Origin of the sequence: Pantoea sp. Cy-639 (assembly GCF_011752525.1) — a bacterium.
Taxonomy (GTDB): domain Bacteria; phylum Pseudomonadota; class Gammaproteobacteria; order Pseudomonadales; family Pseudomonadaceae; genus Aquipseudomonas.
Window position 1 is genome coordinate 1 of record NZ_VWXI01000023.1, and the last position, 48,786, is coordinate 48,786.

Sequence of the window (48,786 nt, forward strand, 5' to 3'; positions counted from 1 at the left end):
GACCAGGAAGGCGTGGCCGATGCCGCCGAAGTCGACGGCGTTGATGATGTCGACCAGGGTGCTGAGGCTGAGGTCGCCGCCGACCACGCCGAGCAGCTCGCCGCTGCCCTTGGCCTTGACCGGCATGACGATGCTCATCATCAGGCCGCCGACCGTTCCCTGGTAGGGGGCGGTGAACACCGTGTGACCGGCGCTGACAGCTTCGCCGTACCAGGGGCGCTGGCGTGGGTCGAAGCCTTTGGGCAGTTCCACGAACGGGCGTTGGGTGAACACCCCGTCGGCCTGGCCGAGGTAGGTGAACAGGAAGTTCTGGGTATAGGACGGTTGGTCGACCAGCGCTGGCACGTTGCTGCCGGCGCCTTGCTGGGCGATGTCCTGGGCCAGGTTCTCGAGGAGCAGGATGCGTCCGCTCATCCAGTTCTGCACGCTGCTGGCGGTCAGGGTGCCGGCCTGCTGGACGGAGGATTCGATGTTCTGGCGGATGGTGTTGCGTTGCAGGTAGTCGTTGTAGAGGGCAAACAAGGCAAACGCCAATACCACGATCCCGCAGGCGCTGAGCAGCACCTTGTGGCGGAATTTCAAGCTCATATTCGGAGACCTTCGGTGATTGTTCTTTTTTTGAATATCGCACGCACATGACGCAATGGCGGGACTCTCGCCTCCATTATCGGCCGCGGCTGTAGGAATCTTGAACCGTTACTTTCGTCCAACGGTACAGGTTGTTCATTGACAGGGTTTGTGCTTGCCACCTTCTGCAGGTCCTACAACTTGGTTCCTTGTATTGATGTAGTCCATTTCTCAAAGGGGCTTTTTCCCCAGTCTGGCCCGTTGTGGCCCGGGAGCATGACGTTCTAGTCTCGCCCTGTTCGTCGTGCCCCGGCCGCCTTGGTTGATCGGGTGATGGGCAGAGCGCCGCGCAAGGATCGCGCGGTCTTGCCCGGTGGCCTGGGTACGGGGCGCGGCGGACACTTTCTCTATTCGGGCGGTGGCAGGTGGGGGGCTTGCTGCTGTTCTTGCACAACAGGGGGTGAAGGGTGAGCAGGGATGAAGAGTCGAAAGACAAGGTCGGGTTGAAGGTCGTCAGCCTGGCGGCGCGAGCGGGACGCTATTCGATCCGCAACTGGGTACGAGCAGTGCCGGGGTTGCCGACGCGGGACGTGTTGCAGGAAACGTCGGTGATCCTCGGGGTCATCACCGGGCTCACGCAACAGGCCTTGCTCAAGCCGCGCGAAGCGCAGACGCTGATGCGTGCCACGTACTACCTCAGCGGGCTGGCCAAGGCGATGATCGATGGACAATTGCCGGTCAAGGCGCAGGAGGAGGGGAAGGACGGCTAGTACCAGGCAGGAGGGCCAGCTTTCCAGTCGACCAAACAGCAGAAGGCCGCTCCCAGGAGCGGCTTTCTGCTGTCTGGCAAACGCTTCAGGGCGCCAGGTTGAACAGTTGGTAATCGCCTCCCTGCAGACGTAGAGCAGACTCACGGACGACGCAGGGCACTGGCGAGCGCAACCGTCAACGCGACCGCCAAGGCCATCGCGAGTGTCATGGTGATGGCCAGACCCAGATACTCGAGCAGTCCCGCCAGGGTCAGGTAGAACGCAATCACTCCCACGGCGCCAATCGCGTTGCCACGCACCATCACTGCCATCCCGGCGCGGCCGCCCTGCACATGGGCGAACACCACCAATGGCCAGGCGATCACGGGTATCGGCGCGAGCATGCCGCTGGCCGCGGGCCCCAGCCAACTGGCGAAACCGGTGGTGGCCATCAGCAGGCTGGTGGCGGAAACCATGCGCAGAGGGATCTCCCAGAAACGTTGGCGAGGGCGGGCGAGGGTGTCTGGCGTCGGTTCGCGGCCGCTGGCGCGGATCAGCAGGCCGATCAGCAACAGGGCCACCGCAATCGAAAGGTACAGTCCACCCCAGTGGGTAAAGGCATAGGCCGCCACACCATAGAACAGCAGCGCCAGCGGCACCGCCACGGCGAGGCCGGCATGGCGCGTGACCAGCAGGTAGAACGCATAGGTGGCCTGTACCGCGGCCAGGCCACCGAGGGCGCCAGGGACCGCGCCGAGGGCGAAGGCACTGCCCTGCTCCAGGCACAGGAAAGTCATCACCAGCGCCGAGGTGACCGGCAGCCCGGACAGCAATCCGCCGAGCAGGCCGCCCCAGCGGCGTGAAGCGAGGGAAATGGCCCACATCAGCAGCGGGGTAACCAGAAGCTTCAGGTAGAACAGGGTCATTGCAGGATATCCAGGCTTGCACAAAGGGCGCCCACCGTCGGCATCAGGCAGGGCGCGGATGAATCAGCCACGGCTGGCCTGCAGCGCCTGGGCCAGGTCGGCGATGATGTCGTCGCTGTGCTCGATGCCGATCGACAGACGCACCATGTCCCGCGGTACACCGGCCTTCTCCAGTTCTTCGTCGTTGAGCTGGCGGTGAGTGGTGGAGGCGGGGTGGCAGGCCAGCGACTTGGCGTCACCGATATTGACCAGGCGTACCACCAGTTGCAACGCGTCGATGAAGCGTGCGCCGGCCGCCTGGCCGCCCTTGATGCCGAACGACAGGATCGACGCCGGCTTGCCACCGGTGTAGCGCTGGGCCAGTTCATGCTCGGGATGGTCGGGCAGCCCGGCGTACTTCACCCAGGCCACCTGTTCGTGAGCCTGCAGGTAGTGGGCGACCTTCAGCGCGTTCTCGGTGTGGCGCTCCATGCGCAGGGCCAGGGTCTCCAGCCCCTGCAGGATCAGGAAGGCGTTGAACGGCGACAGCGCGGCGCCGGTATTGCGCAGTGGCACCACGCGGCAGCGGCCGATGAACGCGGCGGGGCCGAAGGCCTCGGTGTAGGTGACGCCATGGTAGGACGGATCGGGGGTATTGAGCAGGGCAAAGCGTTCCTTGTTGTCGCCCCAGGGGAACTTGCCCGAATCGATGACGATGCCGCCGATGCTGGTGCCGTGGCCGCCGATGTACTTGGTCAGCGAGTGTACGACGATGTCGGCGCCATGCTCGAACGGCCGGCAGAGGATCGGCGTGGCCACGGTGTTGTCGACGATCAGCGGCACGCCGTGACGGTGGGCGGCAGCGGCCAGGGCGGCGATGTCGACGATATTGCCGGCCGGATTGCCGATGGACTCGCAGAACACCGCCTTGGTGCGTGCGTCGATCAGCCCCTCGAGGGCGGCGATGTCGTCGTGGGCGGCGAAGCGGGTGTGGATGCCCATGCGCGGCAGGGTGTGCGCCAGCAGGTTGTAGGTGCCGCCGTACAGCTTGGCCACCGAGACGATGTTGTCGCCGGCCTCGGCGACGGTCTGGATGGCGTAGGTGATGGCGGCCATGCCCGAGGCCACCGCCAACGCGCCGACCCCGCCTTCGAGGGCGGCCATGCGCTGTTCGAGCACGTCGTTGGTGGGGTTCATGATGCGCGAGTAGATGTTGCCGGCGACCTTGAGGTCGAACAGGTCGGCGCCGTGCTGGGTGTCGTCGAAGGCGAACGAGGTGGTCTGGTAGATCGGCACGGCCACGGCGCGGGTGGTCGGGTCGGGGCTGAAGCCCGCGTGGATGGCGAGTGTTTCCAGCTTCATGCGGTCGTTCCTTGAGCGTGGGATGGAAGCGCTCGAGCATGGAACGGGGAGCATGTGGGGGTCAATAGCTCAGGAGGCGTGCAGGCCAGGGGCCTGGCCTGCACGCGCCATGGATCATGCGCTGAGGGTATTGCTGGGCATGGCAAAGGGCAGTTTCGGCAGCAGTGGCATGATGTCTTCGAACTGCTGGCGTTGGCTCCAGTCATCGTAGTCGCCGATGACGTAGAGCCGCTGCTTGGCACGGGTGACGGCGACGTTGAGCAGGTTAGGTGTGCTGACGGCCCAGTCACGTGCACCTTCGTTGTCGGTGCTGCCTCCAAGTATCAGGATGATGATCTGCGCCTCCTTGCCTTGCATGGTGTGAATGGTGCCGTAGACGATCTGCTTGGGCAGGAAGCTCGAGAGTTTGCTGCGCACATCCTGGAACGGTGTGATGACCGTGATCTCGTGATGCGCCACGCCGTCGACCGTGAGCCGCTCCAGCAGGCGCCTGAGCATGATGCCTTCCTGGCGCACCCAGTTGTTGCCCGACGAGGGGCCGATGACGTGCAGCCAGCCGGTTGGCAGGCTGGCCTTGCTGGCCTCTTCGGGGGCAGGGGCATGGGTCCCGTATACCATGGCACCGGCATAGGCGATGCGGTTGGCCATCTCGAACATGGGGCGATCGCAGCGACGATGGACCACCAGTGGCAAGCCGACCCAGGTCTGCGCCTGGCTGGGGCCGAGCATCTTGCCCCAGCGCGTGGCCAGGTCGGCCAGAGACTGGGCCGATTGGCGATTGCATATCCAGTGCGGATCGACCTGGTAGTGCTTGCGCATGTGTTCGAGCACGGCGTCGCATGCTGGCACGATCGGCGGCAGTTGCAGCGGATCGCCCACCAGCACGGCACGCTGCGCACGCCAGAGGGCGCCCACGGCCGCCTGGGGAGTGGCCTGGCCTGCTTCATCCACCAGCAGCCAGCCGATCTCGCCGCAACCGAAGCTGCCGAAGGAACGGGCGAACGAGGCGAACGTGCTGCTCAGGACCGGGACTACCATGAATAGCGATGCCCAGATGGACCGGCCCAGGTCAGGGGAAATGCCGTGGTACGGGGCGCCGGTCAGTTGTCGGGTGATGCAGTAGAGGTTGGCGCTCAGGCGCTTCGCCTCGATCTGGAACAGGGTCTTGTGCAGGTGGAGGGCCTCGATGAACACGCGTGCCCGTGCCTGCCGCCAGCCTTCCAGCTGCCACGGTTCGAGTTTCTCGATTGCCTCGTCAGGATTGAGTGTGCCGTGCTCGAGCCATGCCAGCACGTGTTCGGCGCCCCCGGCGGTGGCCAGGATGCGAGCGGCCTCGATATCACTGCACAGCGTTGCCTCCAGCGCCTGGCACTGTTGCCAGGCCGTCTCGATCTGCTGCTGGCGATCCTGTACCTGTTCGCCCAGGCGCTTGTCCTGCTTTACGGCAGTCTCGTAAGCGTCGTCGCACAGCCGGTGCTGTTGGCGCAGGCGGGTCAGGCGTGCACGCCAGCGGCGGGTTGCTCCCCACAGTGTGATCAGGTTGAGCCATAGGCCAGGTTGCTGGCTGGCGTGGCCATCGAGGGTCTGCAGCGCGTTTTGCAAGTGCTCCCGGGCAGGTATCAGCTGGGTGGTCTCGTGATCGACCAGGTCGAGCTGAAGTCGTTCCAGGGCCAGCTTGTGGTTGGCGTGCTCGACACGTTGCCGGGCCAGTGCCGAGCGGCGTTGGTGGACGCCATCGATGTGCTGGTTGATGACGTTGACCTGTTCGCACAGTGCCTGGGCGGCAGCTTTGCAGGCGTTGTAGCGGTTTGTCGCCGCTTTCCAGCAGCTCTGGCGCTCTTGCTCGGGGACGTTGTTGGCAGGATTGGTCAACCAGCCAATGAATCCTTTGGGGCCGGTGGGCTTGTCGGACAGGTCGATATCGGCAGTGTAACTGTCCTCCTGCTCGGCCAGCACATCGGCGCTCTGCAGGTCGTTGGCGGCGATATCCGCACGTGCAGGCTTCTTCTTGGGCGGTGGTTCGCCGTAGAAGAAGCGGCTGACGAATTGCTTGCGTTTGGTCTTGCTGCCCAGGGCCGCGGAGATCAGACCCCAGGCTTGCTGGTCGATCAACAGAGTGGCGAGGTCGGCGAAATAGTCGATTTCACCCAGCCAGGAGGCGTCGACGGTCTTGAGCTGGGGCAACTCTAGAGTGATGTTTTCCACCGCGACGTTGTTGCTGGACGCCACGACGATCTCGAAACCGAACAGGGCCGGATTCAGACGATAGCCTGTCTGTTTGCGGCCAGTATCGTTGATGTCTTCGCTGCCATTGCTGACGAAGGCTTGCGAAGCCCTGTCGAACGAGGCAAGTACGTCGGCACGGCGAGTTACCACGGCAGCGATCAGGTCGCGCAACAGCGTGGTCTTGCCTGTTCCGGGCGGGCCGTTGACTCCCAGGACGCCTGCGCTGTCGCCAAGCTCGTCGAGCAGGCTGTTGACGGCCAGTTGCTGCGAATGCACGAGGCCAAGGTGATGGCGGCTCGGCCAGCAGCCTGGGGCGAGTTTGTGCGGATAGAGCCGCTCGACGATCGGCAGCGAAGCGTCCGGATGATCCAGGTACAGCCGCTGTTGGGGGTCATGCTCACGCAGGTATTGAGCCAGGGCGCTGCTGGATTCGCCACGCTCCAGTGCCGCTGCGACCTTGACCAGGTCATCGAGCAGGAAGCTGTTGAGCGGATCGTCCGCGGGGGCGGGCTTTTCGGGGTCGATCGGTGTTGAGCGCAGCCGATGCCGGCAGGGGGCATCACCGAAGAATTCCTCCAGACCCAGTTGTTCCCGGACCGCGCACGTCAATTCATGCAGCGCCTTGTGGGTCACGGTGCCGCTGAGCAGGCTGCTGGCCATGTGACGGGCGCCTTCCTGGGCGCTGTCGAAACCATGGGTCCAGGTTCGCCCGGCGAGCACGCAGCCGAGGAACCAGGCCTCGCTGGACAGGATCAGGCTATCCGCTACCAGGGCGCCCTCCTCGGTGAACTTCAGGGCGAACAGGGCGGTTTCCCGGGACTGCGGTTCGGTGTAGCCCTGGTTGGCGCCAAAATGCGCGCCCAGGGCCTGGGTAACGGCCAGGCTATCGTATAGATGGGCGAACACGCTGTGGCTCCAGACGCGTTTCTCGGGCAGCTTCTGCTTCTGCACCGGGCTGCCGGCCTGCCACGGCAATGGTTCACCCTGGGTGAGGAGGTCGTGGAAGAACGGCGAATAGATGTCGTCTTCATCACGGGTGTTGAGCTTGGGAACGGATTGCGGCTGCAACAGTTCGATGGCGTGCCAGTAGTACACGATGCTTGACGGGTTCATCGACATCCTTGATTACGGGGGACTCGGCCTTGCGAGCAGTCGGTCGAGACAAGAGTCAGCGTGGGAGCGGTGACGCGATCATGAGCCACGGCTCTTCCTCATCTTGTGGGCGCTGGCACCTGTTCTGAACGAGCCCTTGTCTGCATCGGTGGCCTCGACATGAACACGGGCGTTGCCAGGCATACCCTGCAGGTGGTTGACCAGTATCCGGCGGGAGCTGTCCAGCTGGGGGGCATCGGGCATGAGACAACTCCTTGTGGTCTCTGGAGGACTGCACGAATGCAGGGGCAGGCCGCGAGCTTAACGCGACAGATGGCCCGATGATATCGTCAGTCGCTGCAATGCTGCACGGGTCAGGCTCGACAGGGGCTGGCCGTCCACGCCAGGGAGCCATCATGGATTCGCTCTACCTCATCGCCCTCGGTGCCATCGTCGCCGGTTTCGTCCAGGGGCTGTCCGGCTTTGCCTTCGGCATGGTGGCCATGTCGTTCTGGGCCTGGAGCCTGGAACCGCAGGTGGCGGCGGTGCTCACGGTGTTCGGCAGCCTTGCCGGGCAACTGATTGCGTTGTTCAGCGTGCGCCGTGGCTTCAGTTGGTCGCTGTTGTGGCCATTCGTCCTCGGTGGGCTGGCGGGCATTCCCTTGGGCGTGTGGGGGCTGCCGTACCTGGACATGCTCTGGTTCAAGGCGATGTTCGGCACGTTGCTGGTGCTGTGGTGCCCGCTGATGTTGCTGGCACCACGCCTGCCGCGCCTGCGTGGCGGGCGCCTGGCCGATGGCGCGGTGGGGATGGTGGGCGGGGTGCTGGGAGGGATCGGCGGGTTCACCGGCACGGTGCCGACCTTGTGGTGCACCTTGCGCGGTTTCGAGCGCGACCAGCAGCGGGCGGTGATCCAGAACTTCAACCTGTCGATGCTGGCGGTGACCATGGCTACCTACCTGGGCACCGGCCTGGTGACAGTGGCATTGCTGCCGGCGTTCGGCGTGGTGGTACTGGCGATGGCGCTGCCGACCTTGCTCGGCACGCGTCTGTACCTGGGGATCAGCGAGGTGGCGTTTCGGCGGATCGTACTGGGGCTGCTGACCTTGTCGGGAGTGGCGATGCTGGTAGTGGCGGTGCCGGGGTTGCTGGCACGGGACGTGCTGTGAGGGCGGCTATGCCTTGAGGGGCAGTGTGGGAACAGGCCTTGCCCCGCGATGGATGGCACCGGCTTTGCCGGTATCGCGGGGCAGGCTTGTTTCCACGTCCAGGTGCCGGCAGCACCAATCAGCGATCAGGCTTTGCAGGTAGTAGCAGGGAGTGAACGGAGCGGCTAGCCCAGCGTACGCTCGATACCGCCCAGTACCAGGCTTTCCATCAGTGCCAGGCCGTCGGCCTCGCTGAGCGTGCGTTCGCGCAGCAGGCCGGGCAGTTGGTTGAGCTGGGCCGCCAACACCTGCCCGGTGGCCGTCAGGGCTTCGCCGGTCAGTTTCGCCTGCGGCGCGATCAGACGCAGCAGACCGCTCTCGTAACGCTCGCGCAAGGCCAGCAGGCGTGCCTGCTGGGCCTCGCTCAGGCAACAGAAGTCGCGTTCGGCCAGGCGAAACTGCAACGGCCGTTCGCCATGCAACTGCCAGTGCGCGGCAATCAGGCAGGCCAGTACCGGCTTGCCTCGGGCCAGGGCCCGGCGGCCCTGGTCCAGGGTCGCCAGCAACTCCTCGTAGAGCTCCTCGATCAGGTCGTACAGCAGGTCCTGCTTGCTCGGGAAATGGTGGTACAGCGAGCCTGCGGTCAGGCCGACGTGCGCCGCCAGCTCACGCATGCTGACCTGGCCGAAGCCTTTCTCGGCGAACAGGGCCATGGCCCTGTCGCGGCGTTCCTCGAAGTTGGCGCAGCGCAGCGCCGCGTTGACCGGGGGCATGGCGCGGCCTCAGTAGCTGAAGAAGCCGCGGCCGCTCTTGCGGCCCAGGTAGCCGGCCGCGACCATCTCCTTGAGCAGCGGGGCGGGGCGGTATTTGCTGTCGTTGAAGCCCTCGTGGAAGGCCTCCATGATCGCCAGCAGGGTGTCCAGGCCGACCAGGTCGGCCAGGGCCAGGGGGCCGATCGGCTGGTTGCAGCCCAGGCGCATGCCGGTGTCGATGTCCTCGGCGCTGGCCAGGCCTTCCTGGCGCACGAAGATCGCCTCGTTGATCATCGGCACCAGGATGCGGTTGACCACGAAGCCCGGACGGTTGCCGGCGGTGATCGGTGTCTTGCCGAGCTTCTCGGTCACCAGCAGGGCCTGGGCGTAGGTTGCGTCGCTGGTCTGCAGGCCACGGATGATTTCGACCAGCGCCATCATCGGCACCGGATTGAAGAAGTGCACGCCGATGAAGCGCTCGGGGTGCTCGATGCTGGCGGCCAACTGGGTCACCGACAGCGACGAGGTGTTGGTGGCGATCAGGCAGTCGGCGCTCACGCTGGCGGCTACCTGCTGCAGGATGCGCTGCTTGAGCGCCAGGTTCTCGGTAGCCGCCTCGATCACCAGTTGCGCAGCGGCCAGCTGGGCGTAGTCGGTGCTGGTGCGGATGCGCCCCTTGGCCGCCTCGGCGCGTTCGGCGTCGAGGGTGCCCTTGTTGACCTGGCGTTCGAGGTTCTTGGTCAGGGTGGTTACGCCGCGCTCCAGGGCAGCGTCGGAAACGTCCACCAGCAATACCTGGTAGCCGGCGGTCGCGCACACCTGGGCGATACCGTTGCCCATGGTGCCGGCGCCGATCACGGCGATCTGTTCGATAGTCATGCGGGGTGCTCCTTAAACGCGTTCGAAGACGACAGCGATCCCTTGGCCGCCGCCGATGCACATGGTGGCCAGGGCGTAGCGGCCCTGGACACGTTGCAGTTCATGGATGGCCTTGGTGGCGATGATCGCGCCGGTGGCGCCTACCGGGTGGCCGAGGGAAATTCCCGAGCCGTTGGGGTTGACCTTCTCCGGGTCGAAGCCCAGGGCACGGGCCACGGCACAGGCCTGGGAGGCGAAGGCTTCGTTGGACTCGATCACATCCAGGTCGGCGACCTTCAGGCCGGCTTTTTCCAGCACTTTCTGGGTGGCCGGGATCGGACCCAGCCCCATCAGCGCCGGCTCGACCCCGGCGTGGGCGTAGGCCACCAGCCGCGCCAGCGGCTTCAGGCCCAGGCGGCGCACGGCGTCGCCGGTGGCCAGGACCAGGCCGGCGGCACCATCGTTGATGCTGCTGGCGTTGCCGGCGGTGACGCTGCCGTCTTTCTTGAACACCGGCTTCATCGCCGCCAGTTGTTCGGCGCTGGCGTCGGCACGCACGTTCTCGTCGATGGCGAACTGCACGACGCCTTTGCGGGTCTTGATCTCGATCGGCACGATCTGGCCGTCGAAGCGGCCCTCGGCCAAGGCGCGGGCGGCGCGGCGCTGGCTGGTCAGGGCCACTTCGTCCTGCATCTGGCGGCTGATGCCGTGGGCCTCGGCGACATTCTCGGCGGTGATGCCCATGTGGAAGTGCTCGAACGGGTCCTGGAGGATGCCGACCATGTAATCGATGCCTTGCAGGTCGCCCATGCGCGCGCCCCAACGGGCCTGGGGCAGCAGGTAGGGACCGCGGCTCATGGCTTCGGCGCCGGCGGCCAGGGCGATGTCGCTGTCACCCAGCAGCAGGCCCTGGGCGGCCGAGACGATGGCCTGCAGGCCCGAGCCGCACAGGCGGTTGACGCTGAAGGCCGGGGTTTCCTTGGGGATGCCGGCGTTCATCGCCGCGACCCGGCCGAGGTAGGCGTCCCGCGGTTCGGTGGGGATCACGTTGCCCATGACCACATGGCCGATCTGCGCGGCCTCGACGCCCGAACGGGCGATGGCGGCGCGGGCCACCTGGGTGGCGAGATCGGCCAGCGGCAGGTCCTTGAGCGAACCGCCAAAGCTGCCGATGGCCGAACGTACCGCGCTGACGACATAGATTTCTGTGCTGCTCATGGGAGGCTCCGTGTGCGAAGGCGTGGCGGGGCGGCGACAGCTCTGCGAGAATGGCCGCCGCACTTTTCTGCAACCCCTGGGGTTGATCGAGTCTAGGCAAAGGCCTGGAAGCGGCCTATGCCGGATCTGCTCAGGCAACCTGGCATTTTTTGCCACTCAGCATAGACAGCGGACTTCTGCCATGCGCGATAGCGACACGGTCGCGGTGTACTTTCTCAACGCCATGCTGCATGCCCTGCGTGATCGGCCGCAGGCACGCGACGCCCAGCTGCGCGCGGTGGGCATCGACCCGCAGGTGCTGGTTCAGCCCCAGGCGCGGGTGCCGGCCAAGGCCTTCGCCCAGTTGTGGCTGGCGCTGATCGGCGAACTTGGCGATGAGTTCTTCCAGCTCGACAGCCATGGCATGCCGCTGGGCAGCTTCGCACTGATCTGCCGCGGGCTGATCCAGGAGCCGAACCTGGAGAAGGCGCTGCGCCAGTGCCTGGGCAGTTTCGGCCTGTTCCTGCGTGATCTGCAGGGAAGTTTCAGCCAGCGTGGTGGCCGCGCGGTGATCAGCGTGCGTTCGCAGATCGCCGACCCGCTGACCCGGGTCTACGCCGAGGAAACCTACCTGGTGCTGGTGATCGGCCTGCTGTGCTGGCTGGCCGGGCGGCGCATCGCCATCGACCGCACCGAGCTGGCCCTGGCTCGGCCGGCCCAGGAGGACGATGCGCTGTTGTGGGGGCCGGACGTGCGCCTGGGCAGTGGGCGTACCGAAGTAGAGTTCGACAGCGCCTGGCTGCGACTGCCGGTGGTGCAGGACCTGGCAGCGTTGAAGACCTTCCTGCGCACGGCACCCCAGGGGCTGGTGATTCGCTTTCGTCACCAGAACGGCCTGGTGGCGCAGGTGTATCGGCACCTGAGGGCGCGGCAGTACGGGCAATGGCCGACGTTGACGGCGATGGCCGAGCGTCAGCAGCTCAGTGCCAGCAGTTTTCGCCGTCAATTGGAGCGCGAAGGACGCTCGTACCAGCAGGTCAAGGACGAAGTACGCCGGGCCATTGCCTTCGAGCTGTTGCGCGAAGGACGCCTGAGCGTCGCCGAGATCGCCGGGCAGACGGGGTTCCAGGAGCCCAGCGCATTTCACCGGGCGTTCAAGAAGTGGACCGGGCAGAGCCCGGGGAGCTACCGGGCCAGGCGAGCGCCAACGGCCCTGTAGGAGCCGGCGTTGCCGGCGATGGGCCGGGAGTCGCTCAGGCCACCATCGCCGGCCCTACGCTGGCACCATCGCAAACCCTACGCCAAAGCGGTTCCAGGCGTTGATGGTGGCGATGGCCAGGGTCAGGTTGGCCACTTCCTGCGCGCTGAAATGCTCCAGCAGCGCTTCGTATTCAGATTGCGGGGCGCCACGCTCGGGCAGGCGGGTGAGGCTGTCGACCCAGGCCAGGGCGGCGCGTTCGCGCGGGGTGAAATAGCGGGTCTCGCGCCATACGCTCAGGGTCTGCAGACGCGCTTCGCTCTCGCCGGCCTTGCGGGCGTCGTTGGCGTGCAGGTTGACGCAGTAGGCGCAGCCGTTGATCTGCGAGGCGCGCAAACGCACCAGTTCGAGCAGCGAATGCTCCAGCCCCGAGTTGATCAGCGCCTGCTCGAGGCCAACCATGGCCTTGTAGGCTTCAGGTGCCTGGCGGGCCCATTCGATACGGTCATGCATGGTGAATCTCCAGTGAGCAAAGGGAACGTGGCGCTACCTTAGCGCCGGGCCGCACCAGATCGAATAGCCAATCGCGCACTTTGCCGGGAGGCCAATGCCCCATTCAGCCATCCACTGATGTGCATCCAATCTCTTCATTTCTGCCCAGGCGATGGAGTCGGGATAATGACCCGGTCTTCACAGGAGAACCGATTCATGTCGGAACAACGCTTCATGCGCGAGGCCATCGACCTGGCCCGTGCCAACATCCAGGCCGGTGGCCGGCCTTTCGGCGCGGTGCTGGTGTACCAGGGCCAGGTGATCGCCCGCGCCGTCAACGAGATCCACAGCACCCAGGACCCGACAGCCCACGCCGAACTGCAGGCCATTCGCCAGGCCGCCCAGGCCTTGGGCCGCGCGCGGCTGGACGGCGCCGAGATCTACGCCAGCGGCCATCCGTGCCCGATGTGCCTGGCGGCCATGCACCTGTGCGGCATCGAGCGCGCCTGGTTCGCCTATGACAACGACGAAGGCGAGCCCTATGGCCTGTCCACCGCCGCGGTCTATACGCAGATGGCACGCCCGCCGCAGCAGCAGAGCCTGCCCCTGCGTCCGCTGAAGCCTACTGGCGAGTCGGGCTTGTACGCCGAGTGGAAACAGGCCGGCCAGGCATGAGAGGCGCACTGAACCTGCTGCTGGTGGTGCTGCTGGCGCTGAACCTGCGGCCGATGCTCACCAGCATTGGCCCCCTGCTGGAACCGATGCGCCAGAGCACCGGGCTGGGCTACCAGCAGGCGGCCCTGCTGACCGCCTTGCCGGTGCTGTGCATGGGACTGATCCCGTTGCTGCAGCCCTGGCTGCGACGCTGGTTGAGCGAGCATGGCGGCATGCTCGGCGGGCTGGCGGCCATTGCCGCGGCCTGCCTGTGGCGCCTGCAACTGGACAGCGCCTGGGCGTTGATCGCCAGCGCCGTGGTCGCAGGCCTGGGTGTGGCGGTGGTGCAGGGCATGATGCCGGGGTTGGTCAACCGCTGGTTCCCGACCCGTCTGGCGGCGACCATGGGCCTGTACTCGGCGGCGCTGATGAGTGGTGGCGGCCTGGCGGCGGTGCTGGGGCCATCGATCACCGCCTATACCGGTCGCTGGCAGATGGGCCTGGGCGTCTGGGCCTTGCCGGCCCTGCTGGCGGTGCTGGCCTGGGTCGTCCTGCGGCCACGCCAGGACACGCCCAAGCTCGGCGGGGCTGCGGGCGGCCATTGGTTCGGCAACCGCCGTGCCTGGCTGCTGGCGCTGTACTTCGGTCTGATCAACGGCGGCTACACCAGCATGGTGGCCTGGCTGCCGGCCTATCACCTGGAGCATGGCGGCACGGCCCAGGGCGGCGGTGAGCTGGTTGGCCTGATGACTATCTTCCAGGTCACTGGCGCCCTGGGGTTGCCCCTGTTGCTGCGCCGCCTGGCCGACCGTCGGCCGGGGTTGTGGCTGGCGTTGCTGATCCAGTTGGGCGGCTTCCTCGGCCTGCTGCTGGCGCCGGCCACGGCCATGGGCCTGTGGGTGGCGATGATCGGCCTGGGCCTGGGGGCCTGCTTCAGCCTCAGCCTGACGCTGACCCTGGAGCACCTGCGCACACCGGCCGAGGCCGGCAGCCTGGCGTCCTTCGTCCAGGGCGTGGGCTTCATCATCACAGGCATCGTGCCGTACATCACCGGCTGGTTGCGCGATGTCAGCGGCGATTTCCAGGCATCCTGGACGCTGCTCACCTGCACGGTGGTGGCGATGTTGCTGGTGACGGTGTGCTTCGCGCCGCGCGGCTATGCCAAGGCCATCGCCCGGCCGGCCTCGAGCGGCGCCGCCGCGTCGCTCAGCTGAGGCGCTGCAGGGTATCGCGGACCCGGTCCAGCGCCGGGTCGATATCCAGCAGCTCGATGGCGCCGAAGCCCAGCAGCAGCCCCGGTCGTACCGGGGCCTGGCTGAAGAACGGTGCCAGCGAATACAACCCCACTTCGACCTTGCGTGCCAGGTTGACCAGCAGTTCCACATCCACTGCGGGTTCGGCCAGGGCGCTCAGGTGGAAGCCGGCGCTGGCGGGCACCGCGCGCAGCCAGGGTGCCAGGTCGCTGTCCAGGCGCGCCAGGATCCGCTCCCGGCGGGCGCTGTAGACCTCGTGGCAGCGGCGTATGTGCTTGTTCAGGTGGCCTTCGCCGATGAACCGCGCCAGCGCCCACTGCTGCAGGCTCGGGCTGTGCCAGTCGGTCAGGTGCTTGGCCACGCAGGCAGCTTGCAGCACGGCCGCTGGCAGTATGGCGTAGCCCAGGCGCAACTCCGGCAGCAGGGTCTTGGAGAACGTCCCCACATAGGCCACCAGGCCGTGCCGGTCCAGGCGTTGCAGCGCTTCGGCGGCCGGCCCCTGGTAGCGGAACTCGCAGTCGTAGTCGTCCTCGATGATCAGCGCTCCCAGTTCGGCGGCCCGCGTCAGTAGCGCCTGGCGCCGCTGCTCGCCCATGGGCATGCCCAGCGGGAACTGGTGCGAGGGGGTGACGTAGATCAGCCGGGTGCCAGGCTCGATCTGTTCGACGCACAGGCCCTGGTCGTCCACCGGCACCGCCTGCAGTTGCGCGCCCAGGGCCAGGAACAACTGGCGCGCCGGAGGGTAGCCGGGATCTTCCATGGCCACCTTGCAGCCGGGTTCGACCAGCACCCGGGCAATCAGGTCCAGGGCTTGCTGGGCGCCGTTGCACACCAGCACATCGGCGGCGGCGCAGTGCACTCCGCGGGCGAAGGCGATGTGGTGGGCGATGGCCTCGCGCAGCTCAGGCAGGCCCTGGGACGAGAACTGCCGCTCGGTGTGGCGCTGGCTGCGGCGCAGGGCGTATTGCAGGCAGGTGCGCCACTGGTCGTAGGGGAACTGCGCCTTGCTCGAGGCTCCGCCGACGAAGTCGTAGCGCGAGGGTGCGTCCAGTGTGCGTCGGCCAAGCACGGTGGCGCGCTGGCGCCAGCGTTCCAGGGTGTCGGCGGCAGCCAGGGGGAGGGGCTCGGCGCTCTCGGGCTGGAGCGGCCTGCGCGGGGTGATGAAGGTGCCACGGCCGACCACGCCGCTGAGCAGGTTGTCGTAGGTCAGGCGCGAATAGGCTTCGGCCACGGTCTTGCGTGAGATGCCGAGTTGTTCGGCGAGCAGACGCGTGGGCGGCAGTTGCGTGCCGGCGGCGAGGTGGCCGCTGTCGATACCGGCGCGCAGTTGCTGGTAGAGCTGGTCGGCGAGGCCTTTGCGGCCCTCGAGGCGGATATGCAGTTCCATCGGGCAGTGTCCGAAACACGGAGAGGGGTAAAGCTTCGGGGTTTGGCGGGGAAGCTGCAAGCGGGGAGCCTCGCTCCATCGCTGGCTGCGCCAGCTCCCACGACCATTCTGGCGGGCCTTGCGGCGTCATCGGGCATGGCTTGTGCTGACTTGTGCTGATAGTGATATAGCCCTTTCCCGGGGAGCACCGCCTACGGCGTCATCGGGCTGTCACCGTGGGAGCTGGCGCAGCCAGCGATGGGGCGGGAAAGGGCACCCAGGAGCAATCAGAGCCTGGCTGTGCTGATGGTGATGTAGCCCTTTTCCGGCAGGGCGATACGAATCACTGTCTCGTCGGCGCAGGCCTTGCGCTTCTGCTTGATGCAGACGCCGTCCACCGCAGCATCGCGCATGCGCGCGGGGATGGCCCGGCCGCTGTCGTCGAAGAATGCCTCGCTGGCGAGCAGCTCGACTTTCTCGATCAACTGGCGGGTACGCTCGTCGGTGGCGCAGAAGAACCGTACGCCGGACAGGTGCGGATTGTCGTCCGGGTTGCTGACCTCATGAGCCAGCAGTTGGCGCAGGAGGTCGCGCAGTTGATGGGTGGTGCGGGGGTGTCTGGGCATGGCGTGGCCTCGTCTGGAAGATGGCTGGTCGCGGTTGGCGGCCTCAACGGCTCCAGGGCGCAATGATGTTTTTACCGGTGCGGGGGCGGCAATCGCGAAGCCTCCGTGCTTGTGGTAGGAGGGTTCCGAAATTACAAGCAGCGCCCTCATCATCGTCTTGATCCGCGTCAGCCCTGGCAGTGATGTGCCGGTGTTGGTGGGCGTGTGGGGGCTGAGGCAGAATTGCGCCATGCCCATCATGTCTTGCCGAGGTTCCTGCCCATGAACAGCCATTTCCAGCCGGTCGAACTGACCAAGGCCTATCGCCTGCTCAACCATGGACCGACCGTGCTGGTCTCGGCCAGCCACGCCGGGGTCGACAATGTGATGGCCGCCGCGTGGGCCTGCGGGCTGGACTTCGATCCGCCCAAGGTCACCGTGGTCCTCGACAAGGCCGCCCGCACCCGGCAACTGGTCGAGGGCAGTGGCTGGTTCGTGTTGCAGGTGCCCAATGCGGCCCAGGCCCGACTGACCTACCAGGTCGGCAACCAGAGTCTGTTCGACCAGCCGGACAAACTGGCCGGTATCGGCGTGCAACTGGCGCGGGTCGGGGATTTCCCGGCACCGCTGGTGGACGGTTGCTCGGCCTGGCTGATGTGCCGGCTGATCGACGAGCCGCACAACCAGCAGACCTACGACCTGTTCATCGGCGAGGTGGTCGCGGCCTGGGCCGATGACCGGGTGTTCCGTGACGGGCACTGGGCCTACGAGCATGCCGATCCGCAATGGCGCAGTCTGCACTACGTGGCCGGGGGGCATTTCTATGCCATCGGCGCGCCGCTGCGGATCGATTCGGACAAGTAGCGCCCAGCCGAAGCAGCACTGGCCTAAAGCACCGCGGCGCCGGCCTTGGCCACCTGGGCATCCTGCTCGGGCCGGACTCCGGAGACACCGATCGCGCCGACTACCTGGCCCTCCACCCGCAAGGGCACCCCACCCTCAAGGCTGGTCAGCAGGGGGGCGGTCACGAACGCGGTGCGCCCGCCGTTGACCATCTGTTCGTAGTCGCGGGTCTCGCTCCGGCCCAGCGCCGCGCTGCGGGCTTTCTCCAGCGCGATGTAGGCACTGGCCGGGGCGCAGCCATCCAGGCGCTCCAGCAGCAGTGGGTGGCCGCCATCATCGACCACGGCGATGGTCACCGCCCAGTGCTGGTCGAGGGCTTCCTGGCGCGCGGCGGCCAGCAGGCGGGCGACGTCTGCCTGGCCGAGTACGGCTTTGCTATGCATGAGGCACCTCCGTTGCAAGGGCGGCTTCGACAATTTCGATCCAGTGTCGCACCGGGGTGCGCCCGGCCCCGTCGAGGTGAAGCTGGCAACCGATATTGGCGGTGGCGATGAGTTGTGGTTGGCCGCTTTCCAGAGCGTTGAGGCGGTTGTCGCGCAACTGGCGTGCCAGTGCCGGTTGGGTCAGCGAATAGGTGCCCGCCGAGCCGCAGCACAGATGGCCATCGGGCACCGGCGTCAGGTGAAAGCCCAGCCGGGCCAGCACGCCTTCCACCGCGCCGCCGAGCTTGAGTGCATGCTGCAAGGTGCACGGGCAGTGGAACGCCAGACGTTGTTCGGCGCACAGCCCCAGGCGTTCCAGCGGTTCGTCCTGCAGCACCTGCACCAGGTCGCGGGACAGCGCGCTGACCCGCGCCGCCTTGGCGGCATAGCGTGGGTCGTCGGCCAGCAGGTGCCCGTAGTCGCGGATGAAGGCACCGCAGCCACTGGCCGTCTGCACGATGGCCTCGACGCCGGCTTCGAGCGCTGGCCACCAGGCGTCGATGGTGCGCCGGGCGCGGTCCAGCCCTTGGGCCTGGGCATCCAGGTGGTAGTCCACGGCGCCGCAGCAACCGGCCTCGCGCACCGCTTCGACACTGATCCCCAGTCGATCGAGCAGGCGCGCGGTGGCGGCATTGGTATTGGGCGACAAGGCCTGTTGTACGCAGCCCTCGAGCAGCAGGATCCGTCGCGCATGGCGCGGCGCCGGGCGTGCTCCAGGCGCGGCCACCGTCGCTGGCAGCTTGGCCTTGAGCCCTGCCGGCAACAGGGGACGCAGGACCTGGCCGGCCCGGACCAGTGCCTGCAACGCCGCAGGTTGGGGCACCACGGCCCGCAGGCCGCCACGCAGCAGGCGTTGGCCCAGGGGACGAGGCACCTGGCGGTCGACCTCGGCGCGGCCAATGTCGAGCAGGTCGTGGTACCTCACTCCCGAAGGGCAGGTGGTCTCGCAGTTGCGACAGCTCAGGCAGCGGTCCAGATGCTGCTGGGTGCTGGCGCTGACCGGCTGGCCCTCGAGCACCTGCTTGATCAGGTAGATGCGTCCGCGTGGGCCGTCCAGTTCGTCGCCGAGCAACTGGTAGGTGGGACAGGTGGCGGTGCAGAAACCACAATGCACGCAACTGCGCAGGATGCGTTCGGCCTCGTCGGCGCGGGGCAGTTGGCGGGCGGCGTCGCTGAGATGGGTTTGCATGGCGATGGGCTCACAGGTCCGGGTACAGGCGGCCAGGGTTGAAGATGCCCTGGGGGTCGAGTTGCTGTTTCAGGGCACGGTGATAGCGCATCAGTGCGGCGGGCAGCGCAGGGCTGCTGTCATCGCCGGGAGCGTAGGCCGTGGCATGGCCACCGGCCTTGGCCGCCTGTTCGCGGATCTGCGAAGCGGGTGCGTAGGATTTCAGCCAGCGCTGTGCGCCGCCCCAGTCGAGCAATTGTCGGCCCGGCAGGGCGAGCGGACCACAGGCCAGCGGCACTGACAGGCGCCACAGCGGGGCGGGGTCGTCGAAAAAGCTCAGGCGCTGCTCGCGCAGGTCGCTCCAGAACGTGCTGTCCAGCGTGTCGCCGCCGAGCCGTTCGCAGGCCGAGCGCACCGAGCCTTCGCCACCTTCCAGGCGCAGGTGCAGCGCCGTGCCGTCGTGACAGGCGGCGCTGATCGGCAGGGGCTGCTGGCCCCACTCGGCCAGTTCGGCGAGTGCCTGGCGGGCGTCCAGTTCCAGGCGCAGGCTGTGGCACTGGCGTGGTCGTGGCAGCACTTTCAGCGACACCTCGGTGAGCAGGCCCAGGCAGCCGAAACTGCCAGCCATCAGGCGAGAGACGTCGTAGCCGGCCACGTTCTTCATCACCTCGCCGCCAAAGCGCAGCAACGTGCCGTGGCCGCTGATCAGGCGACAGCCCAGCACCCCGTCGCGCACCGCGCCGGCCCAGGGGCGGCGCGGCCCGGACAGACCGGCGGCGACCATGCCGCCGAGGGTGGCCTCGGGCCCCAGGTGTGGCGGCTCGCAGGGCAGCATCTGCCCGGCCGCGTGCAGCACGGCTTCGACTTCGCGCAGCGGCGTGCCGGCGCGGGCGCTGAGCACCAGTTCGGTCGGGTCGTAGCTGACGATGCCGCGGTGGCCGCGGGTGTCGATGATCTCGCCGGCCACCGGGCGGCCGAGCATGGCCTTGCTGCCGCCGCCCTGGATGCGCAGTGGCGTGCCCAGGCTCAGGGCCTGGTTGACCTGCTCCAGCAGGTCCTGGCCGAGGTCGCGGTCCGGGTTCATCAGAAGCGCTCCAGGTCGGGGAAGGGCAGTTGCCCGTGGTGCACGTGCAGGGCGCCGAACTCGGCGCAGCGCTGCAGGGTGGGGATGTTCTTGCCGGGGTTGAGCAGGCCGCTGGGGTCGAAGGCGGCCTTGACCGCGTGGAACAGGGTGATTTCGTCGCGGTTGAACTGCGCGCACATCTGGTTGATCTTCTCGCGGCCCACGCCGTGCTCGCCGGTGATGCTGCCGCCCACTGCCACGCACAGTTCGAGGATCTTGCCGCCGAGGGCTTCGGCCCGTTCCAGCTCGCCAGGCAGGTTGGCGTCGAACAGGATCAGTGGGTGCATGTTGCCATCGCCGGCATGGAACACGTTGGCCACCCGCAGGCCGTACTGCGCGGACAACTCGGCGATGCCCTTGAGCACCCGTGGCAATTCGCGGCGGGGGATGGTGCCGTCCATGCAGTAGTAGTCCGGTGACAGGCGCCCCACGGCGGGGAAGGCATTCTTGCGCCCGGCCCAGAAGCGCACGCGCTCGGCCTCGTCGCACGCCAGGCGCACCTGGTTTGCGCCGGCCTGGCGCAACAGGGCCTCGACCTGTGCGCAGTCCTCCTGCACATCCGCCTCGACGCCGTCGAGCTCGCACAGCAGGATCGCCGCCGCATCCACTGGGTAACCCGCGTGGATGAAGTCCTCGGCGGCGCGGATCGCCAGGTTGTCCATCATCTCCAGGCCGGCGGGGATGATGCCGGCGCCGATGATCTCGGCTACCGCGCGGCCGGCCTCCTCGACACTGGCGAAGCTGGCCAGCAGCACCCGCGCCACCTGTGGCCTGGGCAGCAGCTTGACGGTCACCTCGGTGACGATGCCGAGCATGCCTTCGGAGCCGGTGAACAATGCCAGCAAGTCGAAACCGGGGCTGTCGAGGGCATCGCCGCCGAGCACCAGCCGTTCGCCTTCGGCGCTGAGTACCTCGACCTTGAGCAGGTTGTGCACGGTCAGGCCGTACTTGAGGCAGTGCACGCCACCGGCGTTCTCGGCGACATTGCCGCCGATCGAACAGGCGATCTGCGACGACGGGTCCGGTGCGTAGTACAGGCCATGGGGCGCTGCGGCCTGGGAGATGGCCAGGTTGCGCACGCCGGGCTGGACCCGGGCGTAACGGCCCTGGGCGTTGACCTCCAGGATACGGTTGAAGCGCGCCATCACCAGCAACACGCCCTGGCGCAGCGGCAGGGCGCCGCCGGACAGGCCGGTGCCGGCACCCCGGGCCACCACCGGCACGCCACGCGCATGGCAGAGCCTGAGCAGGGTCTGGACCTGTTCCAGGCGTTCGGGCAGCGCCACCAGCAGCGGCACTGTGCGGTAGGCCGAGAGGCCGTCGCATTCATAGGGCTTGAGGTCTTCCTGATGGTGCAACAGCGCCAGGTCGGGCAAGGCTTCGCGCAGGGCCGTCAGCAGCGCGGCCTGGTCCACGGTGGGCAGCGGTCCATCGACACGCTCGTCGTAGAGGATGTTCATGTGGCTCTCTCGCGGCATCTTGTTGTTGTCGACGGGGCGCCGGGCGACCCGTTTCCGGCAGGGCGATCACTTGGGCAGACTGCGCGGGGCGAACAGTTCGCGTCGAGCGGTTTACTGACTGGTCCTACCAGTTCTCATGACAATGGCTACGCTTGGCTGTGGCGTTGCGGGGTTGCCGCGACATTGTCCGCTGGCTGTGCTGGCAGTGGTCCTACCAGTTGGAGCAACATGCATGCAGGAGCAGGGCAGGGTGAAGATCGCCGAGCAGGTGGCCGAGCGGGTCGAGAAACTGATCGTCGATGGGGTGCTCAAGGTCGGCCAGGCGCTGCCTTCGGAGCGGCGCCTGGTGGACAAGCTGGGTTGTTCGCGTTCAGCCCTGCGCGAAGGCCTGCGTATCCTGAGGGGACGTGGGATCATCGATACCGAGCACGGGCGCGGCTCGTTCGTCGCCGACCTCAACGGTGGTGGCGCCGTCAGCCCGCTGCTGCACCTGTTCGGCTCGCAGCCGCGCACCTTGTACGACCTGCTCGAGGTACGGGCGTTGCTGGAGGCCGAGTCGGCGCGGCTGGCGGCGCTGCGCGCCACCGAGGTCGACCGCCTGCTGATCCGGCGCCGCTACGAGGACATGCTCGCCGGCCATGCCGGCGGCGATGTCATCGATCCGCGCGAGCATGCCCGACGCGACCATGCCTTCCACCGCGCCATCAGCGAGGCTTCGCACAATCCGGTGCTGGTGCACACCTTGCAGTCGCTCAGCGACCTGACCTTGAGCACGGTGTTCGCCTCGGTCAACAACCTGTACGGCCGACCGGCACAGAAGCGCCAGATCGACCGCCAGCATGCGCGTCTGTACCAGGCGGTGATGGAGCAGTTGCCCGAGCAGGCCCAGCGTGCCGCCCGCGAGCATATCCAGGGCATCCGCGACAGCCTGCGCGAACTGGAGCAGGAGCAGCAGCGCCTGGTGCGGGCGACCATGCGCATGGATGGCTGGGGCTGAGCAGGCAGCTCTACTGCCTGGCCTCGTCGACCTTGCTCCGGGTACGCAGCAACGACAGCAGCACCCCGGCGAGCAGCAGGCCGAACGTCACCCCCAGCGACAGCGCCGCCGGCACCGCGCCCACCAGGCCGTGCCAGAAGATCTTGCAGCCGATGAAGATCAATACCAGCGCCAGCGCGTACTTCAGGTAGACGAACCGGTGCATCAGCGCCGACAAGGCGAAGTACAACGAGCGCAGGCCGAGGATGGCGAAGATGTTCGAGGTGTAGACGATGAACGGATCCTGGGTGATGGCGAAGATCGCCGGCACGCTGTCGACGGCGAACACCAGGTCGGCCAGTTCGATCAGCACCAGGGCGAGGAACAACGGTGTGGCATGCAGCAAGGCCTGGCGGGTGCCGGGCGGCGCGAGGCGGACGAAGAAGTGCCGGTCATGCAACTGGTCGGTGACCCGCATGTGCCGGCGCACGAAGCGCAGTACCGGGTTGTTGGCAAGGTCCGGATGGGCGTCCTCCCTGGCCAGCGCCATCTTCACCCCGGTGATCAGCAGGAAGGCGCCGAACAGGTACAGCACCCAGGCGAAATGCTGCACCAGCGCCGCGCCCACGCCGATCATGAGCGCCCGCAGCAGCACCACGCCGAGGATGCCCCAGAACAGCACGCGGTGCTGATAGCGACGGGGGATGGCGAAGAAGCCGAAGATCATCGCCATGACGAACACGTTGTCCATCGACAGCGACTGCTCGACCAGGAACCCGGTGTAGAACTCCAGCGCCGCCTGGGCGCCCAACTGGTGCCAGACCCACACGCCGAACAGCACGCCGACGCTGAAGTAGCCGGCGTACAGCAGCAGGCTCTCGCGCATGCCGATCTCGCGGTCCTGGCGGTGTAACACGCCCAGGTCGAGGACCAGCAAGGCAATGACGATGACGATGAACACCAGCCACAACCAGGCGCTGGTACCGAGGAACGGGGTGAGCAGGAATGTCTGCAGAGCGGTCATGGGCCCCTCCTGGATTGTCGAGAACACAGTGATTCCGACATGGCGGCGCAAACCGTCAGAGGGGCCCGGCATCACACTGGCTTGAGCCTAGTTGCCAATATCGGGGCGAGCCTGGCGAGGCTGTTACATTTCGTTGCCAGCCCCCATGCAGTCCTGGCGCAGATCGTCGGCCCAGCCGTCGAGCACGGCCTTGACCTCGTGCGCGGTCAGTACCTGGCGATCGTTCTCCAGCGGCGTGCCGGTGCCGGTACGTTGCAGCTCGGCCACCACCCGGCCGCTGGTGCCAGCCTCGAACGACACTTCGGTGGCGATCTCGCTGTCCTGGTCACGGATGCCGACGGCGCTGCTCACGCCAGCGGCCACCAGGGTCACCGGCAACCATTCATAGAACCGCAGGCCCTGGGTATGGGTGGCGACACGGGTGATCGCCGGTTTCACCACCAGGGTGTCCGGGCCTGGGCTGTCGACCACGGTCATCACCTTGCCCAGCTCACGACGCAGGGCCGCGTCGTAGTAGCCTCCGATGTTGATCAGGGTGCTGAGCGGGATGCGCTCGCTCGGTGCCAGGGCCGGATTGAACCAGGTCGGTTCCAGGTAGACCTTGTGGTAGCTGCCCGGCTTCAGGTCGGCGGCGACCCAGCCTCGCACGGTCTGCCCCGAGGCCGCACGGCGCTCGCCGAGGGCGTCGTAATCATGCAGGAAACCGGCATTGACGGGGGCGTTCGGCTTGCCGGCGCAGGCCGACAGGCCCAGGCAACCGGCCAGCAGGAGCCAGCGGCGGCGGCTCATTGGGCGTTGCCCGCTGCCGGGCAGTCGACCTGCAGCTGTCCCTGGGCCATCATCCAGTGGATCAGGTCGCGGGTCTCGACGCTGTGCACATACTCGACCCATTCGCCGCCCTCCGGGCTGTAGTGCTCGAAGTAGCGGCGCAGGACGATGCGTTGCTGGTCGTCGCTCAGTGCCAGGCTGGCTTGCTGGACGATCAGCGGCCCTTGCTCGCGAGCGCTGGCGCGGTGGGCGAGGAGCAGTGCGGTCGGGCTGAGCTCGGCGCTGCAGTTGGCGCGGTTGGAAGGGTTCATGGCGGCACCTGGCAATGGAAAGCCAGCAGGGTGCACGCGGTTCTTTGCCCGGCGATGTCCGCTTGATGTCCGGGTTGATGGAATGTTGCTCGATTGAAATATATGACCTGGGCCGGCCATTGGCCTTAGAGTCGCCGTTTTTCCAACCGGACACTGGCAACGTGAGCAGACTGCTGATCGTCGACGACGATGTGGAAATCCTGGCGCTGCTGAAGAAGTTCTTCATGCAGCACGGCTACGAGGTGGACCTGGCCAGCGATGGCCAGGCGATGTGGGCGGCCATCGCCCGCCAGCGGCCGGACACCATCATCCTCGACCTGATGCTGCCCGGCGAGGACGGCCTGACCCTGTGCCAGAAGGTCCGTGCCCAGGCCGGCATCCCGATCATCATGCTCACCGCCATGGCCGAACTCAGCGACCGCATCGTCGGCCTGGAACTGGGCGCCGACGACTACCTGACCAAACCGTTCGCCCCGCGCGAGTTGCTCGCCCGGTTGCGTGCCGTGCAGCGCCGCGCCGGCGAACAGCCCGTGGCAGCGGCGCCGGCGCGGCCGGTGATCGGCTTTGCCGGCTGGCACCTGGATATCACCTGCCGCGAGTTGCGTTCGCCGCAGAACGTGATGATCCCGTTGTCGGGGGGCGAGTTCGACTTGCTGGTGGTGTTTCTCGAGCACCCCCAGCGCATCCTCACCCGCGAGCAACTGATCGACCTTACCCACGGCCAGGGCCATGACGCCTTCGACCGCAGCATCGATGTGCAGGTCAGCCGCCTGCGGCGCAAGATCGAACCGGACAGCAAGCGCCCGGACCTGATCCGCACGGTGCGCAATGGCGGTTACCTGTTCACCGCCAAGGTCAGCCGCGGGTGATTCGCCGACTGCTGCGCCGCGACAGCCTGCAGCGGCGAATCGCCCTGACCATCCTGGCGGCGATGGTGGCTTCGCTGGCGCTCAATGCGCTGTTCTTCCAGGTGGCCGGGATCTGGGCGCGACCGCCTATCGAGCGGACTGGGTTGCTGGAGCAGATCGCGGTGACCACGCGCCTGGTACAGGCTGCTCCGGCGCCGTTGCGCGGGGAGTTGGCGCAGGCGGCGAGCAGCAGCGCGTTGCAGGTGCGCTGGGGAGCGCGGCGCGATGGCTTCGGGCTGCCGGGCGTCGGGGCGCGGGTTGATCCGGGCAAGGTGCCGGTGCTGGGCCAGGCGCTGGCGCAGGCGGGCGAAATCGAAGTGTTCAGCCCGGGTGACTGGCCGCCGGGCAGCCCCCAGGCGCACTACATGGCGCTGGTGCCGCTGGCCGACGGCAGCTGGCTCGCGTTCGTCGCCCCTGAGCGCAGCTGGGGCCTGAGCGTGCAGGCGCGGATTGCCGTGGTGTTCGGCCTGGGCCTGCTGGCCACCTTGCTGGTGGCCTGGCTGGCCACCCGCCAGCTGGCCAGCCCGTTGCAACGTTTCGCCAGTGCCGCGCGGCGCTTCGGCGGTGACCTGCAGGCTCCACCCATCGACATCGAGGGCCCCGACGAGATCCGCCAGGCCATCGTCGCCTTCAACACCATGCAGGCGCAGATCCAGCATTTCATCCGCGAGCGCACGCAGATGCTCGCGGCGATCTCCCACGACCTGCGCGCGCCACTGACCCGCATGCGCCTGCGCAGCGAATTCATGGAAGACCTCGACCACCAGCGCAAGCTGGTGCGCGATGTCGAGGAAATGCAGACCATGATCAACGCCGCCCTGGCGTTCTTCCGCGAGGGCACCCAGGTCGAGCCGGCCACGGCCTATGACCTGTCGGAGCTGTTGCAGACCATCGTCGACGACTACCGCGACCAGGGCATCGGCATCGGTTTCGAGGGGCCGGCGCACCTGGTGCACGAAGGGCGTCCGCTGGCGATCAAGCGTGTGGTGGTCAACCTGCTGGACAACGCCGTGAAATACGCCTGTAACCCGTGTATCGAACTGAGTCGTGGCGAACAGGCACTGATCATCGAGATCGGCGACGATGGCCCGGGCATTCCCGAAGCGGCCTTGCAGCAGGTGTTCGAGCCGTTCTACCGCCTGGAAGGCTCACGCAATCGCGACACTGGCGGGGTCGGGCTGGGGTTGTCGGCCGCCCGGGCGAGTGTGCGCGAACAGGGCGGGGAGCTGACATTGCGCAATCGCGCCGACGGCGGGCTGGTGGCGCGGGTGGTGCTGCCCGACTGGCGCTGAGCCGGGTTCAATAGACCCAGACTTCGACCCGGCGGTTGCGCAGGCGCCCTTGTTCCAGGTCGTTGCCGGCCACCGGCAGTTCGTCGCCCATGCCGGTCACTTCCTTGACCTCCACTCCGACCCGGGCTAGTTCCCGGCGCACGGCCATGGCCCGCAGGCGCGAGAGCAGGGCCGCGCGTCCCGGGGTGGCCTTGGGGTCGCCGAAGCCCACCAGCACCGCCTGGTCGTGCAGCTTGGCGGCCTGGCGCAGGTAGTCGCCGACCCGTTGCACATCGCGCAGGGCCTTGTTGTCGAGGCTGGCGCTGCCTTCCTGGAAACGGAAGTTCACGGTCAGCCGGCTGGCCTCCTGGGCCAGGGCGCGGTAGCGCGGCGGCATGTCGGCCTGAACCGGCACTGGCAGGGCCTTGATCTGCTGGGCGACGAAACCTTGCTCGGCGACGATCGCCTGGCCGGCCGGGCTCTGCGCGAATTCGGCCAGCGCCCGGGCCTGGGGGCGGGCGTGGCGGGGCAGGTAGAAGAACAGGCGGCGCGACAGCGGGTAGTCCTCGCTGGCCACCAGGGCACGGCTGGGGGGCAGGGCGAGGGCGTCGCCTTCGGCCACGGCCAGCACCTTGGCCCCGTGGACCGTGGCCAGGCCGCTGAAACCAATGGCCTGGCGGTCGCGCTTGACCTGCTCGGCCAGTGCCTCGGCCGACTCGAAGCGTCGTGCCTGGGGCGACAGCGCGGCGTGCCGCGGGTCGAGCACCAGCGCCCTGAAGGTCTCGAAGGTGCCGGAGCGATCGTCGCGCGCGTACAGGTGGATCGCGCCGCCCGGTACGCCGAGTTGTTCCCAGCGCTGCACCTGGCCAGAAAAGATCTGCGCCAATTGCTCGGTGGTCAGTTGCGGCAACGGGTTGTCGGGATGGACGATCACGGCCACGCCGTCCAGGCCGATCACCTGCTCGGCCTCGGCCCCGCGCAGGTCGCCCAGGGCCTGCAACTGCTGCGCCTCGGGGTCGCTGATGGGGCGCGAGGCGGCGGCCAGGTCGGCGTCGCCGCGGGCCAGGGCGGCAAAGCCGGTGCTCGAGCCATGGGCGGCGATCTCGATGCGCAGTGCCTGACCGTCGCGCCCGCGCGCCCGAATCTGGGTTTCGTTGGCGACGTTGCCGGGGCGGGTTTCGATGGCCGTTGCCCCTTGGGCCTGCAGCAAGCCGCGGACCAGTGCCGGGCCCAGGGCAGCGCCGATGGTGTTGGAGCCCTGGATGCGCAACTGCGCCGGCTCGGCCAGGGCCAGCACGGGAAACAGGCAGAACAGCAGCAGGAGCAGGCGCGGCATGCCGGGTACCTTTGGCATGGAGGTGCGCTGGAGATTACGACAATGGCGTGACGAAGCGATGACAGCGGCTGGGGAGGTGCATCCGCAACGCACAGACGCCGGCAAGGCCGGCGCCTGTGGCTGTCGTCAGTGGGTCTCGGGCACGATGATGTGGGCCGGCACCTCGCGCGCCCGGCTGCGGGCCACGCAGTAGTACAGCACGCTCGGCACCACCAGCCCGATCAGCCACGACACGTCCACGCCGCCCAGGTGCGCCACCATCGGCCCGGTGTACAACTTGGTGTCGATGAACGGCATCTGCACCAGCACGCCGACGGTATAGACGATGATCCCCGGCCAGTTCCAGCGTCCGTAGCGGCCCTCGGGGTCGGCCAGTGCCGGAATGTCGTAGCGCTCGCGGGTGATGCAGTAGTAGTCCACCAGGTTCACCGCGCTCCACGGCACGAAGAAGGTCAGCAGGAACAGGATGAACGACTTGAACGCACTGAGGAACGAGTGCTGGCCGAGCAGGGCAACCAGGGTCGCGGCACCGACGATGACGAGCACGAACAGCAGGCGCTGCGCTCGGCTGATGTTCAGGTGGCCACGAAAACCGCTGACGATGGTGGCGATGCACATGAAGCTGCCATAGCTGTTGAGGGTGGAGATGGTCACCTTGCCGAAGGCGATGCTGAAGTACAGCAGCGCCGCAGTGGTGCCGGCACCACCGAGGCCGACGATGTAGGCCACTTCGTGCCCGGAGAACTGGCCGCCAGCGATGGCGGCGGCGAACACGCCGAGGATCATCGAGGCCTGGGCGCCGATCACCGAGCCCAGCCCAGCGGCGAGGAAGGTCTTCACCGGCGAGGTGCTGCTGGGCAGGTAGCGCGAGTAGTCGGCGACGTACGGGCCGAAGGCGATCTGCCAGGACGCCGCCAGCGACACCGCGAGCAGGAAGCTGGCCCAGGTGAAGTGGCGATTGCCGAGCAACTGGCCGATGTCGGCCAGCATCAGGATACGGCTGAACAGGTAGACGAAGGCGATGATCCCCAGCACGCTGGCCAGGCGGCCGATCCAGTGGATCACCCGGTAGCCGGCCAGGGTGACGAGCACGATCACCGCGGCGAAGATCAGGATGCCGGTACTGTCGCTGACGTCGAGCAATTGGCCGATGGCCTGGCCGGACAGCACCGTGCCGGTGGCGGTGAAGCCCAGGTACATCAGGCACACCAGCACCATGGGGATGGCCGCGCCGTACACGCCGAACTGGACCCGGCTGGAAATCATCTGCGGCAGCCCCAGGCGTGGGCCCTGGGCGGCATGCAGGGCCATCACCGCGCCGCCGATCAGTTGCCCGAGCAGCAGGCCGAGCAACGACCAGAACACATCGCCGCCCAGCACCACCGCCAGGGCGCCGGTGACGATCGCGGTGATCTGCAGGTTGGCGCCCAGCCACATGGTGAACTGGCTGTACACGCGTCCATGGCGTTCGGATTCGGGGATGTAGTCGATCGAGCGCCGCTCGATCACAGGTTTGCTGGACATCGGGGAGGGCTCCGCTTCGTTGTTTTTGTCGGGGGCGGTGGCCATCGGCGGAACGCAGGGAGGATGGCCGAGTCAGGATCTGAGCATGTCTATACAAGTCCGGTCAAGTGAAGCTTGCTCCTGGCTTCGTCCCACTCGATTGGCCATCACAGCGCACTGTTATGCAACGGCGTTGCGCAACTGTGCTGGTCCGTGGCCTGAAAAGCCCCTTATGCTGTTACGAAATATGTCTAGAACAAGCCTGAAGAAGGAATGCGTGCATGCCACTCAAGGACCTGCTGATCGCCCTGGTGGTGATCATCGCCTGGGGCGTCAATTTCGTGGTGATCAAGGTCGGCCTCGACGGCCTGCCGCCGATGTTGCTCGGCGCCCTGCGGTTTGCCCTGGTGGCGTTTCCGGCAGTCTTCCTGGTGCGTCGGCCGAACCTGCCATGGCGCTGGTTGATCGCCTATGGCGCGACCATCTCGCTGGGCCAGTTCGCCTTCCTGTTCCAGGCCATGTACAGCGGCATGCCGCCAGGGCTGGCGTCCCTGGTGCTGCAGTCCCAGGCATTCTTCACCCTTGGTTTTGCCGCCCTGTTCCTCGGTGAGCGGCTGCGCCTGGCCAGTGTCCTGGGGCTGCTGGTGGCCGCCAGCGGGTTGGCGGTGATCGGCAGCGAGAACAGCAGCCACGTGCCGCTGATCGCCTTGTTGCTGACCCTGTGCGCCGGCGCCATGTGGGGCATGGGCAACATCATTACCCGGCGCTTCGGCCAGGTCGACCTGGTGGCCCTGGTGATCTGGGGCGGACTGATTCCGCCACTGCCGTTCCTGGCGCTGTCGTGGTGGCTCGAGGGGCCGGAGCTTATTGGCCACGCCCTGGCCAACATCGGCTGGAGTTCGGTGCTGGCCCTGGCCTACCTGGCCTTCGTCGCCACCATGATCGGCTACAGCCTGTGGAGCACGTTGCTGTCGCGCCACCCGGCAGGCAAGGTGGCGCCGTTCTCGCTGCTGGTGCCGGTGATCGGCCTGAGTTCCTCGGCGTTGCTGCTGGGCGAGCGGCTGAGCCCGACCCAGGGTTGGGGCGCGCTGCTGGTGATGCTCGGCCTGCTGGTCAATGTGTTCGGCTCACGCCTGGGGCAACGCCTGCGCGCGGTCTGCGCGCAATAAGACCGGGCGCGGGCGGGCGGTGATTTGCTAGGATCGCCGTTTTTATCGCACCCGGGAGTCAGCAGCATGATCATCAGCACCACCAGCCAGCTCGAAGGCCGCCCCGTCGCCGAGTACCTTGGCGTGGTCAGCGCCGAATCGGTGCAGGGGATCAACTTCGTGCGCGATTTCTTCACACGCTTTCGCGATTTCTTCGGTGGTCGCTCGCAGACCCTGGAAAGCGCGCTGAAGGAGGCCCGCGAGCAGGCCACCGAGGAACTCAAGGCGCGGGCACGGCAGTTGCAAGCCGATGCGGTGGTAGGCGTGGACTTCGAGATCAGCATGCCGTCGGTCCAGGGCGGCATGGTCGTGGTGTTCGCCACCGGCACGGCAGTGCGCTTGAAGTGACCGCAGCCGCCGGTCGGGCAGGGATTTTTTGTCCGACCGGTCTGCAAATGACCGGCTAGTCTCACTTCATCGGGCCGCCGCAGATCAGGCAGACACGCAGTCTGCCGGCACGGTCAGCACTTGAGGGAGACACGGGCATGAGCGACAGCTATTTCGAAGACCTGAACGATGCGTTTCCGATCAACAGCCAGGTACGTTGCGGCCAGTCGGCGTTTCGCCTGGGCTTTGCCAACATGACCCTGGACGATTCGGAGCAGATGCGCCCTGTGCACCTGCAGCGCTTCAAGAAGGGCCGTTTCACCCCCAGGTTCCCGGTGAAGAAGTGAACCGACGCACACCCCGCCCCGCCCAACGGCGGGGTTTTTTTTGCATTCCTTGATCCTGCGCATGGTATCGGCGGGTCGTCCTCGCCGGACGCCCGCGACTGTGCTTTTCTTGCGCGGCATTTGCCGACATGGAGTATTGACCTCAATGCGAATCAGGGAAGAGACCTACTGGCAATGGGCCGATGCCCAGCTGCACAGCCGTAGTCACGACGAGGAACTGAGCGACGGCACCAGCATCGATGTGCAGGTGCGCCTGTCGCGGCTGGGGGCCACGCAGTTGTTCATCGGGCTGTATGCCCGCGATGGCGTGGCCTTGCTGGAGGAGTACTACCCCGCTCTCCCTGGCCAGACCATGACCCGCGCGCTGGTCTGGGGCGTGGATCGCGCCCGGGCCCTGGCCACCGGCGCCTTGCCGCTGCCCCAGGCCGAGCCGCGTCGGCTTCAGGCCTGAGCGTGGCGATTGCGGCTGGCCTGGACGATGCGTTCGGCCGGCACCCGCAACTGGCGCAGCAGGTACTCGGCGAAGGCTGTCGACCAGGGTTGCAGGGCGATGGCCTGGGCCATGCAGTCGAGCCACTGGTCGCTCAGCGTCTGGTCTATCGGCCACTGGGCATGGAACGAGGGGATGGCGATCGAGCCGTAGCGTTCGCTGTACAGCCGCGGACCGCCGAGCCAGCCACTGAGAAAACACGCCAGCTTGTCCCGCGAGGCGGCCAGGTCTTGCGGGTGCAGGCGACGCAGGGCGAGGGCCGCGGGGCGTTCGTCCATCAACCGGTAGAAATCCTCGACCAGTCGACGCAGGCCGTCGATACCGCCAGCTGCCTGATAGGACGCATCGCCGTTGCCGAATTCAGGGGTGTCCATCGAGTGCTCCTGTGCAAGGGGGATGCATTCTAGCAGGCATGAAAAAGCCCGGCCTTGGGGGCCGGGCTCAAGAAGCGGTGTATCAGCTACTGCACGGTATCAGTTCAGCGAGTCGATCACCTTGATTGCCTGGCGCTCGCGGGCGCCGGGCCATTCTTGTTGCAGGGTCTGCAGTACGCGGCCGACGAACGCGGTGTCGGCGGCGGCCTTCTTGCCGACGTAGCCCTGGCCACGGCGGTAGACCTTGAAGCGGGCGCGCATGCTGGGCATGTGCGATTCGAATTCGTCTTCGACCGTGTTCGGCGGCAGGCGGTCCAGGCGGACTTCGCCGGACTGGCTGACCCACAGCAGGTGGTCGTCCAGGCTGTCCTTGCGCGTGGCGAACAGCTGAGCGAGTTGGTCGATGGTTGGATTGTTGTTCAAGTTCATCATAAAGCCCCCATTACTCTATTCGTCGGTGAAGTTCGTCGGTGAATTTCACATTCGGCGCCACACCATGTAGCGCGCTAACCAAGGCTGCTACAGCAGCATCGCAACAGGGGCTTTCTCACGCTGCCTTCTGGGCAGTTTCCCTCTCCACGGATGGCCTGCGTTACCGCGCAGGCCATCTGGAACACCCTTGCCACCGCTCCCGATCAGGGAGACGGCCTCATCATGCACAAGGCCTGGGAAGGGCGTCAACAGTTTTGTAGTGAAAATCTTCAAGCACTACATCTTGTCTGACAATCCTGCTTTTCCTGTCAGGCAAGGCTGTTGTCGCCGGGCTCGAGCTAATCCGGGCGTTGCCGCGGATTGATCGAAGAGGCCTTGCCGAGCATCAATGACATGCGTCAGGGCTCCAGGCTGGAGAGGATCCGCTGTGCGGCGCGCACGCGGGCTTCGTTGGGGTAGTTGCGGTTGGCCAGCAGGACGATGCCCAGTTGCTTCGACGGCACGAACGCGACATAGGCGCCGAAGCCATTGGTGGCACCGGTCTTGTTGTACCAGGCGGCAGCTTCGGCGGGCGCCGCGGGGCTCAGCGCCTGAGTTGCCTGGGACTCGCGGATCATGCTCGGGCTATTGCCGGCCAGCAGGGTGTCGAGCGTCACCGGGTAGGCGTAGCGTTCCCAACCCAGGCCCTGGGTCATGGCGCCGACCTGGAAGTAGCCGCCCTGGGTGATGGCGATGGCCTTGCGCAGCGCCGGATCGAGGCTATCCGGTTGCAGTTGCAACTGCACATAACGTAGCAGGTCGCTGGCACTGGTCTTGATGCCATAGGCCTCGTCGGCGTAAGGCCCGGGGCCGACCCGCACCGGCTTGTCGTTGGCGTCGTAGCCCTGGGCGTAGAGGCCACGAGCGTTGGCCGGGACTTCCAGGTAGGTGTGCTGCAGGCCCAGACGCGGCAGCAGTTGCGTGCGCATCAGCTCGGCGAATGGCCGCTGCTGCGCCCGTGCCGCGAGGTCGCCGAACAGCCCCAGGCTCGGGTTGGAATAGCAGCGCTGGGTGCCGTGCTCGCTGCGCCGTTGCCAGTGCTGGTAGAAGGCCAGGGTCTGTTGCGGGGTCTTCACCTCGTCAGGGAACTGCAACGGCAGGCAGTCGCCGCTGTAGGCGCCCAGTTCCAGCACGCTGGCCTCGCCGATCGCGGTGCCGGCCAGGGCGGGCTGGTAGCGGCTGGCTGGGGCGTTCAGGTCGAGCTTGCCCTCGGCGCTGGCCAGGGCAGCGAGGGTGGCGGTATAGACCTTGCTCACCGAGCCGACCTCGAACAGTGTGTCGCGGGTCACGGCCTGCTGGTTATGCGTGTTGGCCAGGCCGTAGTTGAAGTAGTGCGACTGGCCGTTGGCGTAGACCGCCACGGCCATGCCGGCGATGCCTTGCTCGCGCATCAGCGGCTGGATGATGCCGTCGACCGTGGCCTGCAGCTCGGCGGCGGGGAGTTGCGGGGCGGCCAGTGCCAGGGCGCTGGCCAGCAGCAGGGGAAGAGGGCGTGTCATAAGGTTGTTTTCCTTGTCGCGGGGTTAAGGTCGTTGGCGCAGGAACTTGCCGGGTGGCTGGCCGAAGTGTTCGCCGAATGCGGCGCTGAAGGCCGACAGCGATGCGTAGCCGCAAGCCAGGGCGATGTCGGTCACCCGCTCGCCCCGGCGCAGTGCCGGCAAGGCGCTGAGCAGGCGTACGCGTTGGCGCCAGAGGCGGAAGGTCAGGCCGGTTTCACGCACGAAGCGCCGGCTCAGGGTCTTTTCCGCCAGCCCCAGGTGCCGCGCCCAGTCCGCCAGGCTGCGCTCGTCGTCCGGCGCGGTCTGGAGACGGTCGCAGATGCGTCGCAGTTGGCGGTCGTGGGGCAGCGGCAGCAGCAGGGGCGCCTCGCGGGCGCAGGCCAGGCGATCGAGCAGTACCTGTACCAGGCGCCCGTCGGCGCCTTCGCGGTCGTATTCTACCGGTAATCCGGCGAAGGTCTGGATCAGCTCGCCAAGCAGGTTGTCGACGGCGATCACGCGGCATTGGCCAGCGGGCCAGGGCAGGGCGTCGGGCTCGATGTACAGGCTGCGGATACGGGTATCGGCGTCGCAGCTGACCTGGTGCGGCACCCGGGCGGCGATCCACACCGCATGCTGTGGCGGCACCAGGTACAGGCCTTCGGCGGTACGGACCCGCAACACCCCCTCGCCTGCATGTGACAACTGCCCCCAGGGGTGCTGGTGGCGGTAGCCCAGGGCGATGTTCGGCAGGCTGCCGGCCTGGCCGAAAACCGGGCGTGGCAGTCGCCTGAGGGCGTCGAGGCGGGTCTCGTGGTGTCCGTTGGGCGACACTGGCAGGGGTTCCGGCGTTAGCGACACAAGGGGGCAGACCTTATCGTCCAGGCTTGCACAATGACAAGACGGAATCTGTGATGAAATATTTGCGCATGCTGTTCGACAACTTCACCCTGGCTCTGCTCGGGGTGGTGTTCATCGCCACCGTGCTGCCGTGCTCCGGCGAGGGCGCGCTGGTGTTCGGCTGGCTGACCAACTTGGCCATCGGCCTGCTGTTCTTCCTGCATGGTGCCAAGCTGTCGCGCGAGGCGATCATCGCCGGGGCCGGTCACTGGCGCCTGCACCTGCTGGTGTTCTCCTGCACCTTCGTGCTGTTCCCGCTGCTGGGCCTGGCGTTCAAGCCGTTGTTCGTGCCGCTGGTGGGCAACGAGCTGTACCTGGGTGTGCTCTACCTGTGCGCGCTGCCGGCCACGGTGCAGTCGGCCATCGCCTTCACCTCGCTGGCCCGCGGCAACGTGCCGGCGGCGATCTGCAGCGCCGCGGCCTCGAGCCTGCTGGGGATCTTCCTCACCCCGGTGCTGGTGATGCTGTTGCTGGGCGCATCCGGCGACACCGGTTCGGGGCTGGACGCGGTGCTCAAGATCACCTTGCAACTGCTGGTGCCGTTCGTGGCGGGGCAGGTCGCCCGCCGCTGGATCGGCAACTGGGTCAAGCGCAATGCGCGCTGGCTGAAGGTGGTCGATCAGGGTTCGATCCTGCTGGTGGTCTATACCGCGTTCAGCGAGGCGGTGGTCACCGGCTTGTGGCATACCGTCTCGGCGCCGCACCTGGCCGGGCTGTTCGCCGTGTGCGGGATCCTGCTGGCGGTGGTGCTGCTGGGGACGCGCTTGCTCGGGCGGGTGCTGGGCTTCAGTGTCGAGGACCGCATCACCATCCTGTTCGCCGGTTCGAAGAAGAGCCTGGCCACCGGCGTGCCGATGGCGCAGGTGCTGTTCGTCGGCGGCGGGATCGGCGCGATGATCCTGCCGCTGATGCTGTTCCACCAGATCCAGCTGATGGTCTGCGCGGTGCTGGCGCAGCGCTATGCGGCGCGGGAGGAGCAGGGCGAACAGGCGTCCGCCGCCTCCTGAAACCTCAGAACTGCTCCGCGTCCATGCCGTACAGGCTGGCGCTGCCGGCGCGGATCGTCGCCTCCAGGGCCAGGCTGCGCGGCAGCACGCGCTGGAAATAGAACGCGGCGCAGGCCAGCTTGGCGTCGTGGAAGGCCGGGTCCTGGTCGCGCCGCTGGTGTGAGGCCGCGGCCATGCGCGCCCACATGTAGGCGTACAGGGTCAGGCCGAACAGGTGCAGGTACTCCACCGCCGAGGCGCTGACCAGGTTGGCGTCCTGGCTGACCCGGGCTTGCAGCCACTGGCTGACCTGCTCCAGGCGTACCAGTGCAGCCAGCAGCGTCTCGCGGTACAGCGGCGCGTCGACACAGAGCCCGCGGATCTCGGCGGCCAGCCCGGCGAGGGCTTGGCCGCCGTCGGCCAGCACCTTGCGCCCGAGCAGGTCGAGGGCCTGGATGCCGTTGGTGCCTTCGTAGATCTGCGCGATACGCACGTCGCGCACGCGTTGTTCCTGGCCCCATTCGCGAATGTAGCCGTGGCCGCCGAAGACTTGCTGGCCGAGCACGCAGCTCTCCAGGCCGTTGTCGGTGAAGAACGCCTTGGCCACCGGGGTCAGCAGCGCCACCAGGCGCTGGGCGCGTTCGCGCTCGCCGGCGTCCTCGGCGTAGCGGGCCAGGTCCAGGTGCTGACCGACATACACGGCAAAGGCGCGACCGCCTTCGGTGAGGCTGCGCATGGTCAGCAGCATGCGCCGCACATCGCCGTGCACGATGATTGGGTCGGCGAGCCGCCGTACGTCGCCGGTGCCCGTGGCGGCGCGACTCTGCAGGCGTTGGTTGGCATAGCGCGCGGCGCTCTGGTACGAGGCTTCGGCGCAGCCGACACCCTGCAGGCCGATGGACAGGCGTTCGTAGTTCATCATGGTGAACATCGCCGCCAGGCCCTTGTTCGCCTCGCCCACCAGGTAGCCTTCGGCGGCGTCGAAGTTCATCACGCAGGTAGCCGAGGCCTTGATCCCCATCTTGTGTTCCAGCGAGCCACAGTGCGCGCCGTTGCGCGCGCCCAGCCGGCCATCGGCCTCGACTCGCCACTTGGGCACCAGGAACAGCGAGATGCCCTTGGGCCCGGCAGGGGCGTCGGGCAGGCGGGCCAGCACCAGGTGGACGATGTTCTCGGTCAGGTCCTGCTCGCCGCCGGTGATGAAGATCTTGCTGCCACTGATGCGGTAGCTGCCGTCGGCCTGGGGCTCGGCGCGGGTGCGGATCAGGCCCAGGTCGGTGCCGGCGTGAGGCTCGGTCAGGCACATGGTGCCGGCCCAGCGCCCTGCATACAGCGGCGCCAGGTAAGTGGCCTTGAGTGCGTCGCTGGCATGGGCGTCGATGGCCAGGCAACTGCCGGCGCTGAGCGCCGAATAGAGGGCGAAGCTGCTGTCGGCGGCGTAGAGCATTTCTTCGAACAGCACCGCGAGCATCTTCGGCATGCCCAGGCCGCCATGCTCGGGGTTGCCGCCCAGGCCGACCCAGCCGCCGTCGCGGTAGGTGCGCCAGGCCTCGCGGAAGCCGTCGGGGGTGCGCACCTGGCCGTTGTCGAAGCTGACGCCTTGCTCGTCGCCGTTGCGGCTGAGCGGGGCGATCAACTGGTGGGTGAGCCTGGCGGCCTCCTCGAGGATGGCGTCGGCGGTGTCGGCGTCGACTCGCTCGGCCAGCGCCGGCAGGCGGGCCCACAGGGCGGGGCCGTCGAAGACCTCATGGAGGACGAAATGCATGTCGCGCAGTGGGGCGTTGTAGTGGTTCATCGGTGTCTCGAGTCGGGTCATCGGGCGACAGGCGCCGGCGAGGCCGGCACCTGCAAGGACAGGGCGGGGTCAGAGAGCCCGGGCGCGGTCGCGCAGGACGTATTTCTGGATCTTGCCGGTGCTGGTCTTGGGCAGTTCGCCGAACACCACGGTCCTGGGCACCTTGAAACCAGCCAGGTGTTCGCGGCACCAGGCGACGATCTCGCCCTCGCGGGTGGCGCCATGGCCGGTCTTGAGGGCGACGAAGGCGCAGGGCGTCTCGCCCCACTTGTCGTCGGGGCGCGCCACCACCGCGGCCTCGAGCACGGCCGGGTGCTTGTAGAGGGTGTCCTCGACCTCGATGGTGGAGATGTTCTCGCCGCCGGAAATGATGATGTCCTTGAGCCGGTCCTTGATCTCGACATAGCCGTCGGCATGCCACACCGCCAGGTCGCCGGTATGGAACCAGCCACCGCGGAAGGCCTCGGCGGTGGCCTCGGGGTTCTTCAGGTAGCCCTTCATCACCGTGTTGCCGCGCATGAATATCTCGCCCAGGGTGTTGCCGTCGCGGGGGACCGGCTCGAGGGTCTGCGGATCGCCGACCATCAGGCCGTCGAGGGTCGGGTAGCGCACCCCCTGGCGTGACTTGATCCGGGCGCGCTCATCCAGCGACAGGGTGTCCCATTCTTCGTGCCAGGCGCAGACCGTGACCGGCCCGTAGACCTCGGTCAGGCCGTAGGTGTGGGTGATGTGGATGCCCATTTCCTCCACCGCGCCGATCACCTTGGCCGGTGGCGCGGCGCCGGCGACCATGGCCTGGACCGGGTGGCCGATGGCTGCCTTGGCGCTATCGGGCATGTTGACCAGGGCATTGAGCACGATCGGCGCGCCACACAGGTGGCTGACCCGATGCTCGCGGATCAGGGTGAGGATCTTCTGCGGGTCGACCCGGCGCAGGAACACATGGGTGCCGGCCAGGGCAGTGACGGTCCAGGGGTAGCACCAGCCGTTGCAATGGAACATCGGCAAGGTCCACAGGTACACCGGACGGTGGCCCATGGCCCAGGTCATCTGGTTGCCCAGGGCGTTGAGGTAGGCGCCGCGGTGGTGGTAGACCACCCCCTTGGGGTTGCCGGTGGTGCCGGAGGTGTAGTTGAGCGAGATCGCCTGCCACTCGTCATCCGGCCATTCCCAGGCGAACGCGGGATCGCCTTCGGCGAGCAGCGCTTCGTAGTCCAGGTCGCTGACCGGCTGGCCCTCGCCATACTCCGGGTCGTCGACGTCGATCACCAGCGGCGGGTGTTCGAGCAGGGCCAGGGCGTCGCCGATCACCTGGTGGAACTCGCGGTCGCCGATCAGCACCTTGGCCTCGCCATGGCGCAGCATGAAGGCGATGGCCTCGGCGTCCAGACGCACGTTGAGGGTGTTGAGCACCGCGCCGATCATCGGCACGCCGAAGTGCGCCTCGAGCATCGCCGGGATGTTCGGCAGCATCACCGCCACCGTGTCGCCGCGGCCGATGCCACGGCCTTGCAGGGCGCTGGCCAGGCGCCGGCAGCGGGCGTAGGTCTGTTGCCAGTCGCGGCGGATGGCACCGTGGATCACGGCCGGGTACTGGCCGTACACTGCGGCGGTGCGTTCGATGAAACTGAGCGGGGTGAGCGCGACGTGGTTGACGGGGGCGGGCATCAGGCCCTGGGAGAAGATCGACATGCGCGGGTCCTGTAGGGGAGGTGGGCGCACCTTGTGCGCATGACCCCCCGGTGGCTGATTGTTAGCTCTGATCAGGGTGTGGGAGGGCCAGGCCTCCCTGTCGCTTTTTTACGCGAGCCGTTATCGTATATGGAAGATCGACTATAGCAATATAGTAAAACTACTATAAGAAAGGCGTTTATAACGTGGACACCCCTTGTTCCCCTTTGCTGGCCCTGGACCCGCAACCCAGTGTGTTGCTGGGGAGCGATGCCCGGCCCCGGCAGCTCAATCGCGCCTTGCAGGCGCTGGTGGCCGAGGGTCCGGCGCTGGCTGCCTGGTTGCCGGCCAACCATGTCGCGCTGGTGCGTGCGTGCCTGCGCCAGGGCCGGGCGATCGACGAGGTCGAGGCTGAGGTTGGCGAGCGCATCCTGCTCTGGACCTTCATTCCGGACGATGCGCGCCAGCAGGTGCTGGCCCGCTGCCGCGACGCCAGCGAGGAGCGCCACGGTACCCGCGAGGCCAGCCGTGCCCGGCGCCTGTACCGGCTGATCACCGAGAACACCACCGACCTGATTTCCCGACACAGCCCGGACGGGCGCTTTCTCGACGCCACGCCTGCCGCTTTTCGCCTGCTCGGCGTCTGGCCCGAGCAACTGCGCGGTACCGGCGTGCGCGCCTTGCTGCACCCGGCCGAGCGACGTCAGACGCTGTTGCAGGCAGGGGCCGCGCTGGAAGAGGACGGCTACCACACCATGACCTGTCGCCTGCGCCATGCCGATGGCCGTTACCGCTGGTTCGAGATCGCCTGCCGGGCAATCCGCGAGACCTACACCGGCGCGGTGGTGGAGGTGGTCGCGGTCTCGCGGGACATCACCTTGCGCATCGAAGCCCAGGAGAACCTGGCCCACAGCGCCCGGGTCGCGACCCTGGGCGAGTTGGCCTCGGGCATTGCCCACGAGATCAACCAGCCCTTGGCGGCGGTGCTCAACTACAGCAACGCCAGCCTGCGTTACCTGGACAACCTGGACCGCGACCCCCAGGCCCGCGAGCGGGTCGGGCAGGGGCTACGGCGCATCAACGCCCAGGCGACCCACGCCGCCGAGGTGATCCGCCGGTTGCGCGCCTTCTTGCGCAAGGGGCCGCGCCACTTGCAGGCGTTGGACATCGCCGAGGTGGCGGGCGAGGCGCTGCGCCTGTGCGCCTGGGAGGCCGGCGAAGCGCAGGTGCGCATCGAGCAGCGCCTGGGCGCGCAACTGCCGAGGGTGCACGCTGACCGGGTGCTGCTCGAACAGGTGCTGCTCAACTTGCTGCGCAATGCCATCGACGCCAATCGCGAGCGGCACGCCGGGCGGCCGTCGCGTATCCTGCTGTGCGCCGCGCGCCAGGACGACGGCCTGCGGGTGGAGGTGCGCGACCAGGGGCCGGGGGTGGCCGCCGAGCGGCTTGAAGCGATATTCACCCCGTTCAGTACCAGCAAGGCCGATGGCCTGGGGCTGGGACTGAGCATGAGCCGCAGCATCGTCGAGGGCTTTGGCGGCAGCCTGTGGGCGCGCGCGGGGGACGAGGGCGGGCTGGTGCTGTGCTGCCGGCTGGCGGTGAACCGGACATGACAGGAGAGGTGCTGGTGCAAGCGAAAGTCTATGTGGTCGACGATGATCCGGGCATGCTCGACTCGACGGTCTGGTTGCTGGAGTCGGTGGGCTTGCAGGCATTGCCGTTCAGCGCCGGGCAGGCGTTTCTCGATGCTGGCGTGGACGACGGGCCGGCATGCGTGCTGCTCGACGTGCGCATGCCTGGGCTTGGCGGGTTGGCGGTGCAGCAGGCGCTGCGCGAGCGCGGCTCGTCGATCCCGGTGATCTTCGTCAGTGCCCATGCCGATGTGCCGATCGTGGTACGGGCGTTCAAGGGCGGGGCCTGTGATTTCATCGAGAAACCCTACAGCGACCAGTTGCTGCTCGACAGCGTGCAGGCGGCGTTGAGCCGGGCAGGCCAGGCGCAGGCCGGCGGCAGTGAGCTGGCGCAGGTCCGGGCGCGGGTGGAGCGCCTGACGCCACGGGAGCGCGATGTGTTCATTCCACTGGTGCAAGGGCTGGGCAACCGGGAAATTGCCGAGCGCTTGGGGGTCAGCGTGAAGACGGTCGATCTGTACCGCGGGCGGGTGATGCGGCGCATGGCGGCGGGCAGCCTGGCCGAGCTGGTGGGAATGGCGATCGCCTGTGGCGAGGTGCAGGCGTTGGGGTTGCACGCGCGGGGGTGAGCGCTGTCACAGACGGTGGTTGCATGAAAATTCTGTTAGCTGGCTAATCAAGGCTTTGACAATCACTGCCTAGGCAGTAATATTTTCATACAATTGTCCGAGCAGACGCCCAATGTCCCATTTCACTCCGGAAAACTTCCAGACCTGCACCATTGGCATGCTGCTCGGTCGCGCCGCGCTCCTGAAGGACCGCATCCTCGACTGGCACCTGGAGGCCGACGGGGTCACCGCCGCCCAGTTCAAGGTGCTGATCATCGCCTCCCAGTACCAGGTCGACAGCCCGGCCGAGCTGTGCCGCTACCTCGGCCTGGACAGCGGCTCGATGACCCGCATGCTCGATCGCCTCGAGCAGAAGGGCCTGATCCTGCGCAACCGTTGCCCCGAGGATCGCCGCCAGGTGCGCATGGCCCTTACCGCCGAAGGGCAGCGCCTGACCGAGCGCCTGCCCCAGGTCGGCGCAGCGGCGATGAACGAACTGGTCGGCGTGCTGCAACCCGAGGAGCTCAAGACCCTCGAAGGCCTGTTGGCCAAGGTCCTGCTCAGCGCCGGCGACCCTCTGACGATCCGCCGCTTCGGCGATCGTTGATCCCTGTCACGCATTCTCCAAGGTATTGTCATGGCCACTCCCGCCGACACCTCCACCCCAGCCGCCGCGCCCGACAGCACGGGCAAGCGCAAGACCTGGCTGCTGGCCCTGCTGCTGATCCTGCTTCTCGCCGGCGCGGGCACCTGGGCCTGGTACAGCCTGGTCGGGCGCTGGCATGAAAGCACCGACGACGCCTACGTCAACGGCAACGTGGTCGAGATCACCCCCCTGGTGACCGGCACCGTCATCAGCATCGGCGCCGACGACGGCGACCTGGTGCAGGCTGGCCAGGTGCTGTTGCAGTTCGACCCGGCCGACAGCGAAGTCGCCCTGCAGGCCGCCGAGGCCAAGCTGGCGCGTACCGTGCGCCAGGTGCGCGGGCTGTACAGCAACGTCGATTCGCTCAAGGCCCAGCTGGACACCCGCCAGGCCGAACTGCAGAAGGCCCAGCAGAACTACAACCGGCGCAAGGTACTGGCCGACAGCGGCGCCATCGCCCAGGAAGAGATCTCCCATGCCCGCGATGACCTGGCCGTGGCTGTGGCCGCGGTCAACAGCGCCCGCCAGCAGTTGGCCACCAGCACCGCGCTGGTCGACGACACCGTGGTGTCCTCGCACCCTGAGGTGATGGCCGCCGCCGCCGAACTGCGCCAGGCCTACCTCGACCATGCCCGCACCACCCTGGTGGCGCCGGTCACCGGCTACGTCGCCAAGCGCACCGTGCAGCTGGGCCAGCGCTTGCAGCCGGGTACCGCGACCATGGCGGTGATCCCGCTGGACGAGGTGTGGATCGACGCCAACTTCAAGGAAACCCAACTGCGCGACATGCGCATCGGCCAGCCGGTGGAAATCACCGCCGACCTGTACGGTGGCGAAGTGAAGTACAACGGCACCGTCGACAGCCTCGGTGCCGGTACCGGCAGCGCCTTTGCCCTGCTGCCGGCGCAGAACGCCACCGGCAACTGGATCAAGATCGTCCAGCGGGTGCCGGTGCGTATCCACCTCAACCCTGAGCAGCTCAAGGAGCACCCGCTGCGCATCGGCCTGTCCACCCTCGCCGAGGTCGATCTGCACGACCAGAGCGGCCCGACCCTGGCCCAGCAGCCACCGCAGCAGGCCAGCTATACCACCCAGGTGTATGACCGCCAGTTGGTCGAAGCCGACAACCTGATCACCCAGCTGATCCACCAGAACAGCGCCACCGGCAAGACGGCCCAGCGATGAGCCAGTCGGCCCCCGCCCAGTTCACCCCGCCGAGCCTGTTGCTGACCACCATCGGCCTGTCCCTGGCGACCTTCATGCAGGTGCTCGACACCACCATCGCCAACGTGGCGCTGCCGACCATTTCCGGCAACCTGGGGGTGAGCTACGAGCAGGGCACCTGGGTGATCACCTCGTTCGCCGTGAGCAACGCCATCGCCTTGCCGCTGACCGGCTGGCTGAGCCGGCGCTTCGGCGAGGTGAAGCTGTTCATCTGGGCCACGTTGCTGTTCGTGCTGGCCTCGTTCCTGTGCGGGGTCGCCCAGTCGATGCCCGAGCTGGTGGGCTTTCGCGTGCTCCAGGGGGTGGTCGCCGGGCCGTTGTACCCGATGACCCAGACCCTGCTGATCGCCGTGTACCCCCCGGCGAAGCGGGGCATGGCCCTGGCGCTGCTGGCGATGGTCACGGTGGTGGCGCCGATTGCCGGGCCTATTCTTGGCGGCTGGATCACCGACAGCTACAGCTGGCCGTGGATCTTCTTCATCAACGTGCCGATCGGCTTGTTCGCCGCCGCGGTGGTGCGCCAGCAGATGCGCGCGCGGCCGGTGGTCACCAGCCGCCAGCCGATGGACTACGTCGGCCTGTTGACGCTGATCGTCGGTGTCGGCGCGTTGCAGGTGGTGCTGGACAAAGGCAACGACCTGGATTGGTTCGAGTCCTCGTTCATCGTCACCGGTACGCTGATTTCCGTGGTGTTCCTGGCGATCTTCATCATCTGGGAGCTGACCGATCGGCATCCGGTGGTCAACCTGCGGTTGTTCGTGCACCGTAATTTCCGTATCGGCACGATGGTGCTGGTGGGCGGCTACGCCGGGTTCTTCGGCATCAACCTGATCCTGCCCCAGTGGCTGCAGACGCAGATGGGCTACACGGCGACCTGGGCTGGCCTGGCGGTGGCGCCGATCGGCCTGCTGCCGGTGCTGATGTCACCCTTCGTCGGCAAGTACGCGCACCGTTTCGACCTGCGCCTGCTGGCCGGGCTGGCCTTCCTGGCGATCGGCACCAGTTGCTACATGCGCGCTGGCTTCACCAACGAGGTGGACTTCACCCATATCGCCCTGGTGCAGTTGTTCATGGGTATTGGCGTGGCGCTGTTCTTCATGCCGACCCTGAGCATCCTGCTCTCGGACCTGCCGCCGCACCAGATCGCCGATGGCTCGGGGCTGGCGACCTTCCTGCGCACCCTGGGCGGCAGTTTCGCGGCATCGCTGACCACCTGGATCTGGATCCGCCGGGCCGACCAGCACCATGCCTACCTGAGCGAACACATCAGCACCTTCGACCCGGCCACCCGGCATGCCCTGGAGCAGTTGGGCGGGGCCGGCCCGCAGGGCTACGCCAAGCTCGAGCAGGTCCTCAACAGCCAGGCGTACATGATGTCGACGGTGGACTACTTCACCCTGCTGACCTGGGTGTTCGCCGGGTTGATCCTGCTGGTCTGGCTGGCCAAGCCACCGTTCACCGCCAAGGCCGCCCCAGCCTCGGCCGGGCACTGAGCCCGCGCGGGGCTCAGGCCCCGGCCGCCAGTCTGGCGCTGGCCTGGCGGCGACGGTACAGGCTGTCGCGGCTGGCCAGCCAGGCGTACAGCGGCGAGGTCACCGCCAACCCCACCAGCCACGACAGGTCGGCGCCATTGATGTGCGCCGACACCGGGCCGACATACAGCGGCGTGTTCATGAACGGCACCTGCACCACGATGCCCACCGCATAGGCCAGCAGGGCCTGCGGGTTGTAGCGGCCATAGATGCCGCCATCGACCTTGAAGATCGAGGCGATGTCGTAGTCGCCCTTGTGGATGACGTAGAAATCGATCAGGTTGATGGCCGTCCAGGGCACCAGCACCACCAGCAGCACCAGGACCATGTCGACGAAGTGGCCGATGAAGTCGGCCGAGGCGCACACCGCCACCACGCAGCAGGCGGCCAGTACCAGCAGCGACAGCACCGCGCGGCTCCTGGCCGTGGGGATCCAGCGGTAGGCGAAGGTCTGCACCAGGGTGATGATCGACAGTACCGCGCCATACAGGTTCAGGGCGTTGTGGCTGATCACGCTGAGCAGGAACAGCACCAGCATCAGCGGACCGATGGCGCCGGTGGCCAGCTTGACCGCGTCCATGGTGTCCATCCCCGCCGGGATCGCCAGTACCGCCACCGCGCCGAAGATGAACGACAGGCTCGAACCCAGGGCCGAGCCCAGGTAGGTGGTCCAGAAGGTCGACGACACCTTGACGTCGGCCGGCAGGTAGCGCGAGTAGTCCGACACGTAGGGGGCGAAGGCGATCTGCCACAGCGCCGCCAACGACACGGTGGCCAGCCAGCCGGCGAGGTTGAAGCTGCCGCGGGTGAGGAAGTCGTTGCTCTGCACATGGCTGAAGATGTAGCCGAAGCCGACCACGATGCCGATGCCCAGCACCCAGGTGCCGATGCGGTTGAGCACATGGATGAAGCGGTAGCCGATGATGCCGATGATCCCCGAGCCCAGCGCGCCGACGACGATGCCCACCGGCACGGGCACGGCGTCGACCACGCCATGCAGCGACTTGCCGGCCAGGACGATGTTGGAGGCGAAGAAGCCGACGTACATCACTCCGGCGATCACCACCACCAGCAGCGCGCCGAGCGAGCCGAACTGGGCGCGGCTCTGGATCATCTGCGGGATGCCCATCTGTGGCCCCTGGGCCGAGTGCAGGGCCATCAGCACGCCGCCGAGCAGGTGCCCGACCAGGATGGCGACGATGCCCCACACCAGGTTGAGGTGGAACAGCTGGACGCCCAGCGCGCCGGTGACGATGGGCAGCGGCGCGATGTTGCCGCCGAACCACAGGGTGAACAGGTCCCTTACCTTTCCATGGCGGTCTTGCGGCGGCACATAGCCGATCGTGTGTTTCTCGATGAGGGGTGCCGAGTTGGCTGCACGGGTCATGACGGACTCCAAGGCAAGGTGGGGCGAGCGAAGCGGCCCAGGGGCGTGCCGGCAAGGGGCGACGCGTTCTTGTTGGAGGGATGATGCGGGGCGGGTGGAGGGCGGGAAATTAGTAAATATGTGTTCAGGAGCCTTAAAAAAACTAAGGCTGGCGGGGGCGGGACAAGGATGAGGTCCGTGGGGGCATCGCGCTCGATGCGCAAGTGATCGTAGTGTCGCCTGCTGCTCGAGCGTGCGTGCCGCTCGCTGCTTTCGGTGTCCGGCAGTTGCGCGACACTGTCGAACACCCTCCTGGGTGCAGCTTCCTTACATCGGCAACAGGCGATCCTGGATCACTTCCTTCATCACCAGTGTCGAGCTCAGCCGTTTCACGTTAGGAATGCTGGTCAGTTGCTCGTCGTACAGTTTCTGGAATGCCGGCAGGTCCTTGGCAACCACGTGCAGCAGGTAGTCCGGGTCGCCGAACAGGCGCTGTGCTTCGACGATCTGCGCGATCTCGCCGAGCGCGGCCTCGAAGTCCGCCACTGGCTGGCGGGTGACCTCGCGCAGGGTGACGAACACCAGCGCGGCGAAGTTCAGCCCCAGGGCAGTGGGTGCCAGGCGCGCGTGGTAGCCGAGGATCGCGCCGGACTCCTCCAGTGCCTTGAGCCGACGGTGGCAGGGCGACAGGCTCAGGCCCACGCGGTCGGCCAGTTCGGTCACCGACAGGCGCCCGTCTTTTTGCAGTTCGGCAAGGATCTTGCGGTCGGTGCGGTCCATGGAGGGAGAATCTTCCAGTAATTTGGCTGTGCTAAGGAATATACGGAAGAAAATCCCCGCTTGATATCCGTAATCTTTCTTTCACCGAAACGTGTGTGAAAGGAACCATCGAAGTGGCCATGAGTGTATTGGCGGCGTTCTGGGCCGTCTCCTTCCTGTTCGTGATCACCCCGGGTGCCGACTGGGCCTACGCGATCTCTGCCGGCATGCGCGGGCGTTGGGTAGTGTCGGCGGTGGCCGGGATGCTGTCCGGGCATTTTCTGGCCACCTTGATCGTCGCCGCCGGGGTCGGCAGCCTGATTGCCGGGCATCCGCTGGCATTGACTCTGCTGACCCTGGCCGGTTGCGTGTACCTGCTGTGGTTGGGCGGCAACCTGCTGCTCAAGCCGGCGGTGCCCGAGGCGGGGGATGCGGGTGAGGGCGACAGCGGTTCGCGCTGGGCGCTCAAGGGATTTTGCGTCAGCGGACTCAACCCCAAGGTGTTCCTGCTGTTCCTGGCGTTGCTGCCGCAGTTCACCGACCCGCAGTCGAGCTGGCCGCTGCCAGCGCAGATCCTGTTGCTGGGCTTGGTGCACCTGTGCAGTTCGCTGGTGATCTACCTGCTGGTGGGGTATGGCGCGAAGGCGGTGTTGCGTACCCGCCCGGCAGCGGCGAGGCTGGTCGGGCGGGTGTCGGGGGGGGTGATGATCGCGATTGCGCTGGGGTTGGTGGTGGGGCAGATGCGTTGAGGGGAGCTCAGAGCCAAGTGGCATCCCAGTGCGAATACAACCCAGCCCGCGATACCAACCCCGCCCTGATCGGGTTTGCCACGATATAGCGCGCCACTGTACGCACATCCTCATCGCGGCGTAGGGCTCGATCGTGAAAACCCTGTTGCCAGAGAGGCCCTTGGCGCTGACACGCGCGGTTGATCAGAAAGGTGCTGCGGTATTTCAACTGCCGCATCAGGCTTGCCAGGCTGGCCTGGCGCAGTTCTACCAACCAGTGGAGGTGGTCGGGCATAAGCACCCAGGCAAGTGAGCATGCCTGGTCGGTCTCGTGGGCGATGCGCATTTGGCGGATGGTGATGCGGGCGGCTTGCAGGTCACGGAAGATCGGTTGACGGTTCCTGACTGATGTCGTCAGCAGATAGCGTTGACCCGATATGGAGAAACGGCCCCGGCGCAAGCGATGAGAGGAGGGGAAGTCCATGTCGTCTTCCTCGGAAATGTGAATGCAGAGGGTAGAAGGTTGGCGTGCGCAGGAGAGGGCGAATGTGTGAGCCTTTTTGTCGAACCCACCTCGAGCATGCGAGCGCTTTGCGCTCGATCGCTGGCTTCGCCAGCTCCCACAAGCACCTGTGGGAGGCTACAAGC

General features: G+C 67.0%; 49 protein-coding genes. 20 read left to right on the forward strand and 29 right to left on the reverse strand.

The window, feature by feature from the left end:
* On the reverse strand, positions 1-588 hold a 588-nt coding region (locus F3J43_RS21970), incomplete at its 3' end, for a cache domain-containing protein (RefSeq protein WP_205298033.1).
* Positions 589-1,034: 446 nt separating this feature from the next.
* Here F3J43_RS21970 and F3J43_RS21975 point away from each other — a divergent pair.
* Positions 1,035-1,337, forward strand: coding sequence for a DUF3077 domain-containing protein (locus tag F3J43_RS21975; RefSeq protein ID WP_166892054.1), 303 nt, complete (start codon positions 1,035-1,037; stop codon positions 1,335-1,337).
* A 140-nt stretch (positions 1,338-1,477) separates the two neighbouring features.
* On the opposite strand, the gene F3J43_RS21980 is transcribed toward F3J43_RS21975, so the two are convergent.
* The 4 genes from F3J43_RS21980 to F3J43_RS21995 form a co-directional block, all read right to left on the reverse strand.
* Positions 1,478-2,242 carry a hypothetical protein gene (locus tag F3J43_RS21980; RefSeq protein ID WP_166892057.1) on the reverse strand — a complete coding sequence of 255 codons (765 nt, stop codon included), beginning with the start codon at positions 2,240-2,242 and terminating at the stop codon, positions 1,478-1,480.
* A 63-nt stretch (positions 2,243-2,305) separates the two neighbouring features.
* Positions 2,306-3,583, reverse strand: a complete 1,278-nt coding sequence (locus F3J43_RS21985; protein ID WP_166892060.1) for a bifunctional O-acetylhomoserine aminocarboxypropyltransferase/cysteine synthase — start codon at positions 3,581-3,583, stop codon at positions 2,306-2,308.
* Between the two features lie 114 nt (positions 3,584-3,697).
* Positions 3,698-6,922, reverse strand: coding sequence for a DEAD/DEAH box helicase (locus F3J43_RS21990; protein WP_166892063.1), 3,225 nt, complete (start codon positions 6,920-6,922; stop codon positions 3,698-3,700).
* A 78-nt stretch (positions 6,923-7,000) separates the two neighbouring features.
* Positions 7,001-7,165, reverse strand: a complete 165-nt coding sequence (locus F3J43_RS21995; protein ID WP_166892066.1) for a hypothetical protein — start codon at positions 7,163-7,165, stop codon at positions 7,001-7,003.
* A gap of 152 nt (positions 7,166-7,317) precedes the next feature.
* On the opposite strand from F3J43_RS21995, the gene F3J43_RS22000 reads away from it, so the two are divergent.
* Entirely contained in the window at positions 7,318-8,070 is a 753-nt protein-coding gene (locus F3J43_RS22000) for a sulfite exporter TauE/SafE family protein (protein ID WP_166892069.1), read from the forward strand.
* A gap of 164 nt (positions 8,071-8,234) precedes the next feature.
* Here the strand turns inward: F3J43_RS22000 and F3J43_RS22005 are convergent, their stop codons facing one another.
* The 3 genes from F3J43_RS22005 to F3J43_RS22015 are packed head-to-tail and all read right to left on the reverse strand — an operon-like array spanning position 8,235 to position 10,877.
* On the reverse strand, positions 8,235-8,822 hold the full coding sequence (locus F3J43_RS22005; protein ID WP_166892072.1) for a TetR/AcrR family transcriptional regulator: 588 nt from the start codon (positions 8,820-8,822) through the stop codon (positions 8,235-8,237).
* Positions 8,823-8,831: 9 nt separating this feature from the next.
* Positions 8,832-9,680 (reverse strand): 3-hydroxybutyryl-CoA dehydrogenase, encoded by an 849-nt coding sequence (locus F3J43_RS22010; protein ID WP_166892075.1) that lies wholly within the window; start codon positions 9,678-9,680, stop codon positions 8,832-8,834.
* Between the two features lie 12 nt (positions 9,681-9,692).
* Positions 9,693-10,877 carry an acetyl-CoA C-acyltransferase family protein gene (locus F3J43_RS22015; protein ID WP_166892078.1) on the reverse strand — a complete coding sequence of 395 codons (1,185 nt, stop codon included), beginning with the start codon at positions 10,875-10,877 and terminating at the stop codon, positions 9,693-9,695.
* Positions 10,878-11,058: 181 nt separating this feature from the next.
* Here F3J43_RS22015 and F3J43_RS22020 point away from each other — a divergent pair, with 181 nt between their 5' ends.
* Positions 11,059-12,075: an AraC family transcriptional regulator gene (locus F3J43_RS22020; protein WP_166892081.1), complete on the forward strand. Its 1,017-nt coding sequence runs from the start codon at positions 11,059-11,061 to the stop codon at positions 12,073-12,075.
* A gap of 54 nt (positions 12,076-12,129) precedes the next feature.
* Here the strand turns inward: F3J43_RS22020 and F3J43_RS22025 are convergent, their stop codons facing one another.
* Positions 12,130-12,567, reverse strand: coding sequence for a carboxymuconolactone decarboxylase family protein (locus F3J43_RS22025; RefSeq protein ID WP_166892084.1), 438 nt, complete (start codon positions 12,565-12,567; stop codon positions 12,130-12,132).
* Positions 12,568-12,762: 195 nt separating this feature from the next.
* On the opposite strand from F3J43_RS22025, the gene F3J43_RS22030 reads away from it, so the two are divergent.
* Complete coding sequence (locus tag F3J43_RS22030) at positions 12,763-13,221, forward strand: nucleoside deaminase (protein ID WP_166892087.1); 459 nt, start codon at positions 12,763-12,765, stop codon at positions 13,219-13,221.
* Positions 13,218-14,414, forward strand: coding sequence for a cyanate transporter (locus tag F3J43_RS22035; protein ID WP_166892091.1), 1,197 nt, complete (start codon positions 13,218-13,220; stop codon positions 14,412-14,414). Before F3J43_RS22030 ends, F3J43_RS22035 begins: the two co-directional genes overlap by 4 nt.
* Here the strand turns inward: F3J43_RS22035 and pdxR are convergent.
* A complete protein-coding gene (gene pdxR, locus F3J43_RS22040) occupies positions 14,407-15,840 on the reverse strand; it encodes a MocR-like pyridoxine biosynthesis transcription factor PdxR (protein WP_166892094.1) in 1,434 nt (477 codons plus the stop codon). The two genes, F3J43_RS22035 and pdxR, sit on opposite strands and share 8 nt — an antisense overlap.
* 266 nt (positions 15,841-16,106) lie before the next feature.
* Positions 16,107-16,445 (reverse strand): hypothetical protein, encoded by a 339-nt coding sequence (locus F3J43_RS22045; protein WP_166892097.1) that lies wholly within the window; start codon positions 16,443-16,445, stop codon positions 16,107-16,109.
* 261 nt (positions 16,446-16,706) lie between these two features.
* Here F3J43_RS22045 and F3J43_RS22050 point away from each other — a divergent pair, with 261 nt between their 5' ends.
* Entirely contained in the window at positions 16,707-17,288 is a 582-nt protein-coding gene (locus F3J43_RS22050) for a flavin reductase family protein (RefSeq protein WP_166892100.1), read from the forward strand.
* Between the two features lie 23 nt (positions 17,289-17,311).
* Here F3J43_RS22050 and F3J43_RS22055 read toward each other — a convergent pair whose 3' ends face one another.
* The 4 genes from F3J43_RS22055 to glcD are packed head-to-tail and all read right to left on the reverse strand — an operon-like array spanning position 17,312 to position 21,500.
* Positions 17,312-17,710, reverse strand: coding sequence for a heme-binding protein (locus F3J43_RS22055; protein ID WP_166892103.1), 399 nt, complete (start codon positions 17,708-17,710; stop codon positions 17,312-17,314).
* Complete coding sequence (glcF, locus tag F3J43_RS22060; protein ID WP_166892106.1) at positions 17,703-18,938, reverse strand: glycolate oxidase subunit GlcF; 1,236 nt, start codon at positions 18,936-18,938, stop codon at positions 17,703-17,705. Before glcF ends, F3J43_RS22055 begins: the two co-directional genes overlap by 8 nt.
* Positions 18,939-18,948: 10 nt before the next feature.
* Positions 18,949-20,001: a glycolate oxidase subunit GlcE gene (glcE, locus tag F3J43_RS22065; RefSeq protein ID WP_166892109.1), complete on the reverse strand. Its 1,053-nt coding sequence runs from the start codon at positions 19,999-20,001 to the stop codon at positions 18,949-18,951.
* Positions 20,001-21,500 carry a glycolate oxidase subunit GlcD gene (gene glcD, locus F3J43_RS22070; protein ID WP_166892112.1) on the reverse strand — a complete coding sequence of 500 codons (1,500 nt, stop codon included), beginning with the start codon at positions 21,498-21,500 and terminating at the stop codon, positions 20,001-20,003. Before glcD ends, glcE begins: the two co-directional genes overlap by 1 nt.
* Before the next feature lie 232 nt (positions 21,501-21,732).
* Between glcD and glcC the strand changes: the two genes are divergently transcribed.
* Complete coding sequence (gene glcC, locus F3J43_RS22075) at positions 21,733-22,497, forward strand: transcriptional regulator GlcC (RefSeq protein WP_166892115.1); 765 nt, start codon at positions 21,733-21,735, stop codon at positions 22,495-22,497.
* A gap of 10 nt (positions 22,498-22,507) precedes the next feature.
* On the opposite strand, the gene F3J43_RS22080 is transcribed toward glcC, so the two are convergent.
* The 3 genes from F3J43_RS22080 to F3J43_RS22090 form a co-directional block, all read right to left on the reverse strand.
* On the reverse strand, positions 22,508-23,500 hold the full coding sequence (locus F3J43_RS22080) for a TerC family protein (protein ID WP_166892118.1): 993 nt from the start codon (positions 23,498-23,500) through the stop codon (positions 22,508-22,510).
* A gap of 123 nt (positions 23,501-23,623) precedes the next feature.
* Positions 23,624-24,289 carry a DUF3313 domain-containing protein gene (locus tag F3J43_RS22085; RefSeq protein ID WP_166892121.1) on the reverse strand — a complete coding sequence of 222 codons (666 nt, stop codon included), beginning with the start codon at positions 24,287-24,289 and terminating at the stop codon, positions 23,624-23,626.
* Positions 24,286-24,579: a hypothetical protein gene (locus tag F3J43_RS22090; RefSeq protein WP_166892124.1), complete on the reverse strand. Its 294-nt coding sequence runs from the start codon at positions 24,577-24,579 to the stop codon at positions 24,286-24,288. The genes F3J43_RS22085 and F3J43_RS22090 overlap by 4 nt, the downstream gene beginning before the upstream one ends.
* A 161-nt stretch (positions 24,580-24,740) precedes the next feature.
* Here F3J43_RS22090 and F3J43_RS22095 point away from each other — a divergent pair, with 161 nt between their 5' ends.
* Both F3J43_RS22095 and F3J43_RS22100 read left to right on the forward strand, forming a co-directional pair.
* Positions 24,741-25,448 (forward strand): response regulator, encoded by a 708-nt coding sequence (locus tag F3J43_RS22095; RefSeq protein ID WP_166892127.1) that lies wholly within the window; start codon positions 24,741-24,743, stop codon positions 25,446-25,448.
* On the forward strand, positions 25,445-26,779 hold the full coding sequence (locus F3J43_RS22100) for an ATP-binding protein (RefSeq protein WP_166892130.1): 1,335 nt from the start codon (positions 25,445-25,447) through the stop codon (positions 26,777-26,779). The genes F3J43_RS22095 and F3J43_RS22100 overlap by 4 nt, the downstream gene beginning before the upstream one ends.
* A gap of 7 nt (positions 26,780-26,786) precedes the next feature.
* On the opposite strand, the gene F3J43_RS22105 is transcribed toward F3J43_RS22100, so the two are convergent.
* Positions 26,787-28,094, reverse strand: coding sequence for a substrate-binding domain-containing protein (locus F3J43_RS22105; protein WP_166892133.1), 1,308 nt, complete (start codon positions 28,092-28,094; stop codon positions 26,787-26,789).
* Positions 28,095-28,220: 126 nt separating this feature from the next.
* Entirely contained in the window at positions 28,221-29,618 is a 1,398-nt protein-coding gene (locus F3J43_RS22110; protein WP_166892137.1) for a purine-cytosine permease family protein, read from the reverse strand.
* A gap of 260 nt (positions 29,619-29,878) precedes the next feature.
* Between F3J43_RS22110 and F3J43_RS22115 the strand changes: the two genes are divergently transcribed.
* The 4 genes from F3J43_RS22115 (at position 29,879) to F3J43_RS22130 (ending at position 31,930) form a co-directional block, all read left to right on the forward strand.
* Positions 29,879-30,766 (forward strand): EamA family transporter, encoded by an 888-nt coding sequence (locus F3J43_RS22115; protein WP_166892140.1) that lies wholly within the window; start codon positions 29,879-29,881, stop codon positions 30,764-30,766.
* A gap of 66 nt (positions 30,767-30,832) precedes the next feature.
* Positions 30,833-31,153, forward strand: a complete 321-nt coding sequence (locus tag F3J43_RS22120) for a YbjQ family protein (RefSeq protein ID WP_166892143.1) — start codon at positions 30,833-30,835, stop codon at positions 31,151-31,153.
* Positions 31,154-31,290: 137 nt separating this feature from the next.
* Positions 31,291-31,479, forward strand: coding sequence for a hypothetical protein (locus tag F3J43_RS22125; RefSeq protein WP_166892146.1), 189 nt, complete (start codon positions 31,291-31,293; stop codon positions 31,477-31,479).
* A 145-nt stretch (positions 31,480-31,624) separates the two neighbouring features.
* Positions 31,625-31,930 (forward strand): hypothetical protein, encoded by a 306-nt coding sequence (locus F3J43_RS22130; protein ID WP_166892149.1) that lies wholly within the window; start codon positions 31,625-31,627, stop codon positions 31,928-31,930.
* Here the strand turns inward: F3J43_RS22130 and F3J43_RS22135 are convergent.
* The 4 genes from F3J43_RS22135 to F3J43_RS22150 all read right to left on the reverse strand — a co-directional run bounded on the left by F3J43_RS22135 (position 31,921) and on the right by F3J43_RS22150 (position 35,126).
* Positions 31,921-32,343 carry a group II truncated hemoglobin gene (locus F3J43_RS22135; RefSeq protein WP_166892152.1) on the reverse strand — a complete coding sequence of 141 codons (423 nt, stop codon included), beginning with the start codon at positions 32,341-32,343 and terminating at the stop codon, positions 31,921-31,923. The genes F3J43_RS22130 and F3J43_RS22135 overlap by 10 nt on opposite strands.
* Before the next feature lie 99 nt (positions 32,344-32,442).
* Positions 32,443-32,772: a hypothetical protein gene (locus F3J43_RS22140; protein ID WP_286184938.1), complete on the reverse strand. Its 330-nt coding sequence runs from the start codon at positions 32,770-32,772 to the stop codon at positions 32,443-32,445.
* Positions 32,773-33,173: 401 nt separating this feature from the next.
* Positions 33,174-34,313 (reverse strand): class C beta-lactamase, encoded by a 1,140-nt coding sequence (ampC, locus tag F3J43_RS22145; protein WP_166892158.1) that lies wholly within the window; start codon positions 34,311-34,313, stop codon positions 33,174-33,176.
* A 24-nt stretch (positions 34,314-34,337) separates the two neighbouring features.
* Positions 34,338-35,126, reverse strand: a complete 789-nt coding sequence (locus tag F3J43_RS22150) for an AraC family transcriptional regulator (protein ID WP_205298034.1) — start codon at positions 35,124-35,126, stop codon at positions 34,338-34,340.
* 80 nt (positions 35,127-35,206) lie between these two features.
* On the opposite strand from F3J43_RS22150, the gene F3J43_RS22155 reads away from it, so the two are divergent.
* A complete protein-coding gene (locus F3J43_RS22155; RefSeq protein WP_166892161.1) occupies positions 35,207-36,199 on the forward strand; it encodes a bile acid:sodium symporter family protein in 993 nt (330 codons plus the stop codon).
* A 4-nt stretch (positions 36,200-36,203) separates the two neighbouring features.
* On the opposite strand, the gene F3J43_RS22160 is transcribed toward F3J43_RS22155, so the two are convergent.
* Positions 36,204-37,973 (reverse strand): acyl-CoA dehydrogenase C-terminal domain-containing protein, encoded by a 1,770-nt coding sequence (locus tag F3J43_RS22160; RefSeq protein WP_166892164.1) that lies wholly within the window; start codon positions 37,971-37,973, stop codon positions 36,204-36,206.
* A 69-nt stretch (positions 37,974-38,042) separates the two neighbouring features.
* On the reverse strand, positions 38,043-39,665 hold the full coding sequence (locus F3J43_RS22165) for an acyl-CoA synthetase (RefSeq protein WP_166892167.1): 1,623 nt from the start codon (positions 39,663-39,665) through the stop codon (positions 38,043-38,045).
* A gap of 185 nt (positions 39,666-39,850) precedes the next feature.
* On the opposite strand from F3J43_RS22165, the gene F3J43_RS22170 reads away from it, so the two are divergent.
* The 5 genes from F3J43_RS22170 to F3J43_RS22190 all read left to right on the forward strand — a co-directional run bounded on the left by F3J43_RS22170 (position 39,851) and on the right by F3J43_RS22190 (position 45,246).
* Complete coding sequence (locus F3J43_RS22170) at positions 39,851-41,257, forward strand: sensor histidine kinase (protein ID WP_166892170.1); 1,407 nt, start codon at positions 39,851-39,853, stop codon at positions 41,255-41,257.
* A 14-nt stretch (positions 41,258-41,271) separates the two neighbouring features.
* Positions 41,272-41,904 carry a response regulator transcription factor gene (locus F3J43_RS22175; RefSeq protein ID WP_353618278.1) on the forward strand — a complete coding sequence of 211 codons (633 nt, stop codon included), beginning with the start codon at positions 41,272-41,274 and terminating at the stop codon, positions 41,902-41,904.
* A 112-nt stretch (positions 41,905-42,016) separates the two neighbouring features.
* Positions 42,017-42,490, forward strand: a complete 474-nt coding sequence (locus F3J43_RS22180; protein WP_166892173.1) for a MarR family winged helix-turn-helix transcriptional regulator — start codon at positions 42,017-42,019, stop codon at positions 42,488-42,490.
* Positions 42,491-42,520: 30 nt separating this feature from the next.
* On the forward strand, positions 42,521-43,714 hold the full coding sequence (locus tag F3J43_RS22185) for an HlyD family secretion protein (protein ID WP_166892176.1): 1,194 nt from the start codon (positions 42,521-42,523) through the stop codon (positions 43,712-43,714).
* Positions 43,711-45,246: a DHA2 family efflux MFS transporter permease subunit gene (locus tag F3J43_RS22190; RefSeq protein ID WP_166892181.1), complete on the forward strand. Its 1,536-nt coding sequence runs from the start codon at positions 43,711-43,713 to the stop codon at positions 45,244-45,246. Before F3J43_RS22185 ends, F3J43_RS22190 begins: the two co-directional genes overlap by 4 nt.
* Positions 45,247-45,259: 13 nt before the next feature.
* Here the strand turns inward: F3J43_RS22190 and F3J43_RS22195 are convergent, their stop codons facing one another.
* A complete protein-coding gene (locus F3J43_RS22195) occupies positions 45,260-46,672 on the reverse strand; it encodes a purine-cytosine permease family protein (RefSeq protein WP_166892184.1) in 1,413 nt (470 codons plus the stop codon).
* 306 nt (positions 46,673-46,978) lie between these two features.
* Complete coding sequence (locus F3J43_RS22200) at positions 46,979-47,431, reverse strand: Lrp/AsnC family transcriptional regulator (RefSeq protein ID WP_166892187.1); 453 nt, start codon at positions 47,429-47,431, stop codon at positions 46,979-46,981.
* A gap of 113 nt (positions 47,432-47,544) precedes the next feature.
* On the opposite strand from F3J43_RS22200, the gene F3J43_RS22205 reads away from it, so the two are divergent.
* Complete coding sequence (locus F3J43_RS22205) at positions 47,545-48,159, forward strand: LysE family translocator (RefSeq protein ID WP_166892199.1); 615 nt, start codon at positions 47,545-47,547, stop codon at positions 48,157-48,159.
* A 7-nt stretch (positions 48,160-48,166) separates the two neighbouring features.
* Here F3J43_RS22205 and F3J43_RS22210 read toward each other — a convergent pair whose 3' ends face one another.
* On the reverse strand, positions 48,167-48,622 hold the full coding sequence (locus F3J43_RS22210) for an REP-associated tyrosine transposase (RefSeq protein WP_166892190.1): 456 nt from the start codon (positions 48,620-48,622) through the stop codon (positions 48,167-48,169).
* Positions 48,623-48,786: the final 164 nt, after the last annotated feature.

Bases quoted from the DNA above. Each gene is read 5' to 3' on its own strand.
- F3J43_RS21980 (WP_166892057.1), bottom strand. From the start codon at position 2,242: ATGACCCTGTTCTACCTGAAGCTTCTGGTTACCCCGCTGCTGATGTGG.
- F3J43_RS21985 (WP_166892060.1), bottom strand. From the start codon at position 3,583: ATGAAGCTGGAAACACTCGCCATCCACGCGGGCTTCAGCCCCGACCCG.
- F3J43_RS21990 (WP_166892063.1), bottom strand. From the start codon at position 6,922: ATGAACCCGTCAAGCATCGTGTACTACTGGCACGCCATCGAACTGTTG.
- F3J43_RS21995 (WP_166892066.1), bottom strand. From the start codon at position 7,165: ATGCCCGATGCCCCCCAGCTGGACAGCTCCCGCCGGATACTGGTCAAC.
- F3J43_RS22000 (WP_166892069.1), top strand. From the start codon at position 7,318: ATGGATTCGCTCTACCTCATCGCCCTCGGTGCCATCGTCGCCGGTTTC.
- F3J43_RS22005 (WP_166892072.1), bottom strand. From the start codon at position 8,822: ATGCCCCCGGTCAACGCGGCGCTGCGCTGCGCCAACTTCGAGGAACGC.
- F3J43_RS22010 (WP_166892075.1), bottom strand. From the start codon at position 9,680: ATGACTATCGAACAGATCGCCGTGATCGGCGCCGGCACCATGGGCAAC.
- F3J43_RS22015 (WP_166892078.1), bottom strand. From the start codon at position 10,877: ATGAGCAGCACAGAAATCTATGTCGTCAGCGCGGTACGTTCGGCCATC.
- F3J43_RS22020 (WP_166892081.1), top strand. From the start codon at position 11,059: ATGCGCGATAGCGACACGGTCGCGGTGTACTTTCTCAACGCCATGCTG.
- F3J43_RS22025 (WP_166892084.1), bottom strand. From the start codon at position 12,567: ATGCATGACCGTATCGAATGGGCCCGCCAGGCACCTGAAGCCTACAAG.
- F3J43_RS22030 (WP_166892087.1), top strand. From the start codon at position 12,763: ATGTCGGAACAACGCTTCATGCGCGAGGCCATCGACCTGGCCCGTGCC.
- F3J43_RS22035 (WP_166892091.1), top strand. From the start codon at position 13,218: ATGAGAGGCGCACTGAACCTGCTGCTGGTGGTGCTGCTGGCGCTGAAC.
- pdxR (WP_166892094.1), bottom strand. From the start codon at position 15,840: ATGGAACTGCATATCCGCCTCGAGGGCCGCAAAGGCCTCGCCGACCAG.
- F3J43_RS22045 (WP_166892097.1), bottom strand. From the start codon at position 16,445: ATGCCCAGACACCCCCGCACCACCCATCAACTGCGCGACCTCCTGCGC.
- F3J43_RS22050 (WP_166892100.1), top strand. From the start codon at position 16,707: ATGAACAGCCATTTCCAGCCGGTCGAACTGACCAAGGCCTATCGCCTG.
- F3J43_RS22055 (WP_166892103.1), bottom strand. From the start codon at position 17,710: ATGCATAGCAAAGCCGTACTCGGCCAGGCAGACGTCGCCCGCCTGCTG.
- glcF (WP_166892106.1), bottom strand. From the start codon at position 18,938: ATGCAAACCCATCTCAGCGACGCCGCCCGCCAACTGCCCCGCGCCGAC.
- glcE (WP_166892109.1), bottom strand. From the start codon at position 20,001: ATGAACCCGGACCGCGACCTCGGCCAGGACCTGCTGGAGCAGGTCAAC.
- glcD (WP_166892112.1), bottom strand. From the start codon at position 21,500: ATGAACATCCTCTACGACGAGCGTGTCGATGGACCGCTGCCCACCGTG.
- glcC (WP_166892115.1), top strand. From the start codon at position 21,733: ATGCAGGAGCAGGGCAGGGTGAAGATCGCCGAGCAGGTGGCCGAGCGG.
- F3J43_RS22080 (WP_166892118.1), bottom strand. From the start codon at position 23,500: ATGACCGCTCTGCAGACATTCCTGCTCACCCCGTTCCTCGGTACCAGC.
- F3J43_RS22085 (WP_166892121.1), bottom strand. From the start codon at position 24,289: ATGAGCCGCCGCCGCTGGCTCCTGCTGGCCGGTTGCCTGGGCCTGTCG.
- F3J43_RS22090 (WP_166892124.1), bottom strand. From the start codon at position 24,579: ATGAACCCTTCCAACCGCGCCAACTGCAGCGCCGAGCTCAGCCCGACC.
- F3J43_RS22105 (WP_166892133.1), bottom strand. From the start codon at position 28,094: ATGCCGCGCCTGCTCCTGCTGCTGTTCTGCCTGTTTCCCGTGCTGGCC.
- F3J43_RS22110 (WP_166892137.1), bottom strand. From the start codon at position 29,618: ATGTCCAGCAAACCTGTGATCGAGCGGCGCTCGATCGACTACATCCCC.
- F3J43_RS22115 (WP_166892140.1), top strand. From the start codon at position 29,879: ATGCCACTCAAGGACCTGCTGATCGCCCTGGTGGTGATCATCGCCTGG.
- F3J43_RS22120 (WP_166892143.1), top strand. From the start codon at position 30,833: ATGATCATCAGCACCACCAGCCAGCTCGAAGGCCGCCCCGTCGCCGAG.
- F3J43_RS22125 (WP_166892146.1), top strand. From the start codon at position 31,291: ATGAGCGACAGCTATTTCGAAGACCTGAACGATGCGTTTCCGATCAAC.
- F3J43_RS22130 (WP_166892149.1), top strand. From the start codon at position 31,625: ATGCGAATCAGGGAAGAGACCTACTGGCAATGGGCCGATGCCCAGCTG.
- F3J43_RS22135 (WP_166892152.1), bottom strand. From the start codon at position 32,343: ATGGACACCCCTGAATTCGGCAACGGCGATGCGTCCTATCAGGCAGCT.
- F3J43_RS22140 (WP_286184938.1), bottom strand. From the start codon at position 32,772: ATGAACTTGAACAACAATCCAACCATCGACCAACTCGCTCAGCTGTTC.
- ampC (WP_166892158.1), bottom strand. From the start codon at position 34,313: ATGACACGCCCTCTTCCCCTGCTGCTGGCCAGCGCCCTGGCACTGGCC.
- F3J43_RS22155 (WP_166892161.1), top strand. From the start codon at position 35,207: ATGAAATATTTGCGCATGCTGTTCGACAACTTCACCCTGGCTCTGCTC.
- F3J43_RS22160 (WP_166892164.1), bottom strand. From the start codon at position 37,973: ATGAACCACTACAACGCCCCACTGCGCGACATGCATTTCGTCCTCCAT.
- F3J43_RS22165 (WP_166892167.1), bottom strand. From the start codon at position 39,665: ATGTCGATCTTCTCCCAGGGCCTGATGCCCGCCCCCGTCAACCACGTC.
- F3J43_RS22180 (WP_166892173.1), top strand. From the start codon at position 42,017: ATGTCCCATTTCACTCCGGAAAACTTCCAGACCTGCACCATTGGCATG.
- F3J43_RS22185 (WP_166892176.1), top strand. From the start codon at position 42,521: ATGGCCACTCCCGCCGACACCTCCACCCCAGCCGCCGCGCCCGACAGC.
- F3J43_RS22190 (WP_166892181.1), top strand. From the start codon at position 43,711: ATGAGCCAGTCGGCCCCCGCCCAGTTCACCCCGCCGAGCCTGTTGCTG.
- F3J43_RS22195 (WP_166892184.1), bottom strand. From the start codon at position 46,672: ATGACCCGTGCAGCCAACTCGGCACCCCTCATCGAGAAACACACGATC.
- F3J43_RS22200 (WP_166892187.1), bottom strand. From the start codon at position 47,431: ATGGACCGCACCGACCGCAAGATCCTTGCCGAACTGCAAAAAGACGGG.
- F3J43_RS22210 (WP_166892190.1), bottom strand. From the start codon at position 48,622: ATGGACTTCCCCTCCTCTCATCGCTTGCGCCGGGGCCGTTTCTCCATA.